The organism is Micromonospora sp. URMC 106, from assembly GCF_051386395.1.
Taxonomy (GTDB): Bacteria; Actinomycetota; Actinomycetes; order Mycobacteriales; family Micromonosporaceae; genus Micromonospora.
On record NZ_JBPQTP010000047.1, the window covers coordinates 1 to 47,098 of the forward strand.

A 47,098-nucleotide genomic window follows, 5' to 3' on the forward strand; every position below is an offset into this window, starting at 1 on the left:
GGCCCCGCCCCGCCCCGGCCGCACCGGCGGGGCGGGGGGACCGGGGCGGACCGCTCGGCTGGTATGAAGAACCGATGACGAGCGACGCCGCCTCCGCCCTTCCCGACCCCACCGACGAGGTCGTCGACCTCTGCCGCGACCTCCTGCGGATCGACACCACCAACACCGGGGACAACGACACCAGCGCCGGCGAACGCGCCGCCGCCGAGTACGTGGCGGACAAACTGGCCGAGGTGGGTGTCGAGTCCGTCATCCGCGAGTCGGCGCCGGGCCGGGCCAACCTGGTCGCGCGCATCCCGGGGGCCGACCCGAGCCGGGGGGCGCTGCTGGTGCACGGCCACCTCGACGTGGTCCCCGCCGACGCCGACGAGTGGTCGGTGCACCCGTTCTCCGGGGAGCTGCGCGACGGCTACCTGTGGGGCCGGGGCGCGATCGACATGAAGGACTTCGACGCGATGGTGCTGGCCGTGGTCCGGCACTGGCAGCGCACCGGCGTCCGGCCGCCGCGCGACATCGTGCTCGCGTACACCGCCGACGAGGAGGCCGGCAGCGACTACGGCGCGCACTTCCTGGTGGAGCGCCACCGCGACCTCCTCGACGGCTGCACCGAGGCCATCGGCGAGGTCGGCGGCTTCTCCTACTCGGTCAACGACGACCAGCGGCTCTACCTGATCGAGACCGCCGAGAAGGGCATCGACTGGCTGCGCCTGCACGCCAAGGGCCGCCCCGGGCACGGGTCGATGGTGCACGACGACAACGCCGTCACCGCGCTCGCCGAGGCGGTGGCCCGGGTCGGCCGGCACCGTTTCCCCGTGGTGGTCACCGACACGGTCCGGGCCTTCCTCGAGGAGGTCTCCGACCTGCTCGGCATCGAGCTGGACCCGGAGGACCCGGAGACGGCCATCGCCAAGCTCGGGCCGATCGCCAACATCATCGGCGCGACCATCCGCAACACCGCCAACCCGACCCGGCTCGCCGCCGGGTACAAGGACAACGTCATCCCCGGCCGCGCCACCGCCACCATCGACTGCCGCAGCCTGCCGGGGCAGTCGGAGCTGCTGGAGCGGCAGCTGCGCGAGCTGGTCGGCCCGGACATCGTCATCGAGTACATCCAGCGCCAGCCCGCGCTGGAGACGACGTTCGACGGCGACCTGGTCGACGCCATGTCGGCGGCGCTGCGCGCGGAGGACCCGGGCGCCCGGCCGGTGCCGTACATGCTCTCCGGCGGCACCGACGCCAAGGCGTTCTCGCAGCTCGGCATCCGCTGCTTCGGCTTCGCGCCGCTGCGGCTGCCCGCCGACCTGAACTTCTCCGCGCTGTTCCACGGCATCGACGAGCGGGTTCCGGTGGACGGACTACAGTTCGGCGTGCGGGTACTCGACCGGTTCCTCCGCACCTGCTAGCCCCCGTCCGGAACACCACTGTTCCGGCGGGGAACCTCCCCATCGTGAAGGGACTGACCCACATGACCGACCAGCACGGTGAGCTGGACGCCGCCCTCGAGCGCGTGATCGATGCGGCCCGCCACCACCTGGCCGCCGTTCGCGCCGCGCAGGGCCGCGTCGACGACGACGACGTCTGGCAGGCGTACGTCGCGCTGAACAACGCCTCCTACGCGTACGACGAGCAACTCCTGGACGCCTTCGGCGAGGTCACCCCGTGGGACGTCGAGTCGATCGACGCGGACGAGGCCGACCAGCGCTTCGGCGGCGGGGAGGGCGTCGAGGCCACCGACCCGCACCCGCGGGTCATCTCGGTGCGCCAGCGGCGCGACTACCGGGTGCCGAGCGTGTCGGCGCTGATCCGGGTGGCCGAGGCCGCCCGCCGGGAGGGGACCCCGGCCGACGAGGAGTCGGCGCCCGTCGAGGGGGTCGGCGAGGCGGTGCTGGAGCTGCTCCAGAGCGGCGACGGCTCGCTCGGCGCGCTGGACGTGCCGGAGCTGGAGCCGCTCGACGGGGTGGTCATGGTCAGCGAGGTCGGCACCCCGGTCGACCTGGAGGCCTTCGACGACGACGACCCGGTCGGCCCGTTCCAGCCGGCGGCCGACGACCGGCTGGTCGGCCGGCTCGACGAGCACCCGTTCATGGAGCTCGACGAGGAGCACGACCACGCCCACTAGGCGGCGACGCCCCGGGGCCGGCCGTCCGGCCGGGCCCCGGGGCGTCCGCGTGCCGCTCGCGGCGCCGCCGGTCAGTACGACAGCCCCGGTTGCGGCTGGTTCACCCGCCGGCGGCGCAGCACCACCTGCCGCGTGCCGTCGCGGAACAGCCGCACCCGGGCCAACTCCCACCCGGAGAACTCCGCCTGGATCGCCAACTGCGCCGCGGCGGTCAACCGGTCGACGTTCGGCGGCAACCGCAGCGGCGCGTACTCGTAGTCCATGAGCCCTATGCTGCCCAGCTCGGCGGCCGTTCGCCACCCCCTCGCCGGTGACCCGGGGCTCCCGGTGTGACCTGCCCCACCGGGGTGCCGCGTGGTGGCCCGCCGCCGCAGCTGGCGGCCCGGCGCCCGCCCCCTACCCGACGGCCGGTTCGGTCCCGTCGTCGGTCGGGCGGGTCCGCTCCGGCGTCCACCGCGCGGGCGGCTGCGGGGCAGCCGGCGCGGCCGGGGCGGCGGAGCGGTTGGCTGGGGGCCGGGCACGGGCGGCCGGCACGGACACCGGCGGGGCAGCCGGCTCGGGTCAGGGGCGCGGCGCCGGCGGCACGGTCGGTTCGGGCCGCACCCGGGGCCCGGTGGGCGGCAGGACCTGGCAGGAGAGCGCGCCCGGCTGCGTGGTGAGCACCGCGGCGGCGGTCCGCGCCACGAACCCGCTCCACCAGCGCAGGCCCTCGGCGGTGCGGGGCGTCTCGTACCACCAGCCGCCGGCACCCCGTGGCGGCCGCCAGCCGAGTTCCGCGAGGTGCCGCTCGTCGTAGGCCGGGCACACCCCCCGGACCGTGTCCCGGCGCACCATGATGTGCAGCCGGCGGGGCCCGGCGGCGAGTTCCAAATCGGTGTCGCGGTCGCAGCGGGACAGCGCGTCGTGGAGCCGGGCGACGATGTCCGACCAGCCCGGCGAGGTCATGCCGGCGGCCCCGGGAGGCGGCCGTCGAGCCGCCCCACGGCCCCCTCCACGCGGCCCGGCGGGGCAGGGTCGCCGGAAGTGCCGAAGATCCCGTTCAGGCCCGCGCCGAGGGTGGCGGCGAGGCCCTCGGCGTGCTCGTTGGGCTGCCCGGTCGCCGCCGCCCTGGCCTGCCGGTGGGCGGCCGGCACCACCGCCGCGAGGTCCTCGGCGCGCGGCGCGGTCGCCGCGAGGCTCAGGTCGGTGAGCTCGCCGGTGGCGTCGCCGGTCGCGGACGCCAGCCCGCTCTCGTCGGTGGGCGCCAGTCCGCTCCCGTCGGTGGCGGTGCCGCTCGGCGCGTCCGGGTCGGTCTTGACCCCGGCGAGGCGGCGTTCGATGTCGGCGAGCCGTCCGGCGAGGGCGTCGATCGCGGACAGCGCGTCAGACATGACAACCTCCCGTGCGGCGGCACCGGCCCGGGGCGGTGACCGGCGACCGCATGATCGTATCGGCGTCCCGCCGGGCGAATCGGGGAGGAACGGCATGCCTGACACCGACGGCGGCGGGCCGGCGGTACGGCGACTGGAGGCGACGCCGAGTGGATCGACCAGAATGTCTTCGGGCAGCAGCCGGCGGAGCGACCGGCCGGCCGGTGCGGGGCGATCGAGGGGGCGACGGATGACCGGTGGACGGGGGCGACTCGGCCGGCTGACGGACGCGGTGCTCGGCGGGGCGCGGGCCGCCCGGGACAAGGCCAGCGAGCTGCGCGACGGGTTGCGCACCAGCGACGAGCCGGAGCGCGCCCTGGTCGCGCCGCTGCTGCCCGACGAGGAGGTCCGCTACGTCGGCCTGGCACCGGTGCGGGCCCCCGAGAACCACCGGGCCGGCAGCCAGCTCGCCGACCGGGTGAACGCGGAACTGGCCGAGGCGCTCGACCCGCGCGCGCTGTTCGGGCTGCTCAACATCGTCAACCCGGTCGCGTGGGTGGACGCCGTGATGACGCCGGTGCGGATCGTCGCGGGCGTCCTGCTGCTGCCGGGCAAGGCCGCCGTCCTCGCCGCCGGCGTCCCGGAGCCGACGGAGGTCGACCGACCGGGTCCGGGGCAGGCCGCCGAGCCGCGGCAGCCGGTGCCGCTCACCCCGCAGCAGGAGGCGTTCCGGGCGTTGTTCCGGCTCAGCCGCTACCGGCCGCTGGCCGACCAGCTCGCGGAGATCGCCTACCGGCGGCGGTACGTCTTCAGCGGCGACCTCGCCACGCTCGCCGGCAGCCTGCTGCTCTTCCTGGAGCGCTACACCGGCACGCCGCTCGTGGTCACCGACACCCACCTGCACCTGCTGCGGATGGGCCGCCGTCCCGACCCCGGTCGCGAGGACCGCCGGCGTCCCCAGGTGCTCTGGAGCGTCGAGCGGCGGCGCGTCGCCCGGATCGACTGCGACCACGGCGCCGCCCGCCTCATGCAGTTCCCGTCCACCATCGTGTTCGACGACGGCTCCTGGATCCGGATCGTCAACCCGGCGACCCGCGACGACCAGGCGCGCTTCCTCACCGCCGTACGCGACATCCCCGGCCGGCGACCGGCGGCCTGAGCCGACGGCGCCCCGCCGGACCGGCGCGGGCGCCGCGTCGCACGACGGGCGCGGTGACGGGTCAGCCGTCGCGCTCCGGGTAGCCGACCGGCACGGCCGACACGTCGTCCAGCGCGGTGGTGATCTCCTCCGGCAGGGTCATCCGCTCGACCTGGAGCGCGCCGAGCAACTGCCCGACCGTCCGCGCGCCGAGGATCGGCGCCACCACCCCGGGCCGGTCGCGGATCCAGGCCAGCGCCACCTCCAGCGGCGAGACCCCCAGCCCGCCGGCCGCGGTCGCGACCGCCTCCACGATGCTGGAGCAGCGCGGCTCGAGGTAGGTGGCGACGAACCGCTCGAAGTGGGGCGAGGCCGCCCGCGAGTCGGCCGGCCGGCCGTGCCGGTACTTGCCGGTGAGCACCCCGCGGCCCAGCGGCGACCAGGGCAGCACGCCCAGCCCCAGGGCCTCGCACGCGGGCAGCACCTCCCGCTCCACGCCCCGCTCCAGCAGCGAGTACTCCACCTGCGCGGCCACCACCGGGGCGCGGCCCGGCCAGGCGGCCTGCCAGGCGGCCGCCCGGGCGGTCTGCCAGCCGGAGAAGTTCGACACCCCGACGTAGCGGACCCGGCCGCTGGCGACCGCGTGGTCCAGCGCCGCGAGGGTCTCCTCCAGCGGGGTGTCGGGGTCGTAGCCGTGCACCTGGAACAGGTCGACGTGGTCGGTGTTGAGCCGGCGCAGCGAGGCGTCCAGCGTCCGCAGCAGGTGCCCCCGGGACCCGTCGCGACGCCGGCCGCTGCCCGGTCGCAGCCCCGCCTTGGTGGCGATCAGCAGCTCGTCGCGCGGCACCAGGGTGCCCAGCAGCGACCCGATCACCGACTCGGCGTCGCCGTCGCCGTAGACGTCGGCGGTGTCGATCAGGTTGCCGCCCGCGTCGAGGTAACCCTTCAGCTGGGCGGCCGCGTCGTCGGCGTCGGTGTCCCGGCCCCACGTCATGGTGCCGAGCGCGAGCCGGGAAACCGCCAGCCCGCTTCGGCCGAGCGGTCGCTGTTGCATGGGTGAACCTTATTTGGATCCGGCCCGCACGGACATCCTCGCTGCCGTCAAGTCTGCCGGGCGCGTCGTGTTTCCGACCGCCCGGGTCGCTCGCGGGCAGCGGTGAGCCGGTGATCGAGGCGTCCTCCGGCATTGCGTAACCTGATGCGACCTGTGGTGCGGATGGGGGAGGACCTAGTGCGACTCGGGCTCAGCCTCGGATACCAGACGGCGTGGAGCACGCCGGCCGATCACCTGGCTCTCGCCCAGGAGGCGGACCGGCTCGGCTACTCGGTGGTGTGGGCGGCGGAGGCCTACGGCTCCGACTCGCCGAGCATGCTCGCCTGGATGGCGGGGCAGACGGAACGGATCGACGTGGGCAGCGCGGTGATGCAGATCCCCGCCCGCACCCCGGCGATGACCGCGATGACCGCGGCGACCATCGACGCGCTCTCCGGCGGGCGGTTCCGGCTCGGCCTGGGGGTGTCCGGCCCGCAGGTCTCCGAGGGCTGGCACGGCGTCCGGTTCGGCAAGCCCCTCGCCCGGACCCGCGAGTTCGTGGACATCGTGAAGCTGGCCGTCGCCCGCAAGGAGGTCGCCTACGACGGCGAGTTCTACACGCTGCCGCTGCCCGACGGCCCCGGCAAGGCGCTGCGGCTGGGTTTCCACCCGCCGCGCGAGCACATCCCGATCTACCTCGCCGCGGTCGGCCCGAAGAACCTGGAGTTGGCCGGGGAGATCGCCGACGGCTGGCTGGCCGTCTTCTACGCCCCCGAGTTCGCCGAGGAGCAGCTCGCCTCGGTGCGCGCCGGGCGGGCGAAGGCCGGCAGGGAGCTGGCCGGCTTCGACGTGGTTCCGTCGGTGCCGGTGGTCGTCGGCGACGACATCGCCTCCTGCGCCGAGCTGGTGCGTTGGTACGCGGCGCTCTACGTGGGCGGCATGGGCAGCCGGCAGCAGAACTTCTACAACCAGCTCGCCACCCGGATGGGCTACGGCGACGCCGCCCGCGAGGTGCAGGAGCTCTACCTGGCCAAGCGGCAGCGCGACGCCGCCGCCGCGGTGCCGATGGAGTTCATCGACCGGACCTCGCTGCTGGGCCCGAAGGAGCGCATCGCCGAGCGGATGCGCGAGTACGCCGCCGCCGGCGTCACCACCCTGTCGGTGACGCTGTTCGCGGCGGACCGGGACAGTGGCGTGCAGACCCTGCGTACCGTCGCCGAGGCGCTGGACCTCTCGGGAGTCGGCGAGTGACCTGGGTCGAGGCCATCGTCCTGGGCATCGTCCAGGGACTGACCGAGTTCCTGCCGGTCAGCTCGTCGGGGCACCTGCGGATCACCTCGGCGATCTTCTTCGACCGCGACGCCGGGGCGTCGTTCACCGCGGTCACCCAGCTGGGCACCGAGGCGGCGGTGCTGATCTACTTCGCCAAGGACATCTGGCGAATCACCCGGACGTGGCTGGTCGGCATCCGGGACAAGTCGGTCCGCTCCAGCCTCGACTACCGGATGGGCTGGTACGTGATCGTCGGCTCGATCCCGATCGGGTTGTTCGGCTTCGTGTTCAAGGACCAGATCCGCACGGCCGGGCGCAACCTCTGGGTGGTGGCCACCACGCTGATCGTCTTCGCGTTCGTGCTCGCGTTCGCCGAGTACTGGGGCCGGCAGACCCGCACCCTGGAGAACTTCCGGATGCGCGACGGCGTGGTGATGGGTTTCGCCCAGGCGATGGCGCTGATCCCCGGCGTGTCCCGCTCGGGTGGCACGCTGACCGCCGGGCTGCTGCTCAGCCTCACCCGGGAGGCGGCGGCGCGGTACTCGTTCCTGCTGGCCATCCCGGCGGTGGTCATGTCCGGGGTCTTCAGCGTCGGCGACGTCTTCGAGCCGGCGGCCCCCGGCACCTCGGTGCCGAGCGTCGCCCAGATGGTCGTCGCCACGATCATCGCCTTCGGCGTCGGGTACGCGGCCATCGCCTGGCTGCTGCGCTACGTCGCGCACCACACCCTGTACGTCTTCGTGCTGTACCGGGTCGCGCTGGGCACCCTGGTGCTGGCCCTGCTGATGACCGGGACCATCAGCGCCACCTGACCGACCGCCGCGGGCCGTGCCGACCCCCGCCTGCCGCGCCGGCCGGGCGGGGGCCGGCCCGTGTGCGGGGCCGTCGCCGCCGGGCGGGCTCACCGCCGGTCGCTCTCCCCGGGTGGCGCCGCCCGGGGCCGGGCGCGCAGGTGGGCGCGCTCGCCCTGCGTGCCGAACAGACTGAGGAACTCGACCGGCTCGGGGTCGGCGGCGCCGAACCAGTGCGGCACGCGGGTGTCGAACTCGGCCGCCTCGCCGGGGGAGAGCACCAGGTCCTGCGCCCCGAGGACGAGCCGCAGCCGCCCGTTGAGGACGTAGAGCCACTCGTAGCCCTCGTGGGTCTGCGGATCGGGCTCCCGCCGGGCGCTGCTCGCCGGGATCACCAGCTTGTACGCCTGGATGCCGCCGGCCCGGCGGGTCAGGGGCAGCATCGTCATGCCGTGCCGGGTGACGGGGCGCAGGTGGATGCGCGGGTCGCCGGTCGGCGGGGCGCCGACGAGTTCGTCGAGCGTGACCCCGTGGGCCTTGGCCAGGGGGAGCAGCAGTTCGAGGGTCGGCCGGCGGGCGCCGGACTCCAGCCGGGACAGGGTGCTCACCGAGATGCCGGTCGTTGCCGACAGGTCGGCCAGCGTCGTCCCGCGCTGCCGGCGCAGCGCGCGGAGCCGGGGACCCACCGCGCCAAGCGCCTCATCGAGATCGTCGTCCATACCGCCACCTTGCCAGACCGGCAACGCCGTTTGCCACCACCGTCGCGGCGAACGCGGCCACGCCGCGCGCACGCCGCGCACGCGCGCGGGCACGGGGCCATAGGGTGGTGACCGTGGCGACCCTTCTGCTTCTGCGACACGGCCGGACGACCGCGAACGCGGACGGCGGGCTGGCCGGCCGCCAGCCGGTCGAACTGGACGACACCGGCCGGGCGCAGGCCGCCGCCGTGGGCGAGCGGCTGCGGGGGGTGCCGCTGGCGGCGGTGGTGACCAGCCCGCTGATCCGCTGCCGGCAGACCCTGGAGCTGGCGTTGCCCGGGGCCGACCCGGTGCTGGAGGAGGGCCTCATCGAGTGCGGCTACGGCACCTGGGAGGGCCAGCCGCTGAAGAAGCTGGCCAAGGAGCCGCTCTGGCCGGTGGTCCAGCAGCACCCGAGCGCCGCGGTCTTCCCCGAGGGGGAGGCGATGGCGGCGATGGCGGCGCGGGCGGTCGCCGCGGTCCGCTCCTGGGACGCCCGGGTCACCGCGGAGCACGGCCCCGAGGCGGTCTGGCTGGCCTGCAGCCACGGCGATGTGATCAAGGCCATCGTGGCCGACGCGCTCGGCGTGCACCTGGACCTGTTCCAGCGGATCGTGGCCGACCCCGCGTCGGTGACGGCGATCCGCTACACCCCGCTGCGGCCGTTCCTGGTGCGGCTCAACGACACCGGCGGCGACCTGACCGCCCTGGTGCCGCCGCCGCGCAAACGGCGCCGCCGGGCGGCCCGGGCGGCCGGCGCGGCCGACTCCGACGCGGCGGTGGGCGGCGGCGCGGGGGCGGGCCGGTGACGGGCCGGCGGCGGCCGGCCGCCACGCCCGGCGCCGAGCGCCGGATCGCCGGGCGCGGCGGGCGTGGCGGGCGCGCGGCGATTCGCGTCGGTGGGGTACGCGGCGCCACGGCGCGCCGGATAGGGTCGTGGGTATGACCCACCAGGTGCACGCCTTCGAACCGCCGGAGCGGTTCGTCGCCGGGACCGTCGGGCCGCCCGGGGAGCGCACGTTCTTCCTCCAGGCGCGCGGCGGAGGCCGGCTGGTCAGCGTCGCGCTGGAGAAGGTCCAGGTGTCGCTGCTCGCCGAGAAGCTCGAGGAGCTGCTCGCCGAGGCGCAGCGCCGGTTCGGTGTGGAACTGCCCGAGCCGGTGGCCGCCGTCGGCGACAACGACCCGCTGGACACGCCGGTCGACGAGGAGTTCCGGGTCGGCACGCTCGGGCTCGCCTTCGACGTCGACACCGCGACCGTGGTGATCGAGGCCATCGCCGCCGGCGAGGCGGAGGTCGAGGTCGAGCTCGGCGAGCCGGACGACGACGAGGACGACGACGAGGAGGAGCCGGACGACGACCTCGACCGGCTCCGGGTGCGGCTGACCCCCGAGGCGACCCGCCAGTTCATCGAGCGGGCCCGGCGGGTGGTCAACGCCGGCCGCCCGCCCTGCCCGCTGTGCGGGCAGCCGCTGGATCCGGCGGGTCACCTCTGCCCGCGCCACAACGGTTATCACCGGTGACCTCGTCGGAACTCCAGCCCCGACAGGACGGCGACGCCGCGCTCCGGTTGCTCCGCGACGGCCGGCTCGACCTCGAGGGGCGGCTCGTCGACGCCTCCAACACCACCCTGCGCGGCGTCCTGACGCTCGACGGGGTGACCGCGCGGTGCGTCTACAAGCCGGTGCGGGGCGAGCGCCCGCTGTGGGACTTCCCGGACGGGACGCTGGCCGGCCGGGAGGTGTCCGCGTACGTGGTCTCCCGGGCCACCGGGTGGGACCTGGTACCGCCGACCGTGCTGCGCGACGGCCCGTTCGGGCCGGGGTCGTGCCAGCTCTGGATCGACGAGCCCGAGGACGCGGAGCCGCTGGTCGGGTTCGTGCCGGCCGACGCGCTGCCGCCGCGCTGGTTCCCGATCGCCGCGGCCCGCGACGACGACGGCACGCCCTACGCGCTCGCCCACGCCGACGACCCGCGGCTGGCCCGGCTCGCGGTGCTCGACGCGGTGATCAACAACGCCGACCGCAAGGGCGGCCACGTCCTGGTCGGGCCGGACGACCGGATCTACGGCGTGGACCACGGGGTGAGCTTCCACATCGAGGAGAAGCTCCGCACGGTGCTCTGGGGCTGGGCTGGCCGGCCCCTCCCGCCGGACGCCGTGGAGATGCTCGACGCGCTCGCCGGCCAGCTCTCCGGTGCGCTCGGCGCGGAACTCGCCGACCACCTCACCCTCGGCGAGATCGCCGAGTTGGCCGCCCGGGTCGACCGGCTGCGGCACACCGGCCGCTTCCCGCAGCCGTCGCAGGACTGGCCGGCGGTGCCCTGGCCCCCCATGTGACGCGCCGCCCTCACCGGGCGGGCGGGGTGGCGCCCGGCGGGGCGGGCCCGGCGCGCCCGAACGGGCCGGGCGTCGAGTCGGCACCGGCGCTCTCGTCGCTGTCGTGATGATCACCCGTGGGGTGGCCGTGTCGCGCGCCGGCGGCTGGTTAGGCTGACAATCATGGACTCTTGGGCGGGACACGAGGTGCCGCGGCTGCCGGGCAGGGGCGAGCCGCTCGCGTTGTTCGACTCGGCGCGGCAGGGCCTCCAGCCGAGCGATCCGTCGGGCACCGCGACCATGTACGTCTGCGGCATCACCCCGTACGACGCCACCCACCTCGGCCACGCCGCCACCATGATCACCTTCGATCTGGTGCAGCGGATGTGGCGCGACGCCGGCCTCGACGTGCGCTACGTGCAGAACGTCACCGACATCGACGACCCGCTGCTGGAGCGGGCCGAGCGCGACGGCGAGGACTGGAAGGTTCTGGCGATGCGCGAGACGGCGCTGTTCCGGGAGGACATGGAGGCGCTGCGGATCATCCCGCCGGCGCACTACGTCGGTGCGGTCGAGTCCATCCCCGACATCGCCGAGAAGGTCCTCGTGCTGCTCAAGGACGGGGCCGCGTACCGCCTGGAGGACGGCACCGGCGACGTCTACTTCGACATCGCCGCCGCGCCCCGGTTCGGCTACGAGTCCAACCTGACCCGCGAGCAGATGCTGGAGATCTTCCCCGAGCGCGGGGGCGACCCCGACCGGGCCGGCAAACGCGACCCGCTCGACCCGCTGCTGTGGCGCGGCGCCCGCGAGGGCGAGCCGTCCTGGCCGGGCGGCGACCTGGGCCCCGGCCGCCCCGGCTGGCACATCGAGTGCGCGGTCATCGCGCTCAACCTGCTCGGCGACCGGATCGACGTGCAGGGCGGCGGCAACGACCTGATCTTCCCGCACCACGAGTGCTCCGCCGCGCACGCCGAGCGGCTCACCGGTGTCGCGCCGTTCGCCGACCACTACGTACACGCCGGCATGATCGGCCTGGACGGCGAGAAGATGTCGAAGTCGCGGGGCAACCTGGTCTTCGTCTCCCGGCTGCGCGCCGACCAGGTCGACCCGATGGCGGTCCGGCTGGCCCTGCTCTGCGGGCACTACCGCGCCGACCGCGCCTGGACCGACGAGCTGCTCGCGACCGCGCAGGAGCGGCTGGCCCGCTGGCGGCGGGCCGCCGCCGCGCCCGCCGGCCCGTCGGGGGCGGCCTTCCTGGCCGGCGTACGCGCCCGCCTCGCCGCCGACCTCGACTCGCCGGGCGCCATCGCGCTGGCCGACGAGTGGGCCGAGGCGACCCTCGCCGGCGCCGCCGAGGACCCGGCCGCACCCGCCCTCTTCGCCGACACCCTGGACGCCCTCCTCGGCATCCGCCTCTGACCCGACACCCAACCCTCGCCGCACGCCGGGCCGGTCCCGCCGCGGCACGGGATCGTGCCCGCCGTGACGGCGCACTCGTGGTGACGCTCACGGCTACGATGCCGCGATGGACACTTCGGCCGCCCGCCGCCTCGATCCCGGCCGGCTCGCCGCGCTCGCCTGCGCCGCGCTTCTCACCCTGGTCGCGGGTCGGCTGCTCGTCGACGGCATCACCCTGCAGGAACGGGCCCGCCAGGAGAGCGCGGGCTCGGCGTTGCGGATCGTCGGGGGCCTGCTGCTCGCCATCGCCGCCCTGAGCTGGGCCGGTGGCGTCGCCAACCGGGGCGGCACGGCCGGCCGGCTGCCGTTCGGCCTGGTGATGTGGGTCTGCGCGGGCTCCGGCCTGCTCGGTGGGTACTGGGCGAACCGGTCGGGCGTGCTGCTGCTGGTGATCGTGGCGACGTCCCCGGTCGCCGTGCTCTCGGTCGTCCTGCACGGGCGGTGGCGAGGCCGGCAGCTCGACCTGGAGCGACGAGCCGGGGAGCGCGCCGCCGCGCTGGCCGCCCGGGGCCGGCCGACACCCGGCCTGATCATCGGCGTCGAGCAGACCGGCCGGATGTACGGCGACGACCCCGAGCTGCGGCTGAACGTCCAGTTCACCGTCGACGGCCGTGAGTGGAGCGGAACGGCCAGCCGCTTCTACCCGGGATACGACCTGCCCCGGACGGGTGACGCGGTCACGGTCCACTACCTGCCCGAGGACCCCTCGATCCTCGACATCCAGGAGAACCGGCAACCGCGAACCCCGGCACCGCCGGCTCAACCGGCGTACCGGGGGCCCGAGCTGGCGGCGGAGCTGGAGCGGCTGGCGCGGCTGCACCGGGACGGCGCCCTGACCGACGCGGAGTTCAGCGCCGCGAAGGGGCGGCTGCTGGGCTGATCGCCCGTCCGTCAGGGGGCCAGGCGGTCGCTGGTCCGTCAGGGCGGCCAGGTGGTCGAGCGGTTCGTCAGCCCAGGACGAGACCCGGGTCGGGCTCCGGGTCCGGCGCGGGGGCGGGGATCCGGTACTCCTCGGTCAGCGTGGTGACGGGGCCGGGCCAGGTGGCCTGGGCGACCTCGATCGGCTTGCGGTGGCCGTCGTACGCGACGTGCAGCAGGTGCAGCACCGGCGTGTCGGGGCGGATCTGGAGGATCTCCGCCTCCTCCCGGCTGGGCTGGCGGGCGCTGATCGTGTCGGTGGCCGACACGTACCGCCGGCCGGTGGCCTCCTCGGCCTCCTGGTAGAGCGGCCGGCCGAACGCCTCGGCGCGCTCCAGGGAGGTGCCGGCGGTGTCGGCGGGCAGGAACCACGAGGCGCCCACCTCGACCGGCGAGTCCTCGGTGCGCACGAGGTGACGGCGGCAGAGCAGCTCGGTGCCGTCGGCCACCCCGAACGCGTCGGCCACCTCCGGCGGGGCGGGGGCCCGGCCGACCGAGACGAGCTGCTGCCGGTACCGCGCCGCCAGGTCGGTGTGGTAGCCGCGGAAGCCGCCGTAGCGGCCACGGGAGAGCCGGTTGAGCCGCCGCCGGGTGCCCCGGACGTACGTCCCGGAGCCGGGCTTGGTGATCAGGATGCCCTCGACCCGCAGCTGGTCGACGGCGCGCTGCACGGTCTGCTTCGCCACGCCGAACATCTCGGCGATGGCCGGGATGGACGGCAGCCGCTCGCCCGGCCCCCAGTCGCCGCGACGGATCTGGGTCTTGAGCTGCGCGGCGATCTGCCGGTGCGGGAACTCGGCAGCCCCCGGATTGATCTGCATGCCCGCCTCCTCGATCACAGCTAGGTTCCTAGGATGCCGTAGAGGTGGTGACGGCGCCACCCCGGACACGCGGAAGGCCCCGGACAACACGTCCGGGGCCCTAGTGCGCGGGGGAGAGGGCTACCAGGAGCCGGCGGTCGGGCCGGCGGAGCCGCCGCGGCGGCGCAGGTACTTCTCGAACTCCTGGGCGATCTCGTCGCCCGTCAGCGGGGTGATGCCCGCGTCGCCGACGCGCTCCTCCAACTCGCGCACGTACTCGCCGAGCTCGGCGTCCTGCTCGGCGGCGCTGCGCACCCGCTGCTCCCACTCGGCGGCCTCCTCGGCGAGGTCGGACATGGGCACCGGCAGGTCGAGCACCTCCTCGACCCGGTGCAGCAGGGCGAGGGTGGCCTTCGGGCAGGGCGGGTTGTTGGCGTAGTGCGGCACGTGCACCCAGAACGAGACCGCGTCGACCTCGGCGCGGTTGCAGGCGTCGTGCAGCACGCCCACGATCCCGGTCGGTCCGTCGTAGCGGGTGGGGGTGAGCTGGTAGCGCTGCGCGGCCTGCGCGTCGGAGGCGCTGCCGCTGATCGGCAGGGGCCGGGTGTAGGGCACGTCGGCCAGCAGGGCGCCGAGCACGACCACCCGCTCGACCTCCAGGCTGTGGCAGATCTCGAGCACCTGCTCGCAGAAGGTGCGCCACCGCATGCTCGGCTCGATGCCCCGGATCAGCACCACGTCGCGTTCGGTGCCCTCGGGGCTGGCCACCATGAAGCGCGTGGTGGGCCACTCCACCCTGCGGGTCTCGCCCTCGGCCATGGTGATGGTGGGGCGACTGACCTGGAAGTCGTAGAACTCCTCCGGGTCAAGCTCGGTGATCTGCCGGGCCTGCCACACCTGCTCCAGGTGCTCGACGGCGGCGGTGGACGCGTCGGCGGCGTCGTTCCAACCCTCGAACGCGGCGATCGCCACGGGGGACCGCAGCACCGGCAGTCCGTCGAACTCGGTCACGCCGTCACCTCACCCTGCTCGTCGGGGACGGTGCCGGGACCGTACCCGGCCGTCCGCCCGCCGGGCGCGGTGCTCTTGCTGTAGTCCTTCACGTCCGCCAGCCTACGTGCCGGGGCGGGAAGCGGCCCGTCGGCCGCGCCGGTCGGGCCCGCCCCCAGCCGCTCAGAACGTGACGAACCGGACAGCGTGATCCCGCTGACAGAATGTGGGAAGGCCGGCACGGGGGAACGCGTCGGGTCGCCGCGGCACTAACCTGAACCCGTGCGGACCTCAATGCTCGACGTGCTGGCAGACCGGATCCTCATCGCCGACGGCGCCATGGGCACGATGCTGCAGGCGGCCGACCTCACCCTGGACGACTTCGAGGGCTACGAGGGCTGCAACGAGATCCTCAACGTGACCCGGCCCGACGTGGTGCGCGGGGTGCACGAGGCGTACCTCGCCGCCGGCGCGGACTGCGTCGAGACCAACACCTTCGGGGCCAACCTGGCCAACCTCGGCGAGTACGACATCCAGCACCGCATCCGCGAGCTGTCCGAGGCGGGGGCGCGGATCGCCCGGGAGGCCGCCGACGCGTACGCCACGCCGGAGCGTCCCCGGTTCGTGCTCGGCTCCATCGGCCCGGGCACCAAGCTGCCCACCCTCGGGCACGCCGCCTACGCGACCCTGCGCGACGCGTACGCCGAGAACGCCGCCGGCCTGATCGCCGGCGGCGCGGACGCCCTGATCGTCGAGACCTGTCAGGACCTGCTCCAGGTGAAGGCGGCGGTGGTCGGGTCGCGGCGGGCGATGGCGGAGGCCGGCCGGACGGTGCCGCTGATCTGCCACGTCACCGTCGAGACCACCGGCACCATGCTGCTGGGCAGCGAGATCGGCGCCGCGCTGACCGCCATCGAGCCGCTCGGGGTGGACCTGATCGGGCTGAACTGCGCGACCGGCCCGGCCGAGATGAGCGAGCACCTGCGCTACCTCTCCCGGCACGCCCGGGTGCCGCTGTCGGTGATGCCCAACGCGGGCCTGCCGCAGCTGACCGCCGACGGGGCGGTCTATCCGCTCACCCCCGTGGAGCTGGCCGACGCCCTCGAACGCTTCGTCACCGAGTATGGCGTCTCGCTCGTCGGCGGCTGCTGCGGCAGCACCCCGGAGCACATCCGGGTGGTCGCCGAGCGGTTGCACGGCGCGCGCCCCGGCCCGCGCGAGCCCCGCCGGGAGCCGGGCGTCGCCTCGATCTACCACCACGTGCCGTTCGCCCAGGACGCCAGCGTGCTCATGGTGGGGGAGCGGACCAACGCCAACGGCTCCAAGGCGTTCCGCGAGGCGATGCTGGCCGGGGACTGGCAGGCCTGCGTGGAGATCGCCCGCAGCCAGGCCCGCGACGGCTCGCACCTGCTGGACCTGTGCGTCGACTACGTGGGCCGCGACGGCACCCGTGACATGCGGGAGCTGGCCGGCCGGTTCGCCACCGCCTCCACGCTGCCGATCATGCTGGACTCGACCGAGCCGGCGGTGATCGAGGCCGGGCTGGAGATGCTCGGCGGGCGGTGCGTGGTCAACTCGGTCAACTTCGAGGACGGCGACGGCCCCGGCTCCCGGTACGCCCGGGTGATGCCGGTGGTCAGGGAGCACGGCGCCGCGGTGGTGGCGCTGCTCATCGACGAGGAGGGCCAGGCCCGCACCAGGGACTGGAAGGTGCGGGTGGCGGTCCGGCTGATCGAGGACCTCACCGGCCGTTGGGGCCTGGACCTGTCCGACATCCTGATCGACGCGCTGACCTTTCCGATCGCCACCGGGCAGGAGGAGACCCGCCGCGACGGCCTGGAGACCATCGAGGCGATCCGGGAGATCGCCCGGCGCTACCCCGGCGTCAACTTCACCCTGGGCATCTCCAACGTCTCGTTCGGCCTGAACCCGGCCGCGCGGCAGGTGCTCAACTCCGTCTTCCTGCACGAGTGCGTGCAGGCGGGGCTCACCTCGGCGATCGTGCACGCCAGCAAGATCCTGCCGATGTCGAAGATCCCCGACGAGCAGCGCGAGGTCGCCCTCGACCTCATCTACGACCGACGCCGCGAGGGCTACGACCCGGTGCAGCGCTACATCGAGGTCTTCGAGGGCGTGGACGCCGCCTCGGCGCGCGCCGGCCGGGCCGAGGAGCTGGCGGCGCTGCCGCTGGACGAGCGGCTCAAGCGGCGGATCATCGACGGTGAGCGCAACGGCCTGGAGGCCGACCTGGACGCGTCGATGGCCGGCGGCCGGCCCCCGCTGTCGATCATCAACGACATCCTGCTGGACGGCATGAAGGTCGTCGGCGAGCTGTTCGGCTCCGGGCAGATGCAGCTGCCGTTCGTGCTCCAGTCCGCCGAGGTGATGAAGACGGCGGTGGCCTACCTGGAGCCGCACATGGAGAAGGCCGACGACGGCGGCAAGGGCCGCATCGTGCTCGCCACGGTCAAGGGCGACGTGCACGACATCGGCAAGAACCTGGTGGACATCATCCTGTCCAACAACGGCTACGAGGTGGTGAACATCGGCATCAAGCAGCCGATCAACGCCATCCTGGACGCCGCCGAGCAGCACCGTGCCGACGCGATCGGCATGTCGGGCCTGCTGGTCAAGAGCACGGTCATCATGAAGGAGAACCTGGCCGAGATGGCCACGCGCGGGGTCGCGGAGCGCTGGCCGGTGCTGCTGGGTGGGGCCGCGCTGACCCGGGCGTACGTCGAGGACGACCTGCGCGCGATGTTCCCCGGCCAGGTGCACTACGCGCGGGACGCCTTCGAGGGGTTGTCCCTGATGGACCGGGTGATGGCCGCCAAGCGCGGCGGGGCGCCCGTGGTCGACGCGGAGCGGGAGGCGGCGCTGGCCGCCCGCCGGGCCCGCCGCGAGCGGCAGCGGGCGATCGTCACCGAGGCGCTGCCGGCGCTCGACGACGCCTCGGTCCGCTCCGACGTCGCCACCGACGTCGAGGTGCCCACCCCGCCGTTCCTGGGCACCCGGGTCGTCAAGGGCGTGCCGCTGGCCGACTACGCGGCGCTGCTCGACGAGCGGGCCACCTTCCTCGGGCAGTGGGGGCTGCGCGGCGCCCGCGGCGGCAAGGGACCGTCCTACGAGGAGCTGGTCGAGACCGAGGGCCGACCGCGGCTGCGCTACTGGCTGGATCGGCTGATCGCCGACCAGGTGCTCGAGGCGGCCGTCGTGTACGGCTACTTCCCGGCGTACGCCGAGGGCAACGACCTGGTGGTGCTGGACGAGGACGGGCACGCCGAGCGGGCCCGGTTCTCCTTCCCCCGGCAGCGTCAGGAGCGGCGGCTCTGCCTGGCCGACTTCTTCCGCCCGCGCGGCGACGAGCTGGACGTGGTCGCGTTGCAGTTGGTCACCGTGGGCCAGCCGGTCAGCGAGTACGCCGCGAAGCTGTTCGCCCGCAACGAGTACCGCGACTACCTGGAGGTGCACGGGTTGTCCGTGCAGCTCACCGAGGCCCTCGCGGAGTACTGGCACCGGCGGATCCGCGCCGAGCTGACGCTGCCCGGCGGGCGGACGGTGGCCGATGACGACCCGGCCGACCTGGCGGGGCTGCTGCGCACCGACTACCGGGGCTGCCGGTACGCGTTCGGCTACCCGGCCTGCCCGGACCTGGAAGACCGGGCGAAGATCGTGGAGCTGCTGGGCGCGGAGCGGATCGGTGTGCAGCTGTCGGAGGAGTTCCAGCTGATGCCGGAGCAGGCCACGGACGCGATCGTCGTGCACCACCCGGAGGCGAGCTACTTCAACGCCAAGTGACGGCCACCTGAACCGTGCCGGGACCGGGCCAGACCGACGGGTGAGGTCCGGGAAGCCGCGGGGGGAGACACCGTGGGACGGCGTCCCCCGCGATGCCTCGCCGTCGACCGGGGTCGTGGGGATCCCGAGCAGCCGAAGCCTCGGCCTCCGGCAACCCGAGGCGGCCGGCGACTCGCCGCCGCATCCGGACCTGGGCGCGGTCAGGGCAGGGCAGTGGCGCCTGGATCACCGGTGCGCGCCGCACCCGGGCTCCTGTCGGCCGCGAGGTGCGCCGCCGCGTGCTCCAGCAATCCCGCGAGTCGAGCGGGGTCGGCCAGTGTGGTCACGTGGCCGGTGCGGGGCAGCCGGATCAACCGGCCGTTGTGGCATGCGGCCAAAAACGCCCGCTCGTCGCTGCGGAACGGGTCGCGGCTGCCGTTCACCAGCCACACCGGGCCCGGGTACGCGGCCAGTGTGCCCAGGTGGTCGTGTGCCGTGAGTGCCGCGACGACCTCCGGCATCACCTCACAGGCCACGCCGCCGGCGAGTACCGCGTCGGCCACCGGCTTGGGCAGGGCGCGGCGGAAGCCGTACGCGCTGACCAGGTTGGCGTATTCGGGGAAGCGGCCGGCGAGCGCGGCCGCCGCCCGGTAGGCCCATGCCATGCCGGCGGTGCTGGCGGTGCAGCCGATGGCGACCAGCCCGGCCACCCGTCGCGGGAAGCGGCCGGCGGTGGCGATCCCGACGTAGCCGCCCAGCGACAGCCCGGCGACCAGCGCGCTGCCGCCGACACGATCAATGGCGGCGGCGACCGTCCGGGTGGCTGCGTCCATGGTGAAGCGCTCTGCGCGACGCGTGCCGTGACCGGGCAGGTCGACTGCGATCGCGGGCCGGTTGAGCTGCGAGATGACGGGGTCCCACATGGTGCCGCTGACGCGGATGCCGTGTACCAGGACGACGGGCAGCGTCATGTCGGTCTCCTCTCCACAACGCAACGGTGCGTTGCGTCGCATTCGCAGTAAACCACAACGCACCGTTGCGTTGTAGGGTGGGCGCGTGGCGCCGCGTAGACAGCAGGAGATCTTCAACACCACGCTCACGCTGCTGGCGGAGAAGGGGTACGAGGGCCTGACGATCGAAGGTGTGGCCGGCCGGGCGGGCGTGAACAAGACCACGATCTATCGGTGGTGGCCGTCGAAGGCGGCGCTGCTCGCGGAGGCGCTGGTCGAAGCGTCCATGCTCGACCAGCCGACGCCGGACACCGGCAGCCTGCAGGGCGACCTGGAGGCGCTGACAGACAACATCGTCGCGCTCCTCACCGCACCGCCGGCCGCCGACGTGGCGGTCGCCGCGCTCGCCGCCGCGGCGCACCGGCCGGAGTTGGCGGCGAGCGCCCAACGGTTCTTCGCGGACCGATTCGCCCGGGAGCAGCCGATCTTCGAACGGGCCGTGGCCCGCGGCGAACTGGCCAAGGAGGCGGACCCCATGACGATCATGGACATGATCGCGGGCGCGGTCTGGCTTCGCGCGGTCTTCCGGCGTCAACGCGTCGACCGCGAATTCGTGCACCGCGTCGTGGCGACTGCCCTGCACGGCACGACCGGCCCGCGATCGGAGGTGCCGGGGTGATCCGCGCGGCGGGCTGCGCCGAGCGGTGTGGGTTGCCGTCGCCGGCGCTCACTCCGCCGCTTCGGAAACCGCGGGCCTGAACGGCCGTCGGGCGCCGGCTGACGCCGGCACCCCCGCAGGAGAACCGCGCTCCCGCCGAGCGGTGATCGGAGCCTGACGGTCCACCATCGCCGCACGGCGGCAACGGTCAGCCCTTCGGGGCCGTCTCCGACCGTGCGGCGCGGCGGATGTCGAGCAGGTGGTGCTCGCCCTCGTGGATCGTGTGCCGGCCGAGCCACAGCAGCGTCCGGGCCTGCGGTCGCGGCCACGGGTAGACACCGGTGCGCGCGAGCTGCGCGGGGCCGAGCACGCGGAACCGGGCGGCCAGGTCGTCGGCGGCCGCGCCCAGCGCGGCGAGCACGGTCGCGGGATCCTGCTCGTTGTACGCCTCGGCCACGGCCCGTTCGTCGCGTCCCATCGGGGCGAACTCCGGCTCCTCGACGCGCAGCGCCAGCGCGAGTCGATCGGCCTGCACGCCGAGCACGTCGCGGACGTGGCAGGCGTACTCCAGCGGCGACCACACACCCTCGGCCGGTCGCCGCCGCACCTGCCGCACCTCGGCGAGGGCGGCCGCGTACCGCCCGCCGAGCGCCCGCAGGAGCCGTGGCAGCTCGTCGGCGGAGACGCTGTCGTAGACGAAGTCGCACTCGTCGCATCGGTCCACGTAGCCGAGGCTAGCGGCGCTGCCGTCCGCCGTCACGGGCGCCGGCGGCCGGACGGGAGGCGGCGGTCAGGGGTGTACCCGCCCGAGGAAGTCGCGTACGAGCCGGACCACCTCGTCGAGGTGCGTCTCCAGCAGCCAGTGCCCGCCGTCGAGCAGGTGCAGTTCCGCGTCGGGCAGGTCCCGCAGATAGGCCCGCGCGGCGCCCTCCGGCATGTACCCGTCGTGCGGTCCCCAGACGATCAGGGTCGGCGGCCGGTGCGTGCGCAGGTATTCCTGCTGGCGGGGGAACCAGGCGACGGTGCTGCCCTGGTCGGCGAGGAGACGCACCAGGTTCGCGCGCCGCCGCGGTGTGGTCAGCGCGGCGGAGAGCCGCCACAGGTCGGGGCTCACCCGGTCCCTCAGCCGTTGCGGCAGTTCCCCGAGGAACTCGGTGCGGAACCCCTCCTCGTCGACCGCCGCGGCGAGGCGCTCGCGCCCCTCGTCGGTGGGGTCGCGCCAGAACTGCTTGAGCGGCTCGTACTTCGGTCCGTGCTGGTCGGGGTAGATGTCGCCGTTCTGGATGACGAGGCCGGCGACCCGCTCCGGGGCCGACATCGCCAGGCGCAGCCCGAACTGGCTGCCGTAGTCCTGCAGGTAGATGACGTACCGGGTGAGCGCCAGCGCCTCGGTGAACCGGCGCAGCACCTCGGCGTGGGCGTCGAAGGTGTACGCGAACCGGTCGGGATCCGGCGTGCCGCTGTAGCCGAAGCCGGGCTGGTCGGGGGCGATCGCCCGCCACCTGTCGCCGAGCGCGGGCAGGAGGTGGCGGAACTGGAACGACGACGACGGATAGCCGTGCGGCAGGAGCACCACCGGCGCCCGCGGCGGCCCGGTCTCCCGGTAGAAGATCTCGATCCCGTCGACGTCGACGGTCCTGTGGTGTACGGCTGCGGCGGCCACCGTCGTCTCCTCACCAGGCGCGGTACGGGTGCTTCCCTCGACGGTGCCAGAAACCGCCCCGTCCGGGGGCGAGGTTGGCGTCGTGGGCGGCCCCGGACGGGCGAGCCCGGCCGGTGTCGGAACGCGGCCCGCGCGCCCCTCGGGCCAGCGCGGTACGGCCCTGGGCACAGTCTTCTCCGCCCACCCGGTCCGACAGTGCCGACCGTTCGGGTTGACGCTGTGTCACCATGCCGACACATTCGTTGTGAGCAATTCCCGCGATCGCTGTGCTGGCGCTGACCAGCGCCGTCGGTGACGGCCATCCGAGGATCGAAGGTGGCTCATGGTGGCTCTACGACGGCTGCTCGCCGCGGCCATTGCGACGGTGGTGACCGCCGCGACGGCTCTGGTGTGGACGGCGACACCGGCCCAGGCCGACGAGGCGTGGGAGACCGCGCTCAAGGCCCTGATGTCCCGCACGGCCACCTGGGCCGACGGCGGGCTGTCCCAGGTGGGGATGCTCGGCCAGCCGCTGCCGCTGCTCGGCGTCAGCCCCGGCGCGCTCGTCGACGCCGACAAGCTCGTGGACAAGGCGTCCGACGCGCTGGCCAGCGGCCTGACCAAGGACGACGTCGACCTCGGCGGCGGCACGCGGCTCACCAGCTCGGTCAGCGCCAGCGGCGGCGACCACCTGCTGGACGTGCTGCTGACCACGAAACGCGAGGTGGTCGACCGGGACCTCACCGTGGGCGGGGTGACCCTGGACAGGGCCGTCACCGTCACCGGCTGGGCCACCCTGCACCTGCGCGCCCGGCACACCGCCGCGGGGGAGACCTACCTTGTCCGCGACGGCGACACCCCGCGCATCGACGTCGACGCCGCAGCGCGGCTGCGCGCCGATCTCGACCAGGCCACCGCCTCGATGGGCATCCTCGGCGTCACCCTCACCGCCGGCAGCACCCTCACCGCCCGGACCCACGTCAAGGTGACGCTGACCGACCCCAACGGCGACGGCCGACTCGCCTTCGACACCGCCGGCGGCGCCGGCACGGGCGAACTCGCCGCGCCCGGTTCGCTGGCCGGCCTGGTGCAGGTGGCGCTGGACGGCTCGGGCGGCGGCCGGATCTCCGACACCGAGACCGAACCCGGACCCGGCTCGGTGCACGGCGTGATCAAGCTCGGCGCGGCCACCAGCGGCGCGCCGTTCGCGCTGCCCGCGGTCGCCGCGACGGTCGCCGTCGACTGGGACGACATCGCCGTCGGCAGCCCCACGGTGAGCACCACCGGGCTGGACGAGACGATCGCGAAGTTCCGCAACATGAGCCCGCTGGACCTGGCCTCCGGGCTCGCCCAGCTCGCCACGCTGCTCAGCGGGGTGCAGCAGAGCGGGCCGGCGGGCAACCTCAACCTGCCCTTCCTGCGCGGCACCTTCGCCGACGCGGTCAAGGTCAACGAGAAGCTCACCGACTTCCTCCGCGAGTACGTCCACCCCCGCCCGGAGGACCCGCACTTCAACCCGGCCGAGGACGACCCCGCCCTGGCGGGGCAGCCGAAGTTCAGCTCCATCCAGCAGCTGCTCGCCCTGCTCGCCGCCGAGGGGCTGCCCGTGGACAACCTCTCCTTCGACAACGGCAAGCTGGTGTTCCGGGTCAAGCTGGAACGGGAGTCGACCGTGGAGGTTCCGCTCGACCCGGGCGCCGCGGAGCTGTCCGGGCGCGGGGCGAGCTTCACCGCCAAGGGCTTCAGCGTCAGCGGCGACCGGTTCACGCCCGGTGCGCTGGTCGGCCAGCGGGTGGTCGCCGGCACCTCCGCCGGCACCGTCGCCGCCAACACCGCCGACACCGTCACCCTGACCCAGGATTGGATCGGCGGGCAGCCGCCGAACGACAGCGTGTGGGTGATCAGCGGCTCCAGCCCGAACATCGGTGCCGTCGAGCTGGCCGGCACCCTCGGCAAGCCGGTCGGCGGCGACAAGCGGGTCGGCCTGCGGGCGGCGAACGCCCAGGCCAGCTTCGCCAAGGTGAAGCCCCGCTACAGCGCGTCGGTCACCCTGGTGCTCGACCTGAACGACGGCCCCGGCAGCCCGGCGCCCGCCGACCGGGTGCTGCTGCGCACCGACGCGGCGACGCCGCTGTTCGCCGCCGACTTCCCGATCACCACCGGGGTCGACTTCTTCGCCACCGCCGGCTTCCTGAAGGTCAAGCTTGCCGGCAACCTCGCCGTCGGGCCGGCCGCCGCCGGCGAGCGGATGCTCCAGGTCAACTTCAGGCAGGCGCAGGACATCAGCCTCGGCACGCTCTTCGAGCGCTTGAAGTCCGACCCGGGGAACCTGCTGGCCGTGTCGTCGTCGGTGAAGACCACCGGCCGGGTCGCCGTCAGCGTGCCCGGCGCCACCGGCGCCCTCGGCGAGGGCATCGGCGTCGATGTGAGCTGGACGGCCGGTGGGCAGCCGGTGGTCGACACCTCGGCGCTTGCCGAGCTGGCCGCCGTCGACTTCAACCCCGACGACCCGAAGGCGCTCTTCGCGGTCGTCGTCGAGGCGCTGCGGCTGATCAACTCCGCGCTCTCCCAGCCCGGCGGCGGCAGCGGCCCGCTGGACAAGGAGATCCCGCTGCTCGGCCGATCCGCGCGGCAGCTGCTCGGCGGCGACGAGAGCGGCGTCGGCAAGGACGTCACGTTCGTCGCCGACGGGGCGAACTTCCTGCTCAAGGATGCCTCCCGCGACGGCGACTCCGGCTTCGACCCCCGGCTCGAGGGTCGGACCGTGGTGATCGGCAGCAAGGCGTACCGGGTGCTGAACCGCCTCGACGGGCAGACCCTGCGCGTCGAGGCGGCCGGCACGCCGAAGCCGGCCGACGGCAGCGCGTACGCCCTGCGGCCGGAGTTGGCCGACGCGCTGGACACGCTGCTCGCCGCGCCCCCGGACAACCTCCAGGACGCCCTGGACATGCTCGACAAGGCCATCGGCGAGGACAGCGGAATCAGCTTCACCCTGGACCAGCGCGCGGGCGGGCCGTTCCTGCGGCTCGGGCTGGACTGGAAGCGCACGTTCCACACCGGGGGCCCGCTCAACGTCGCCTGGGACGCCCACCGCGAGCTGATCACCCTGGACAGCTCCGGCACGTTCGCGGTCGACGTCGACGCCCGGGCGCAGCTCGGCCTGCTGCTGCCCCTGCGGCTGAACGCCGCGCCGCTGCTGGACCGCAGCTCCTCGGCCAGCGTCACCGTCGCGGGCGGGGTCACCGACGCGGCGATCGCCGCGCGGGTCGGGCCGCTCGCTCTCGATCTCGGCAAGGATCCGGACTTCGCCACCGTGAAGGCGAACCTGAGTGTCGGTCTGAACGGGTTGAGCGAGGACGGGCCGATCAGCGGCCTGCTCGGGCTGACGCCGACGTTCAGCACCGCCGGTGTCGACTGCGGAGGCGGGGTCGGTGGCGCGAACGTGCCGCTCTGCGCGAAGGCGCCGCTGTTCGTCAACAACTGCGACCCGGCCGACGACACCAACCTGTTCAGCCTCACCGTGGGCCTGGACCTCACCCCGGCGGCCAGCACCCCGAACCTCGACTCCTGCTTCGCCAACCTGTCGCTCAAGCTCACCGACTTCAACGTCGGTATCGACGGATACCTGGCCAAGGTCGAGGAGGCGCTGCGGCTGGCCAGCTTCGACGGCAAGCTTCCCCTGGTCGGCGACGACCTGCAGCAGGGCCAGCGCTTCGTCGCGCAACTGCGCGAGGACGTCAAGGCCGCGATCGGGCCGGTGCTGGCCAACGCCACGCTCGACAGCGCGGGCGTGCAGGCGGCCCTCAACGAGGTGCTCGCCGACCTGGACCCGGGCGTGAGCGCGGTGGTCACCTGCCGCAGTGGCGTCGCGGCGCCCTGCGCGCCGGAGGACTTCCAGGCGATCCGGATCAAGCTCACCACCGCCAAGGGCGCGCCCTCCGCCGCCGACGGGTGCAAGGACGCCAGCGCGTCCGATGGGTGCCTCAAGCTCAACGTGCCGCTCGACCTGGGCATCCCCGGCCTGTCGCTGAAGGCGAAGAAGGGCGCCCCGGACGGCATCCAGGCCAAGCTGGGCTGGAAGCTGCACCTGGACCTGGTCCTGGACCGGGAGGAGGGCTTCTACGTCCCCACCCACGACGGGGACACCTCGCCCGAGGTGCAGGTCGGCGCCCAGTTCGACATGACCGGCGACCTCGCCGCGCAGCTCGCCTTCATCCAGGTCAAGGCGACGAAGCGGGCCACCGACCCGCTGGTGAAGGCGTACTTCGGCATCGACCTGAAGGGCTCGCCGGGGGAGAAGAGCTGCTTCGATCCCACCGTCAGCGCCGACTGCACGGCCAACGCGGACGACCGGCTGACCCTGGCCGAGTTCGCCGACCTGGGCTCGCTGCTCGCCACCGACCTCACCGCCGAGGTCAAGATCGACTGGAAGCTGGCGGCGGCCGTGGACACCGGCGGCGAGGACTCCGCGCTACCCGGCATCAGCGCCACGTTCGGCCTGCAGTGGGGCCTGAAGCACAAGCGGGGCGGGCTCACCGCCACGGGCGACGGCGTCACCACGCCGCTGAAGGTGACGTTCACCGACATCGCCCTGGACGCCGGCGCCTTCTTCGACAAGATCCTCAAGCCGGTGGTGGAGAAGCTCAAGGCCGTCACCGGTCCGCTGCAGCCGGTCATCGACACCCTGTACGCGCCGATCCCGGTGCTGTCGGACCTGTCGAAGGCCACCGGCGGCCCCGACATCACCCTGGTCTGGCTCGCCAAGACCTTCAGCACCCTCAACGGTGGTCCGAGGCTCGACTTCATCGACACGGTCCGCGCCGTGGTCACGTTCATCAACCGGATACCCGACTGCGACTCCGGCTGCTCCATCCCGCTCGGCGGATTCAAGTTGGACAGCGACAAGGCGCTGACCACGGAGGTCTCGCCGGCTGCGGCCGAGAGCCTGATCGACCGCACTGCGGAGTACAACCCGGCCTCCGGCTCGCAGGTGAAGGCGCGCGTCGACGACGCCGCGGGCGACGACGGCGAGAAGCTGTTCACCCCGGCCGCCGACGGTAGGAGCAACGCCCAGAAGACGGGCTTCAGCTTCCCGATCTTCGACAACCCGGCATCGCTGTTCGGGCTGCTGCTCGGCCAGGACGTCGAGCTGATCAGCTTCGACTCGGGCCCGCTGGAGCTGGGCTTCAGCTGGCGGCAGTCGTTCGGTCCGGTCTACGCGCCGCCGCCGGTCTTCGTCACCCTCTCCGGCAGCGCCTCGGTGACCGCCCGGTTCATCGCCGGCCTGGACACCGCCGGCATCCGGCACGCGATCGAGGCCGCCACCGACGGCACGTCTGTCGACGCGGTGAGCCTGCTCGACGGGCTGTACTTCAAGACCGCCGACAGCAGCGGCAAGGCCGTCCCGGTGGTCACCCTGCGCGGTGAGATCGCCGCCGGGGCCGAGGTGAGCGTGCTGGTCGTCAAGGTCGGCATCGAGGGCGGCATCCGGCTCACCGTCGGCTTCAGCTGGAACGACCCGAACAACGACGGGAAGTTCCGCACCAGCGAATTCCTCCAGGCGCTCCTGACCAACCCGATCTGCCTGTTCACCACCAGCGGGCGGCTCTCGGTCTTCCTGAAGGTCTACGTCACCATCGACCTGTTCCTGTTCAAGAAGAAGTTCGACTTCACCCTGGTCGACGCGACCCTGCTCGACTTCCGGGCACAACCGGACTGCTCCCCGCCACCACCGGAGCTCGCCGGCACCGTCGGAGACACCCTCGTGGTCTTCGCCGGCAAGTTCGGCAAGGAGGGGCAGCGCGGGCACGAGGTGTGGGACAACGACGCCGACACCTACGCCGGTGACGTGGTGAAGGTGTACGCGCTGCACTACGCCGACGCGGGCACCCCGGGCGCCACCGACGACTTCGACGGCTTCGCGGTGGAGGCGCTGGGCCGCCGGCAGGAGTTCCTCGACCCGGCCCTGACCCGGGTGGTCGTGGACGGGCGTGGCTACGAGGTCGCCGACGCGGACAAGACGTCGCTGTCGGTGCTGCTGGTCGGCGACGGCGACACCAGCGGCGACGGCACCAGGACCTCCGCGTTCGACAAGACGGCGGTGGTGCTCGGCTCCGACGGCAAGGACCGGATCAGGACCGGGACCGGACCGGCGTACGTGGACGGCCGCGGCGGCGACGACGTGATCGTCACCGCCGAGGCGGCCGGTGTGCTCAGCCGGGTCGCCGGCGGCGCCGGGAAGGACAGCATCACCACCGGTGACGGCGACAACGTGGTCGCCGGCGACAGCGGTCTGGGCGGCACCGACCGGGGCGCCACCACCGTGCACACGCAGGCGGGCGACCGGACCCTCAACGGGCTGGTCGACTGGACGACCCTGGACGGCCCCACCGACGCGGACGCCGGGACGGACGACCACGTCACCGTCGGACACGGCACCAACCGGGTCTACGGCAACGGCGGCGACGACGTGCTCGGCGTGCTGGTCGACGACCGGCCCAACGGCGCGAACACGCTGGTCGGCGGAGCCGGCGCGGACACCGTCAACGGCGGCAGGGGCGACGACACCATCCACACCTACGACACCGACGTCCCGGCCGACGCGGACCAGGCCGGCACCGGCGACGCCGGGCTGACCAACCAGGTCGACACCGGCGCCGGTCAGGACACCGTGCACGGCAGCGCCGGCGTGGACCTGGTCGTGTCGCACTCGGCGAACGGGCAGACCGGCCGCGTCTACGGCTACGGCGGCGACGACGTGCTGGTCGGCGGCTACGGCACCGACGAGCTCTTCGGCGGGCCCGACGAGGACCACGTGATCGCGGAGCCCTCCCGGGTCGGCGAGCCGGTCGGATCGGACGGCTACGGTCCGTTCCGTCAGGTCACCCACGAGCCGCTGCCGGCGGGCACGCAGCCGCAGCGCAAGCTGCTCGTCGGCGGGCTCGGCAGCGACCACGTGATCGGCGGCGACGGCGGGGCGGTGGTCTTCGGTGACCGGCACCTGCCCGCCGAGGCCTGCGCCGACGCCGCCCTCGCCGACGCCCAACCGGCCCCGGCCGACCAGGGTGCCGCCGACCTCGTCCTCGGCGGCGCCGGGGTCGAGGTGGTCTCGGCCGGCGGCGGCAACGACCGGGCAGACCTCGGCGGCGGCGACGACCGCGCCTGCGGCCAGCTCGGCGACGACACCCTGCACCTCGGCGGCGGCGCCGACCGGGTCTGGGGCGGCAACGGCGTCGACCAGCTGCACGGCGACGACGGCGACGACCTGCTCTTCGGCAACGCCGGTGACGACGGCCTCTTCGCCGGCACCGGCGCGGACACCGCCGAGGGCAACGCCGACGGCGACCAGGTCTTCGGCGGCCCGGACACCGACGTCGTCTACGGCGGTGGGCGCACCGCCGGCGCGGGCGACGGCGGGGACCGCCTCTACGGCGAGGAGGGGGTGGACCGGATCGTCGGCGACAACGGCACCCCGCGCGTCGGCGACGTCGGGCCCTATCCGCTGGACCTGGCCGGTGACGTGGCCGGCGCCGGCGCCGGGGACGTGATCTCCGGCGGCGGCGACGACGACCTCGCGTACGGCGGGCTCGGCGACGACCGGATCAACGGCGACGGCGGGCACGACCGGCTGGAGGGCAACAACGGCGGCGACCTGGTCCACGGCGACCACGGCCGGGACGAGATCGTCGGCGGCTCCGGGCAGGAGCCGGCGGCCGGATCAGGCCGGCCCGACCTCGGCGACCAGCTCTTCGGCGACGGCGACAGCGACCTGATCGCCGGGGACAACGCCCGCTTCGTGCCGGCGGACGCCGACGCGACCCGGGTGACCCAGGGCCGGGCCGGCCCGCAGCGCAAGGTGACCCTGCTCGACCTCGGGTTCACCCCGGCGGCCGGCACCAGCGGCGGTGACCTGATCTCCGGCGGCGACTCCGACGACGTCATCTTCGGCCAGGGCGGACCCGACCGGGTACGCGCCGACGGCGGCGCCGACTTCGCCGAGGGCGGCCCGGGCGGCGACTGGGTCGAGGGCAACCAGGGCGACGACGACCTCGTCGGCGGCTCCAGCACCGCGTACGACGGCACGGGAGCGGCCACCAGCGGCCAGCCGGACACGGCGGACGCCGTCTTCGGCGGTCCCGGGTCCGACGCCGTCATCGGCGACAACGGCGCGGTGCTGCGCCCGCTCGCCGGTGAGCAGCCGACCTCGGTGACGGTCCGGGTGGGTGCCGGCGGCACCCTGTTCGGCCCCCGGATCGTGGTGCTGCTGGACCGGTCGGCGGCCACCGCCAGCCGGTACGGCGCCGACCGGATCAGCGGCGGCGACGGCGTCGACACGCTGTGGGGTCAGGACGGCGACGACGCCCTGACCGGCGACGGCGACGGCGACTACCTGGAGGGCAACGGCGGGGCGGACGTCCTGCGCGGGGACAGCGCCCTCGGCGCGCCGGGACGGGCCACGGTCAGCCCGCTGCCGGACCCGGGCTGGCCCGGCGTCGCGTCGGCCGCGGCCGACCTGGTCGGCGACGGCGCGCCGGCCGGGCAGGACGACCTCATCGGCGGCAGCTCGGCCGCCGGCTTCCGGGACACCGGCGACGTGGTGGAGGGCAACGGCGCGGACGACGTGGTCCTCGGCGACAACGGCTCGCTGCTGCGGACCGTGAGCACGGTCGACGGCAGCCCGACCGAGCGGGTCTACACCGAGCGGTACCCGACCGGCGCGGTCCCGGCCGACGCCACCGCGGCCCGTACCCACGACCCGGCCCTGCCCGGACCGTCCACCCGGTTCTGCACCACCGCCCAGTCCACCTGCGAGCCGGCCGGCGCGTCCGGCGGCGACCAGCTCTACGGCGACGCCGGCAACGACGGCGTCTGGGGCCAGGACGGCGACGACACGATCCGCGGCGGCGACGGCGACGACGACCTCTTCGGTGAGCTCGGCGCCGACAGCCTGTACGGCGACGACGGCCGGGACGCCATCCTCGGTGACCGGGGCGGCGTGGTCAGTCAGCACCTCAACGCCGACGACGTGGCGGCGCTGGGCTTCACCACCACGCTGTCGTCGGTGCCGCAGGAGATGTACACCGGCTTCCGGGCCGGTGCGTACGACCGGCGCGTGGACCTGCTGCACGACACCGACGGGGACGCCTGGATCGGCAGCTCCACCTCGGCGCCGATGCCGCATTCGGGGTTGACCGCCGGCGCGGGCGACGTGGTCCGTGGCGGGCCGGGAGCGGACAACATCCACACCGGTTTCGGTGACGACGTCGCCAACGGCGACAGCGGCGGCGACGAGCTGTTCGGTTCGGAGGGCTCGGACGTGCTGTGGGGCGGCAAGGGCTGCGACCCGGTGCTCGACGCGGCCAACCCGCAGTGCCAGGTGGGTGGCGTCTTCAGCGCCGCCGCCCGGGGCGACCGCGACCAGTACGTCGACCACCTCTTCGGCGGCGCCGGGGCGACCGACGGTCCGGCGGTGGCCGCGGTGCTCAGTTCCGACCTGCTGGACTTCCGTCCCCGCGGGTCCTACCCGGACAACTGCGCGGCGGGGGCCTGGCCGGTGGACCTGACGTCGGGCACGGTCGACCCGTGCCTGTGGTTCGAAATGACGAACATGGACAACGACGCCGTGGCCGACAACCAGCACCACCACGGCACCGACTGGATGTACGGCGGCTGGGACCGGGACGTGCTGCAGGGTGACGTGACGGCGAACGGCCCGAACAACGGCGACCGGCTCTTCGACTGGAACGGCGCCTACAACATGTTCACCCACTGCAACTCGGCCTACGGCGGGTTCAACGACGTCCGCCAGCACAGCCCCGCCATGCAGGAGTTCCTGACCCGGCTGGCCTGGGCCTCCGGCGCCGGTCGCAGCCCGACCGACGTGACCACGGCCGGCACCTCGGCGTTCCTCGAGCTGTCGTACGTCTACCCGCGCGACAACCGTGAGCAGGGCGCCGGGACGGCGTTCCCCGGCACCCCGGGGCACTTCGACCAGCCGTCCTGCACGGACTGACCGCGCCGGTCGGAGCGGGGCCCGGCTCTCCCAGCGGAGGGCCGGGCCCCGCTCGTCGAGGGCCGTGTGCCGCCGGTCACGGCGCCCCGGCCGGGCCGCCGGCGGGTGCCCGGACCCGGCTGCCGGCCGCGCCGGGGCGCCCAGCGCTCAGAGCGCCGGGCGTCGGGATCCCGCCAGCGCCCGCCGGGCGATCGTCTCCCGTTGCGTCGCCTCCCGCTGCGCCTGCTCCCGCTCGTCGGCCGCCCGTACGTCGTAGGCGGCGCGGGCGGCGGCGATCTCGTTCTGGTGCGTCTCCGTCCAGGTCACCAGCGCCCGGATCGTCTCGTGCAGGGTCGCCCCGAGGGGGGTCAGCTCGTAGTCGACCCGCGGCGGCACCGTCGGGAACACCGTACGACTCACCAGGCCGTCGCGTTCGAGGTGCCGCAGCGTACGCGCGAGCATCCGCTGGCTGATGCCGTCGATCTGCCGGCGCAGCTCCGTGAAACGCAGGCTCCGCTTGTCGAGCAGCGCGATCACGAGCAGGGACCACTTGTCGGCCACGCGGTCGAGGATCTGGCGGACCTCGCAGTCCTCCCGGCTGTCCCACTGGAACACGTCGTAGTCGGCGTCGGTATCCCCGCAGTTACCGAGGGACCGCAGAGTTCCTTCTTCCATGCCCACCGATGGTGCCCGACGATGCTGCTGGTTACAAGAAGGAACCGGCAGGCACGAGGGGAACCGAGGGCGGCCGGTCCACCGAGAGGGGTCGATCAATCATGTCTACGGCAAGTAGCCGCATGGACGGACGAGCGTGGAGCGTGCTGCTCGTGCTGTGCGGGGCGATCTTCCTGGAGGGGATCGACGTCGCCATGCTGAACGTGGCGCTGCCGGCGATCCGGGCGGACCTCGGGCTGTCGACCGGGACGCTCAGCGGCGTGGTCAGCGCGTACGTCCTCGGCTACGGCGGCTTCATGCTGCTGGGCGGACGGGCGGCGGACCTGCTCGGCCGCCGCCGGATGTTCCTGCTGTGGCTCGTCGTCTTCCTCGTCTTCTCCGGGCTCGGCGGCTTCGCCACGGAGGGCTGGATGCTGCTGGTGGCGCGTTTCGTCACCGGCGTCGCCGCCGCGTTCATGGCGCCCGCCGGGCTGGCGCTGGTCACCGGCGCCTTCCCCGAGGGGCCGCAGCGCACCAGGGCCCTGGGCGTGTACGCCGGCACCGCCGCCGGCGGCTTCTCGCTGGGCCTCGTCGCCGGCGGCCTGCTGGCCTCCGTGGGCTGGCGCTGGGTCTTCTTCGCCCCGGTCATCCTCGCCGCGGTGATCCTCGTGGCCGCGGTCGTGCTGATCCGGGACACCACCGAGGACGCCCGGCCGGAGGGCGGGTTCGACATCGCCGGCGCGCTGAGCGTCACGGGCGCGATGCTGCTGCTCGCCTACGGCGTGGTGCGCCTGGAGCACGCCGGCGAGGGCGTCGGCACCACCGCCGCGGTGTTCGCCGCCGGCCTGGCCCTCGTGGCGGTCTTCGTCGCGATCGAGCGGCGGTCGGCCAACCCGCTCGTGCGGCTGGGCATCCTGCGCTCCGCAGCGCTCGTGCGGACCAACCTCGGCGCGCTGCTGTTCCTGGGATCCTTCGCCGGCTTCCAGTTCATGGTCACGCTCTACCTGCAGGAGCTGCGGGGATGGAGCGCGCTGCAGACCGGGCTGGCGATGCTCGTCGTCGGCGTCGACACCATCCTCGCGCCCACGCTGACGCCGCGCCTGGTCGACCGGTTCGGCAACGTGCGGGTGCTGCTCGGCGGAATCCTGTCGGCCGTCGCCGCGTACGCGCTGTTCCTGCCGGTCGCGGCCGACTGGACGTACGCGGCGATGCTGCCGGCCATGCTCCTGCTCGGCCTGGCGTTCTCGCTCGCCTACGGCCCCCTGACCATGGCCGCCACCGAGGGGGTGGACGAGCGCGAGCACGGGCTGGCTGGCGGCCTGCTGTACACGTCGATCCAGCTCGGCACCGCGCTCGGCATCTCGGCGGCGACCGCCGTCAGCGTCGCCGCCGCCGACGACACGCCGGGCGCGGGGCTCGGCCTGGAGGCGATCCGCGCCGGGCTCGTCGTGCCGGTGGCCTTCGCCGTCGTCGCCGCGATCGTCACCGCGTTCGGCGTCCGTCGCGGGCCCGCCGTGCCCGCGGTCACCGCGCCCGCGTCCGTCACGAGCGCGGCCTGACGGGGAGGTGGGGCATGGCCGGCAGAGTCACGTCGTTCCGCGCGATCGAAGACCAGTTCACCGCGTACCTCGGTGACATCGTCTACGCCACGATGACGACGGTCGACGCCAAGGGGCGGCCCCGCGCGCGGGTGCTGATCGCGGTGTGGGAGGTCGTCGACGGCAGGCCGCTCGGGTGGCTGGCGACGTACCGGACCCCGGTGAAGGCGGCGCACCTGGCAGTCAACCCGCACGCCACCTTCTCCTACTGGAGCCCGAGGCAGAACGCGGTCGCCATCGACACCGTCACCGAGTGGGTCGACGCCCTCGACGTCAAGCGCCACGTCTGGGAGCTGTACGAGCGCACCAGCCCGGCGGGCGTCGGCTATCCGCTGGGGTCCTACTGGCGCGGCGGCCCGGCCGATCCCGACCTGCACGTCCTGCGGCTCACGCCGTGGCGCGTGCAGGTGGTCCGGGGCGGCGACCTGCGCAGCCGCATCTGGCGGGCGGACGAGCCCGACTGACGGCGTGCCGCTCGGCCGGGCCCGCCCGTCAGGCCCGGCCGGGCGTCCCCGGCCCGCGTCGCGCCGCCGTCCGTGCGGCGGCAGCGCGACGTCGCTGGGGTCGTCCGCGCGAGGTCGTCCCGTGTCCCTCGTCGGGCGCCCGGTCGAGCGGTCGGTCCGCCGGTCAGCAAGCCGAGGCGGCCATGATGGCGACAGCGCTCCCTGCGCCCGACGCCGGGTGTCAGGCGGTCCGCTCCGTCGCGGTGCCGTCGACGACCTCGTCGCGCACGAGCCCGCCGTTGATGGCGTACTGCTGCACGCGGGTGTTCCTCAGCAGACCGAAGTAGGCGCCCACGGCGATGCCGAAGTTCACGACCACCGCGTAGCCGACCTCGGCCACGTCGAAGGCGACACCCGCCTCGGTGGCGCCCAGCCACGCCTCCAGGAACGCCTTCAGGGCGGCCAGCGCGAGCAACACCAGGCCCTTCGGGCCGGCCGACCACGACTGCCGCATGAACAACGCCGCCGCGAGCGGCAGCAGGATCGTGAGCGCCAGCGACAGCACGCCCGCCAGGTTGGGGGCGAACAGATAGGTGGGCAGGTCAGGTAGGACGATGGAATCCACGGTCCCTCCTCCGGGTGGTCGCGGTGGTGACGATGCTCGTCGTGCTGCCGTCTCCGCAGCGTCACCGGGTGTTCATTCGGCGGCGCCCCGCTACACCACCCGGCCGTCGACCCCGATCGCCAACCCCCGGACGTCCTCGACGTGTCCGGCTGGGCGCCGACCGTGTCGAGCACGTGGTCAGCGATGCCGGCGGGCGGGCCCGTCCCGACGGTGGGCGGCGCGCGGCGCGTCGCACGGGGATGTCGTCGGACCCGGTGGGCACAATCGGCTGATGGAGAAACCACGGACAGTCTCGGCCGACGAGTGGCAGCAGGCCCGTGACGACCTGCTGAAAGCCGAGAAGGAGCTCACCCGCGCGCAGGACGCGCTCGCCGCCCGCCGGCGGCGCCTCCCGATGGTCCGGTTCGACAACGGCTACCGGTTCGACACGCCCGCCGGGCCCCGGACCCTGCTCGACCTGTTCGAGGGCCGGGGCCAGCTCGTGGTCTACCAGTTCATGGACAACGGCCCCGACCACCACTGCCCGGGGTGCACCTGGTTCACCGACAGCGTCCCGGTGACCGGGCTGGCGCGGCTGGCGGAGCGGGGCATCAGCTGGGCGACCGTGTCGGACATGCCGCTGGCGCAGATCGAGGCGTACAAGGCGCGCCGGGGCTGGACGTTGCCGTTCGTGTCGTCGCACGGCACCTCGTTCGCGGCGGACTGCGGGGCGGGGCGCGGCTTCATGCTCAGCGTCTTCCTGCGTGACGGCGAGGACGTCTACCGGACGTACAACACCACCGCCCGCGGCGTCGACCGGCTCGTCTTCGTCAACAGCATCCTCGACCTCACCCCGTACGGACGGCAGGAGGACTGGGAGGACTCCCCGCCCGGCTGGCCGCAGCAGCCCACCTACGGCTGACCCACCCGCCCGACTCGCCCGGCCCGCCCGGACGGCCTGACGGCGGCCCCACCGGAACGCGTGCCACCAGTCGGTGGTCACATGATCGTTCTTCCTGGCAGGGTTGACGGCATGGCCGCGTCGCTCCGCTCTCGTCTGACCGACTGGACCGTCTCCGTACCGCTGCTCGCGGTCGTGACGTTGATCCTCACCTGGGGGCGTGACCTACCCGGCCCCATCGTCGTCGTGGTGGCCGCGTTCCTGGCCGGCGCGGTGCTGGCGGCCGTCCACCACGCCGAGGTGGTCGCGCACCGGGTGGGGGAGCCGTACGGCTCGCTGGTCCTCGCCGTGGCCGTCACCGTGATCGAGGTCGCCCTGATCGTCACGCTCATGATCAGCGGCGGCGAGAAGGCGCAGTCCCTCGCGCGGGACACCGTCTTCGCCGCCGTCATGATCACCTGCAACGGCATCCTGGGGCTGTCGCTGCTGATCGGCGCGCTGCGCCGCAAGGTCGCCGTGTTCAACTCCGAGGGCACCGGCGGCGCGCTGGCCACCGTCACCACCCTCGCGGCCCTGAGCCTCGTGGTACCGACCTTCACCACCAGCCGGCCGGGCCCGCAGTTCAGCCCCGCCCAGCTGGCCTTCGCCGCCGTGGCCTCGCTCGCGCTATACGGCCTGTTCGTGATGGTGCAGACCGGCCGCCACCGCGACTACTTCCTGCCGGTCACCGCCGAGGGGCGGGTGGTCGACGCCGAGGTGCACGCCGAGCCGCCGCCGAACCGGGCCGCCCTGCTCAGCCTCGGCCTGCTGCTGGTGGCGCTGGTCGCCGTGGTCGGCGACGCCAAGACGGTGTCCCCGGCGATCGAGTCCGCCGTCGCCGGCGCCAACCTGCCGCAGTCCTTCGTCGGTGTGGTGATCGCGCTGCTGGTGCTGCTGCCCGAGACGATCGCCGCCGCCCGCGCCGCCCGCCGCGACCGGGTGCAGATCAGCCTGAACCTGGCACTGGGCTCCGCCATGGCCAGCATCGGGCTGACCATCCCGGCGATAGCGCTGGCCTCGATCTGGCTGGAGGGCCCGCTGCTGCTCGGCCTCGGCGGCACCCAGCTGACCCTGCTCGCCCTCACCGTCGTCACCAGCGTGCTGACCGTGGTGCCGGGACGGGCCACCGTGCTGCAGGGCGGCGTGCACCTGGTGCTGCTCGCCGCGTTCGTGTTCCTCGCCGCCAGCCCCTGACCGCCCGGCCCGCGTCGCCTGGTGCCGGGCGGCCGGGGGTGGCCGCGGTTCACGCGTCGTCGAGGCGGGCGTCGGGCATGACGCGCCGGACGCCGGGGTACTGCACCGGCATCGCCGACGCCGGGGAGGGCACTGTGACGACGCGCGTGGGACGACGGCCGCGAAGTGCGCTCGCCGGCCTCGCGGTGGCTCTCGTCGCGGCGGCCGGGTGCGTGGTCGGCGGCGTGGCCGAGCCCGAGGGGCAGGAGCCACCGCCGAACCGACCCGGCGGCGAGGCATCGCCCGGCGCCGGGCAGACCCGGGCCGACGGCACCACCAGCGTCGAGGAGTTCCAGCAGGACGTCGCCGACGCGCGGGGCATCGCCGAGCGGTACTGGGCGGCCCGGTTCCGCGCCTCGGGGGAGCGGTTCCGCCCGATCCGGCGGATCATCCCGTACCAGCGCGACGGCGAGGTCTCCTGCGGCGGGCAGGCGCTGCCGCGCAACAACGCCGTCTACTGCTCGGCCGGCGACTTCATCGCCTACGACGTGAACTGGTCGGTGGGGGCGTTCCGTCAGGTCGGCGACGCGTTCGTGTTCTACCTGCTCGGCCACGAGTACGCCCACGGCATCCAGACCCGGCTCGGCATCCGCTACAGCTACACCATCCAGCAGGAACTGCAGGCCGACTGCATGGCCGGGGCGTACCTGGGCGACTCGGTGCGCTCGGGGGCGCTGACGCTCGACGACGGCGACCTGGCGGAGTTCCGCGAGGGGCTGCTCGCCGTCGGCGACGACCCCGGCCAGCCGTGGTTCGCCGAGGGCTCGCACGGCACCGCCGAGCAGCGCACCGAGTCGTTCTTCCGCGGCTACGAGCGGTCGCTGGACGCCTGCGGCCTCGGCTGAGCGGCGCTCGCGGCTCGGGGCCCGGGTCGTTGAACAGGTCACCCCGGCGGCACCTGGGCGCACCGGCGGCGTCCCGGCTGAGAGGATCCCCGGAGTACGCCACCCGAGGGAGGATCTCCTGAGCAGCCACCACCCCGCCGCCGTGCTCTTCGACATGGACGGCACCCTGGTCGACAGCGAGAAGCTGTGGGACGTCGCGCTGCGCGAGCTGGCGGCCCGGTACGGCGGCACCCTCTCCGACGCGGCCCGCAGGGCGATGGTCGGCAGCAGCATGGCCGCGTCGATGCGCATCCTGCACGACGACCTGGGCCAGCCGGAACGCGACCCGCAGGCCAGCGCGGCGTGGATCAACACCCGGATCCTGGAGCTGTTCCGCACCGGGCTCAGCTGGCGTCCCGGCGCGCTGACGCTGCTGCGGGCGGTCCGCGCCGCCGGCATCCCGACGGCCCTGGTGACCTCCAGCAGCCGGCCCCTGGTGGAGGTCGCGCTGGACACCCTGGGGCGGGACAGCTTCGACGCGGTGGTCTGCGGGGACGAGGTCGACGCGGCCAAGCCGCACCCGGAGCCGTACCTGACCGCGGCCCGCCTGCTCGACGTGCCGATCGCCCGCTGCGTGGCGATCGAGGACTCGCCGACGGGGGTGGCCAGCGCGCTCGCCGCCGGCGCGGCGGTGCTGGCCGTGCCGGCGGAGGTGCCGATCGGGTCGCTGGACGGCGTACACCAGTTGGAGAGCCTGACCGGCGCCGACCTGGAGCTGCTGGCGGCCCTGCTCGGCGCGCCCCCGGCCGACGCCTGACGGGCGAGGAGCCGCCTGACGCGACGAGGGGCCCCGCCGGTCGGCGGGGCCCCTCGTCGCGCGTCGGGATCAGTCGTGGGCGATGGCGCCCAGGACGTTGATCCGGGCGGCCCGGATCGCCGGCAGCACGGCGGCGATCACCCCGATGACCGCGGCCAGGCCGAGGAAGATCCCCATCTGGGACCAGGGCAGCACCAGGTCGGTGATCCCCTCGTCGCGGAGCGCCTCCACCACGGCCGCGCCGAGACCGGCGCCGACGGCGACGCCGAGCAGCGCGCCGAAGACCGAGATCACCACCGCCTCGACGGTGACCATCCGCATGGTCTGCGCCCGGCGCAGGCCGATGGCCCGCAGCAGCCCGAGCTCCCGGGTGCGCTCCAGCACCGACAGCGCCAGGGTGTTGATGATGCCGAGCACGGCGATCACGATGGCCAGGGCCAGCAGGATCTGGATCATCGTGAGCAGGCCGTCGAGCTGGCCGGTCTGCTGGTCGATGAACGCCTCCCGGTCGGCCACCGACACCTCGGGGGAGTCGGCCAGCAGCGCCTCGATCTGCGGCTGCACGTCGGCGACCCGGGTGCCCGGGGCCAGCTGGATGAACCCCTGGATCGGCTGCGGGATGGTGAAGTTGCGCGCCGCCTCCGGCGGCAGCACCACCGGGTTCGTCAGCTGGGAGCTGGCGTAGATGCCGGTCACCGTGTAGGTCTGCGCCTCGCCCCGCGACAGCTGCACCGGGACCCGGGAGCCGACGGAGAGGCCGCGCGCCTTGGCGGTGTCCGAGCTGACCAGCATCTGGTCCGGCGCGAGCCGGTCGATGTCGCCGGCGGTGGCCTCGGCGCCGAAGATCTGCCGCAGCGCGGCGACGTCGCTGCTCGCCGCCACCCAGGTCCGTTCGCCGCCGACCACGGCCATGTCGCCGTACTCGCCGTCGGCGAGGCGCACGCCGGGGATCGCCGCGGCCTTCTGCAGCACCGCCGGGTCGAAGCTCGGCGGCCGGGGGCCGCTCTGCGCCCCGGAGATCACCAGCTCCGCCTTGAGCGTGTCCTGGGCGAGCGCGCCGATGCTGCTCTTCGCCGAGTCGAGGATCACCGTCACCCCGGTGACCAGGGCGATGCCCACCATCAGCGCCGCGGCGGTGATGGCGGTGCGGCGCGGGTTGCGGCCGGAGTTGAGCCGGCCCAGCTTGCCCGGCACCGACCAGGCGAAGATCGCGCCGAGCAGGCTCACCACCGGCCGGCTGATCAGCGGGGTCAGCAGCGCCACGCCGATGAAGGCGAACAGCACCCCGCCGAGGATGGTGGCCAGTGTGTTGCCGCCGGCGTTGCCGGTGAGCCCCAGGGCCAACAGCCCGGCGCCGACGGCGGTGACGACCGCGCCGGCCACGGTGACCTTGGTCAGCGGGCGGTCCGGGTTGGCCACGTCCTGCATCGCGGCGATCGGCGGGATCCGGGACGCCCGCAGCGCCGGCAGCAGCGCGGCCACGACGGTGATCACGAGGCCCACGGCGAACGCGCCGATGACGGCCGACAGCGGCACGCCGACGCCGGCCAGCGTCAACCCGCCGGCGAAGGTGCTGAACAGGTACGCCAGCAGCGCGCCGATGCCGATGCCCGCGCCGAGGCCGAGCACCGAGGCGATCAGCCCCACCGCGACGGCCTCCAGCACCACCGACCCGATGATCTGCTTGCCGCTGGCCCCGATGGCGCGCATCAGCGCCAGCTCGCGGGTGCGCTGGGCCACGATGATCGAGAAGGTGTTGAGGATCAGGAAGGTGCCCACCAGCAGCGCCACCGCGGCGAAGCCGAGCAGGATCCGGTTGAAGAAGGACAGCGCCTCCTTCATGCTGGCCGCCGCCTCCTCGGACAGTTGCTCGCCGGTCTTGACCTCGTAGTCGGCGCCCACGGCGGCGGCGACGGCGTCGCGCAGCGACTCCTCCGACACCCCGCCGGCGGCGGTGACCGTGATGTTGCTGAAGGTGTCCGGCGCGCCGAGCATCAGCCGCTGCGCGACGGGTGTGGTGAACATGATCTCGTTGGCGCCGCCGATGGAGTCCCGGCCGCCGCTGTAGCCGAAGACGCCGACGATGGTGAACTCCCGCTTCGGCTGGAGGGTCAGCACGCCGACGCGGTCGCCGACCTTCACCTTCCCGGCCGTGGCCAGCGCCTTGTTGATCACGATCTCGTCGTCGGCCTGCGGTGCCCGTCCCTCGCGCAGCTGCACCAGGTCGTTCTCGCCGGTCCAGTTCTCGCCGAGCTGCGGCGGACCGAACGAGGCGACGACCTTGCCGTTGCTGCCGATCAGCCGCGCCCCGTCGACGCCGACCACGCCGGTCGCCTCGGCCACGCCGGGCACCGCCCGGACCTTGTCGAGGGTCGCCGCCGGCAACGGCGGAGCGACCTGCATGCCCTCGGCCTCGGCTACGTCGATCTTCGGCTTGGCGGCGACGTTGACGTCCACCCCCTCGTACGCGTCGGCGAAGATCGCGTCGAACGAGCGGCCGAGCGTGTCGGTGAGCACGAACGCGCCGGAGACGAACATGACGCCCAGCACCACGGCCAGGCCGGAGAGGATCAGCCGGACCTTGCGGGCCAGCAGGCTCTTCAGGGTCGCCCGGAACATCAGCGAGCCACCTCGGCGACCGTGTCCAGCTTCTTCATGGTGTCCAGCACCGTGTCGGCGGTCGGCTCGATCAGCTCCGAGACGATCTGCCCGTCGGCGAGGAAGACCACCCGGTCGGCGTACGCGGCCGCGGTCGGGTCGTGGGTGACCATGACGATGGTCTGCCCGTGCTCGCGTACGGAGTTGCGCAGGAAGTTGAGCACCTCCGCGCCGGAGCGGGAGTCGAGGTTGCCCGTCGGCTCGTCGGCGAAGATCACCTCGGGGCGGGAGACCAGCGCCCGGGCGCAGGCCACGCGCTGCTGCTGCCCGCCGGAGAGCTGCGCCGGCCGGTGGCCCAGCCGGTCCTGCAGCCCCACCGTGGCGATCACCGTGTCGTACCAGGCCGGGTCGGGCTTGCGACCGGCGATCGACAGCGGCAGCAGGATGTTCTCCTTCGCGGTCAGCGTCGGCAGCAGGTTGAACTGCTGGAAGATGAAGCCGACCTTGTCGCGGCGCAGCTTGGTCAGGCCCGCGTCGCCCAGGCCGGTGACGGTCGTGTCACCGATCGACACGGTGCCGCGGGTGACCGAGTCCAGCCCGGCCAGGCAGTGCATCAGCGTCGACTTGCCCGAGCCCGACGGGCCCATGATCGCGGTGAACCGGCCCCGTTCGAACTCCGCGCTGACCCCGCGCAGCGCGATGACCTGCGCCTCGCCGCTGCCGTACACCTTCCACACGTCGTTCGCCCGGGCCGCGGCCTGCGCCTGCTGGCCTATCGTCGCGGTCACGTCATCTACCTCTTCCGTCTGTTTTTGATCCGCGCCGCCCCCGCTGGTCCGGCGCGGCAGTCCCATCATCGGTGCTCTTGAGCCCCGATCCGTCCGACTCCGGTCGGAGCCGGTGCCTAATTCGCGGTGCGGGTGCCCCCGACCCCGGCTCAGGGTTGCCCCTGAGCCGGCGGCCGGCCGAGCGCCTCCCGCCAGCGCGGGACCGATCCTGCACACTGACGCCGCGTGAAGGTCAACCACCCGGCCCCGCCGCCGGTCACGGTAGGTGACGGCGGCAACCGTGTCGGACCGTCGGCGGATCCCGGCGTACGCGGGGCCGCGCCGCGCCGCGGCGGGGCGCTACGCCCGTGGGCGGACCAGTCCCGACTCGTACGCCAGCACCACGGCCTGTACCCGGTCGCGCAGCCCCAGCTTGGTCAGCACGTGCCCGACGTGGGTCTTGATGGTGGTCTCGCTGACCGACAGCGCCCGGGCGATCTCGGCGTTGGACAGCCCCCGGGCCACGTGCACCAGCACCTCCCGCTCCCGCTCGGTCAGCGTGCCGAGGCCCTTCGGCGGGGCCGCCGCCGGGTCCGGAAGGGCGCCGGCGAAGCGGTCCAGCAGGCGCTTGAGGATCCGGGGCGCCACCACCGCGTCCCCGGCCGCCACGGTGCGGATCGCGGTGACCAGGTCCTCGGCCGGCACGTCCTTGGCCAGGAAGCCGCTGGCTCCGGCCCGCAGCGCCCCCACCACGTACTCGTCCAGGTCGAAGGTGGTCAGGATCAGCACCCGCACCGGCAGCCGGGCGTCAACGATCGCCCGGGTCGCGGCGACGCCGTCCATGCGCGGCATCCGGATGTCCATCAGGACCACGTCGGGCAGCAGCCGGCGCGCCAGGTCCACCGCCTCGACGCCGTCGCCGGCCTCGGCCACGATGTCCAGGTCCTCCTCGGTGCCGAGGACCATCCGGAAGCCGGTCCGCAGCAACGGCTGGTCGTCGGCGAGCAGGATGCGCACCGGCCGCGCCGGCAGTGTCGCGTCGGTCACCTGATGCCCCCGTCCTGGTCTCCGGTCACGCCGCGGGCCCCGCCCGCGATTGTCGCGTACGCCCCCCGGCCGGTCACGCCACCGCCGCCGCGCCACGGTGTTCCACCGGAATGCTCGCGTACACCCGGAAGCCGCCGCCGGGGCGTGGCCCCGTGCGCAGGGTCCCACCGTAGAGGGCGACGCGTTCGCGCATCCCGACCAGGCCGTGCCCGATCCGGTCGCCGCCGGGACCGGGGCCGCGCCCGGTGTCGGCCACCTCGACGCCGACCGTGCCGTCGCCGAAGGTCAGCCGCACCTGCGCGGTGGCCGCCCCGGCGTGCTTGAGCGCGTTGGTCAGCGCCTCCTGGACGATCCGGTAGAGGGTCAGCGCCACCCCCTCCTCCAGCGCCCCCGGGGTCCCCTCGACCCGCAGCGTCACCGGCAGGCCCGCCTCGCGCACCTGGTCCACCAGTGCCTCGATGCCGGTGAGGCCCGGCTGCGGGGCGAGGTCGGCCGCCGGCTCGGCGTCGGTGCGCAGCACGTCCAGCAACCGGCGCATCTCCCGCAGGGTGGCCCGGCTGGTCGCCTCGATGGTGCCGATCGCCTCGTCGGCGGCGGTCGGGTCCCGGGGCAGCACCCGGCGGGCGCCGGTGGCCAGCACCCCCATCACGCTGACGTGGTGCGCGACCACGTCGTGCAGCTCCCGGGCGATGCGGCGACGCTCGTCGGCGACCGCCCGGTCGGCGAGTGAGCGCTGGTTCTCCTCCGCGGAGCGGGCCCGCTCCCGCAGCGCCTCGGTGGCGGCCCGCCGCCCGTGCACGGCGCGCCCCACCGAGTACGACACCGCCCCGATCAGCAGGTTGTTCAACGCCAGGTACGCGGAGCCGACGCCTTCGGTCACGCCGTCCAGCGGCGCGACGGCGCTCACCGCCGCGACCGGCAGCCACAGCGCCGACGCCGCCGCGACCGCCGTCTTCAGCGGCCGGGTGGCGGCCATCGTGTAGGTGAGCACCAGGAAGGCCAGGCCCTGCGCGCCCGGCGCGAGGCCGAGCAGGGCGGGCACCGCCAGCGTCGCCACGGCCGCGGCGACGGCGGGCCACGGCGCGACCCGGCGCAACGCCACCGGCGCGGCGCAGAGCACGCTCCAGCCCAGCGCCGCCAGCAGGTGCGGCGGCCAGTACTCGCGGGGGGTGAGCGTGGTGAGCAGCACCTCCGCCGCGACGAGCCCGAGGGCGAGGAGAGCGTCCGCGGCGAGCGGGTGCCGGCGCAGCCACGCCTTGGGGCCCGAAGTCATACCGCGACGCTAGCCGCCGCCACGGCGGATTGATCGTCGCCGACGGTGAGGCCCGCCTCATCCCTGAGGAGGAGAGCCGCTCATCCGCCTCGGGGCCGGCCGGGCGCCCGGCCGCAGTGGTGTGTGGCCGACGTCACCCTCGTGCGCGGCGGGATCACTCGTCGGCGCCGGGGGGCGTCGGGCGGGACCGGGCGTCGCGCAGCGGATCTGTCGCCCCCTGCGTCGGGAACGGCGGCGGGGTGCCCCCGAAGCTCGGGCAGAGCGCCTGGTGGCTGCACCAGTCGCAGAGCCGGCTCGGCCGGGGACGGAAGTCCTGCCGCGCGGTCGCCTGCTCGATCGCCCGCCACAGGGCCACCACCGTGCGCTCGAAGCGGAGCAGCTCGTCGGCGTCCGGGGCGTAGTCGCAGACCTCCGCGTCCTTGAGGTAGAGCAGCCGCAACACGCGGGGAACCACGCCCCGGGTGCGCCACAGCACCAGCGCGTAGAACTTGAGCTGGAACAGCGCCCGCGCCTCGAACGCCTCCCGCGGCGCGCCGCCGGTCTTGTAGTCGACCACCCGCAGCGCGCCGTCCCGCGCCACGTCGAGCCGGTCGAGGTAGCCCCGGATCAGCAGCTCCTCGTCGACCACCGCCGAGATCAGGCTCTCCCGCTCGGCCGGCTCCAGCCGGCGCGGGTCCTCCACCGCGAAGTAGCCCTCCAGCAGCGCGGCGGCCGAGCGGAGGAACTCGGCCCCCCCCGGCTCGTCGCCGTGGGCGAACAGGCCCGCCAGCTCCGGCTGCTCGGTGACCAGCCGGTCCCACTGCGGGGCCACCAGATCGCCCGCGGCGGTCGGGGTGCGCCCGTCGGCGGGCAGGTCGAACAGCCGCTCCAACACGGCGTGCACCAGCGTGCCGCGGGCCTGCTCGACGGTCGGGCGCTCCGGCAACCGGTCGATGCTGCGGAACCGGTAGAGCAGCGGGCAGGTCTTGAAGTCCGCCGCCCGCGACGGCGACAGCGAGGCCCGCACGGTCGCCGGCACCTCGGCCGGGGAAGCGGGCTGCTGCGTGGTCACCGGTTCCGCCGTCATGCCCGGAAGGTTAGGGCACCGGTGTGACAGCTGTGCCGTCGCCGCTCCGGCGCATGATCTCCCGCCGCGTAGCATCGATCCGGTGGAGCAGACGAGGCAACCGCGGCGCCGGCCCGACCCGCGGCCCGGCCTGACCGTGGGCCGGGTCTTCGGGGTGCCGCTGCACCTCAACAGCTCCATGGTGCTGCTCACCCTGCTGGTGACCGTGCTCTACGCGGAGTTCGCCCGTCGCCAGCTCGACCTGTCCCAGCTCGCCGGCTACCTGATCGGTTTCGGGTTCGTGGTCTCCCTGCTCGGCTCGGTGCTCCTGCACGAGCTTGGTCACGCCCTCACCGCCCGCCGGTACGGCATCGGTGTGCGCGGCATCACCCTGGAGCTGCTCGGCGGCTACACGGAGATGGACCGCGACGCCCCGTCACCCCGCGTCGACCTGCTGGTGTCGCTCGCCGGCCCGGCCGTCTCCGCCGTGCTCGGCGCGCTCGCCGTCGCCGCCACCCTCGCCCTGCCCGACCGCACCCTGGCCAACCAGCTCGCGTTCCAGCTGGCGGTGAGCAACGTCATCGTCGCGGTGTTCAACAGCCTGCCCGGGCTGCCGCTGGACGGCGGCCGGGCGTTGCGGGCGGCGGTCTGGGCCCTCACCGACGACCGGCACCGGGGCACCGAGGTCGCCGGGTGGGTGGGGCGTGCCGTCGCCGTCGGCACCGCCGCGCTGGTCACCCTGTTCACCCTCACCGGGGACCTGGCGCCGCTCGCGCTGCCGCTGATGCTGCTGGTCGCGTTCACCCTCTGGCGCGGCGCCGGGCAGTCGATCCGGATGGCGCGGGTCAGCCGACGCTTCCCGCTGATCGACCTGTCCCGGCTGTCCCGGCCGGTGCTCGCCGTGCCCACCGGCACGCCGCTGGCCGAGGCGCAGCGCCGCCGGGCCGACGGCGCGACGCCGGGCGCCGCGCTCGTGGTCACCGACTCCGCCGGCCGGCCGGTCGCCCTGGTCGACCCCGCCGCGGCGGACGCCGTGCCGGCGGAACGTCGCCCGTGGCTGGCCGTCGACGCGGTCGCCCGGTCCCTGGCCGACCTGCCCGCCATCCCCGTCGGGCTCGACGGGGAGCGGGTGATGGAGACGGTACAGACCCACCCGGGCGCGCAGTACGTGGTGACCTCAGGCGAAGATGTCGTCGGCATTCTGCACATCGCGGATCTGGCTCGCCTCCTCGAACCCCAACGGAAGATGAACACGTGACCGCAACTCCCCCCGCCGCCCCGGCCGACCCGGGCACCGGGGTGCCCGCCCACACC

General features: G+C 74.0%; 37 protein-coding genes. 20 read left to right on the forward strand and 17 right to left on the reverse strand.

Features of this window, described 5'->3' with window-relative positions:
• Positions 1-74: 74 nt before the first annotated feature.
• Together ACSNOB_RS16465 and ACSNOB_RS16470 are read left to right on the forward strand one after the other, a co-directional pair.
• Positions 75-1,403, forward strand: a complete 1,329-nt coding sequence (locus ACSNOB_RS16465) for a M20/M25/M40 family metallo-hydrolase (RefSeq protein ID WP_436687434.1) — start codon at positions 75-77, stop codon at positions 1,401-1,403.
• Between the two features lie 62 nt (positions 1,404-1,465).
• Positions 1,466-2,119: a hypothetical protein gene (locus ACSNOB_RS16470; RefSeq protein WP_436687465.1), complete on the forward strand. Its 654-nt coding sequence runs from the start codon at positions 1,466-1,468 to the stop codon at positions 2,117-2,119.
• Positions 2,120-2,190: 71 nt separating this feature from the next.
• Here the strand turns inward: ACSNOB_RS16470 and ACSNOB_RS16475 are convergent, their stop codons facing one another.
• The 3 genes from ACSNOB_RS16475 to ACSNOB_RS16485 form a co-directional block, all read right to left on the reverse strand.
• Entirely contained in the window at positions 2,191-2,382 is a 192-nt protein-coding gene (locus tag ACSNOB_RS16475; RefSeq protein WP_053655860.1) for a DUF5703 family protein, read from the reverse strand.
• A 298-nt stretch (positions 2,383-2,680) separates the two neighbouring features.
• Positions 2,681-3,064, reverse strand: a complete 384-nt coding sequence (locus ACSNOB_RS16480; protein WP_436687435.1) for a hypothetical protein — start codon at positions 3,062-3,064, stop codon at positions 2,681-2,683.
• Entirely contained in the window at positions 3,061-3,489 is a 429-nt protein-coding gene (locus tag ACSNOB_RS16485; RefSeq protein WP_436687436.1) for a hypothetical protein, read from the reverse strand. Before ACSNOB_RS16485 ends, ACSNOB_RS16480 begins: the two co-directional genes overlap by 4 nt.
• Before the next feature lie 229 nt (positions 3,490-3,718).
• Here ACSNOB_RS16485 and ACSNOB_RS16490 point away from each other — a divergent pair, with 229 nt between their 5' ends.
• Positions 3,719-4,627 carry a hypothetical protein gene (locus ACSNOB_RS16490; RefSeq protein WP_436687437.1) on the forward strand — a complete coding sequence of 303 codons (909 nt, stop codon included), beginning with the start codon at positions 3,719-3,721 and terminating at the stop codon, positions 4,625-4,627.
• Between the two features lie 61 nt (positions 4,628-4,688).
• Here the strand turns inward: ACSNOB_RS16490 and ACSNOB_RS16495 are convergent, their stop codons facing one another.
• Positions 4,689-5,660 carry an aldo/keto reductase gene (locus tag ACSNOB_RS16495; protein WP_436687438.1) on the reverse strand — a complete coding sequence of 324 codons (972 nt, stop codon included), beginning with the start codon at positions 5,658-5,660 and terminating at the stop codon, positions 4,689-4,691.
• Between the two features lie 177 nt (positions 5,661-5,837).
• Between ACSNOB_RS16495 and ACSNOB_RS16500 the strand changes: the two genes are divergently transcribed.
• Positions 5,838-6,890: an LLM class F420-dependent oxidoreductase gene (locus ACSNOB_RS16500; RefSeq protein ID WP_436687466.1), complete on the forward strand. Its 1,053-nt coding sequence runs from the start codon at positions 5,838-5,840 to the stop codon at positions 6,888-6,890.
• A complete protein-coding gene (locus tag ACSNOB_RS16505; RefSeq protein ID WP_393107381.1) occupies positions 6,887-7,723 on the forward strand; it encodes an undecaprenyl-diphosphate phosphatase in 837 nt (278 codons plus the stop codon). Before ACSNOB_RS16500 ends, ACSNOB_RS16505 begins: the two co-directional genes overlap by 4 nt.
• Before the next feature lie 89 nt (positions 7,724-7,812).
• Here the strand turns inward: ACSNOB_RS16505 and ACSNOB_RS16510 are convergent, their stop codons facing one another.
• The gene (locus tag ACSNOB_RS16510; RefSeq protein WP_436687439.1) at positions 7,813-8,421 is read right to left on the reverse strand and encodes a helix-turn-helix domain-containing protein; all 609 of its coding nucleotides are present in this window, start codon (positions 8,419-8,421) and stop codon (positions 7,813-7,815) included.
• A 104-nt stretch (positions 8,422-8,525) separates the two neighbouring features.
• On the opposite strand from ACSNOB_RS16510, the gene ACSNOB_RS16515 reads away from it, so the two are divergent.
• The 5 genes from ACSNOB_RS16515 (at position 8,526) to ACSNOB_RS16535 (ending at position 13,095) form a co-directional block, all read left to right on the forward strand.
• The gene (locus ACSNOB_RS16515) at positions 8,526-9,248 is read left to right on the forward strand and encodes a histidine phosphatase family protein (protein WP_436687440.1); all 723 of its coding nucleotides are present in this window, start codon (positions 8,526-8,528) and stop codon (positions 9,246-9,248) included.
• Between the two features lie 133 nt (positions 9,249-9,381).
• Positions 9,382-9,960 (forward strand): DUF3090 domain-containing protein, encoded by a 579-nt coding sequence (locus tag ACSNOB_RS16520; RefSeq protein ID WP_393107387.1) that lies wholly within the window; start codon positions 9,382-9,384, stop codon positions 9,958-9,960.
• Positions 9,957-10,775 carry an SCO1664 family protein gene (locus ACSNOB_RS16525; protein WP_436687441.1) on the forward strand — a complete coding sequence of 273 codons (819 nt, stop codon included), beginning with the start codon at positions 9,957-9,959 and terminating at the stop codon, positions 10,773-10,775. Before ACSNOB_RS16520 ends, ACSNOB_RS16525 begins: the two co-directional genes overlap by 4 nt.
• A 162-nt stretch (positions 10,776-10,937) precedes the next feature.
• Complete coding sequence (gene mshC / locus ACSNOB_RS16530) at positions 10,938-12,176, forward strand: cysteine--1-D-myo-inosityl 2-amino-2-deoxy-alpha-D-glucopyranoside ligase (protein WP_436687442.1); 1,239 nt, start codon at positions 10,938-10,940, stop codon at positions 12,174-12,176.
• A gap of 106 nt (positions 12,177-12,282) precedes the next feature.
• The gene (locus ACSNOB_RS16535) at positions 12,283-13,095 is read left to right on the forward strand and encodes a DUF3592 domain-containing protein (protein ID WP_436687443.1); all 813 of its coding nucleotides are present in this window, start codon (positions 12,283-12,285) and stop codon (positions 13,093-13,095) included.
• Between the two features lie 67 nt (positions 13,096-13,162).
• On the opposite strand, the gene ACSNOB_RS16540 is transcribed toward ACSNOB_RS16535, so the two are convergent.
• A complete protein-coding gene (locus tag ACSNOB_RS16540; RefSeq protein ID WP_436687444.1) occupies positions 13,163-13,954 on the reverse strand; it encodes a GntR family transcriptional regulator in 792 nt (263 codons plus the stop codon).
• Between the two features lie 120 nt (positions 13,955-14,074).
• Positions 14,075-14,944: a PAC2 family protein gene (locus ACSNOB_RS16545; RefSeq protein ID WP_393107397.1), complete on the reverse strand. Its 870-nt coding sequence runs from the start codon at positions 14,942-14,944 to the stop codon at positions 14,075-14,077.
• Positions 14,945-15,205: 261 nt separating this feature from the next.
• On the opposite strand from ACSNOB_RS16545, the gene metH reads away from it, so the two are divergent.
• Positions 15,206-18,721 (forward strand): methionine synthase, encoded by a 3,516-nt coding sequence (metH, locus tag ACSNOB_RS16550; RefSeq protein WP_436687445.1) that lies wholly within the window; start codon positions 15,206-15,208, stop codon positions 18,719-18,721.
• 200 nt (positions 18,722-18,921) lie between these two features.
• Here metH and ACSNOB_RS16555 read toward each other — a convergent pair whose 3' ends face one another.
• On the reverse strand, positions 18,922-19,671 hold the full coding sequence (locus ACSNOB_RS16555) for an alpha/beta fold hydrolase (protein WP_436687446.1): 750 nt from the start codon (positions 19,669-19,671) through the stop codon (positions 18,922-18,924).
• A gap of 85 nt (positions 19,672-19,756) precedes the next feature.
• Here ACSNOB_RS16555 and ACSNOB_RS16560 point away from each other — a divergent pair, with 85 nt between their 5' ends.
• Positions 19,757-20,329 carry a TetR/AcrR family transcriptional regulator gene (locus tag ACSNOB_RS16560; protein ID WP_436687447.1) on the forward strand — a complete coding sequence of 191 codons (573 nt, stop codon included), beginning with the start codon at positions 19,757-19,759 and terminating at the stop codon, positions 20,327-20,329.
• A gap of 187 nt (positions 20,330-20,516) precedes the next feature.
• Here the strand turns inward: ACSNOB_RS16560 and ACSNOB_RS16565 are convergent, their stop codons facing one another.
• A complete protein-coding gene (locus ACSNOB_RS16565; protein WP_436687448.1) occupies positions 20,517-21,032 on the reverse strand; it encodes a DinB family protein in 516 nt (171 codons plus the stop codon).
• A 66-nt stretch (positions 21,033-21,098) separates the two neighbouring features.
• Entirely contained in the window at positions 21,099-21,971 is an 873-nt protein-coding gene (locus ACSNOB_RS16570; protein ID WP_436687449.1) for an alpha/beta fold hydrolase, read from the reverse strand.
• Positions 21,972-22,293: 322 nt separating this feature from the next.
• Between ACSNOB_RS16570 and ACSNOB_RS16575 the strand changes: the two genes are divergently transcribed.
• Entirely contained in the window at positions 22,294-31,962 is a 9,669-nt protein-coding gene (locus tag ACSNOB_RS16575; RefSeq protein WP_436687450.1) for a calcium-binding protein, read from the forward strand.
• Positions 31,963-32,109: 147 nt separating this feature from the next.
• On the opposite strand, the gene ACSNOB_RS16580 is transcribed toward ACSNOB_RS16575, so the two are convergent.
• Positions 32,110-32,616 carry a winged helix-turn-helix transcriptional regulator gene (locus tag ACSNOB_RS16580; RefSeq protein WP_436687451.1) on the reverse strand — a complete coding sequence of 169 codons (507 nt, stop codon included), beginning with the start codon at positions 32,614-32,616 and terminating at the stop codon, positions 32,110-32,112.
• A gap of 122 nt (positions 32,617-32,738) precedes the next feature.
• On the opposite strand from ACSNOB_RS16580, the gene ACSNOB_RS16585 reads away from it, so the two are divergent.
• The gene (locus ACSNOB_RS16585; RefSeq protein ID WP_436687452.1) at positions 32,739-34,154 is read left to right on the forward strand and encodes an MFS transporter; all 1,416 of its coding nucleotides are present in this window, start codon (positions 32,739-32,741) and stop codon (positions 34,152-34,154) included.
• A 14-nt stretch (positions 34,155-34,168) separates the two neighbouring features.
• A complete protein-coding gene (locus ACSNOB_RS16590) occupies positions 34,169-34,657 on the forward strand; it encodes a pyridoxamine 5'-phosphate oxidase family protein (RefSeq protein WP_436687453.1) in 489 nt (162 codons plus the stop codon).
• Positions 34,658-34,877: 220 nt separating this feature from the next.
• Here the strand turns inward: ACSNOB_RS16590 and ACSNOB_RS16595 are convergent, their stop codons facing one another.
• The gene (locus ACSNOB_RS16595) at positions 34,878-35,261 is read right to left on the reverse strand and encodes a hypothetical protein (RefSeq protein WP_436687454.1); all 384 of its coding nucleotides are present in this window, start codon (positions 35,259-35,261) and stop codon (positions 34,878-34,880) included.
• 271 nt (positions 35,262-35,532) lie between these two features.
• Here ACSNOB_RS16595 and ACSNOB_RS16600 point away from each other — a divergent pair, with 271 nt between their 5' ends.
• From ACSNOB_RS16600 to ACSNOB_RS16615, 4 genes are all read left to right on the forward strand, one after another.
• Entirely contained in the window at positions 35,533-36,162 is a 630-nt protein-coding gene (locus tag ACSNOB_RS16600) for a DUF899 domain-containing protein (protein ID WP_436687455.1), read from the forward strand.
• A 111-nt stretch (positions 36,163-36,273) separates the two neighbouring features.
• Positions 36,274-37,374 carry a calcium:proton antiporter gene (locus tag ACSNOB_RS16605; protein ID WP_436687456.1) on the forward strand — a complete coding sequence of 367 codons (1,101 nt, stop codon included), beginning with the start codon at positions 36,274-36,276 and terminating at the stop codon, positions 37,372-37,374.
• A 134-nt stretch (positions 37,375-37,508) separates the two neighbouring features.
• On the forward strand, positions 37,509-38,258 hold the full coding sequence (locus ACSNOB_RS16610) for a neutral zinc metallopeptidase (RefSeq protein ID WP_436687457.1): 750 nt from the start codon (positions 37,509-37,511) through the stop codon (positions 38,256-38,258).
• Between the two features lie 142 nt (positions 38,259-38,400).
• Positions 38,401-39,054 (forward strand): HAD family hydrolase, encoded by a 654-nt coding sequence (locus ACSNOB_RS16615; protein WP_436687458.1) that lies wholly within the window; start codon positions 38,401-38,403, stop codon positions 39,052-39,054.
• Between the two features lie 69 nt (positions 39,055-39,123).
• Here ACSNOB_RS16615 and ACSNOB_RS16620 read toward each other — a convergent pair whose 3' ends face one another.
• From ACSNOB_RS16620 to ACSNOB_RS16640, 5 genes are all read right to left on the reverse strand, one after another.
• Entirely contained in the window at positions 39,124-41,673 is a 2,550-nt protein-coding gene (locus tag ACSNOB_RS16620; RefSeq protein ID WP_436687459.1) for an ABC transporter permease, read from the reverse strand.
• Entirely contained in the window at positions 41,673-42,440 is a 768-nt protein-coding gene (locus ACSNOB_RS16625; RefSeq protein WP_436687460.1) for an ABC transporter ATP-binding protein, read from the reverse strand. The genes ACSNOB_RS16620 and ACSNOB_RS16625 overlap by 1 nt, the downstream gene beginning before the upstream one ends.
• A 339-nt stretch (positions 42,441-42,779) precedes the next feature.
• On the reverse strand, positions 42,780-43,466 hold the full coding sequence (locus tag ACSNOB_RS16630) for a response regulator (protein WP_436687461.1): 687 nt from the start codon (positions 43,464-43,466) through the stop codon (positions 42,780-42,782).
• A 73-nt stretch (positions 43,467-43,539) separates the two neighbouring features.
• Complete coding sequence (locus ACSNOB_RS16635) at positions 43,540-44,739, reverse strand: sensor histidine kinase (RefSeq protein ID WP_436687462.1); 1,200 nt, start codon at positions 44,737-44,739, stop codon at positions 43,540-43,542.
• A gap of 154 nt (positions 44,740-44,893) precedes the next feature.
• Positions 44,894-45,805 (reverse strand): RecB family exonuclease, encoded by a 912-nt coding sequence (locus tag ACSNOB_RS16640; RefSeq protein WP_436687463.1) that lies wholly within the window; start codon positions 45,803-45,805, stop codon positions 44,894-44,896.
• Positions 45,806-45,887: 82 nt separating this feature from the next.
• On the opposite strand from ACSNOB_RS16640, the gene ACSNOB_RS16645 reads away from it, so the two are divergent.
• Positions 45,888-47,042, forward strand: coding sequence for a M50 family metallopeptidase (locus ACSNOB_RS16645; protein ID WP_436687464.1), 1,155 nt, complete (start codon positions 45,888-45,890; stop codon positions 47,040-47,042).
• Positions 47,043-47,098 lie beyond the last annotated feature (56 nt).

What these genes read in the sequence shown, in the direction of transcription:
- ACSNOB_RS16465 (WP_436687434.1), top strand. Translation starts at nt 75, where the DNA reads ATGACGAGCGACGCCGCCTCCGCCCTTCCCGACCCCACCGACGAGGTC.
- ACSNOB_RS16470 (WP_436687465.1), top strand. Translation starts at nt 1,466, where the DNA reads ATGACCGACCAGCACGGTGAGCTGGACGCCGCCCTCGAGCGCGTGATC.
- ACSNOB_RS16475 (WP_053655860.1), bottom strand. Translation starts at nt 2,382, where the DNA reads ATGGACTACGAGTACGCGCCGCTGCGGTTGCCGCCGAACGTCGACCGG.
- ACSNOB_RS16480 (WP_436687435.1), bottom strand. Translation starts at nt 3,064, where the DNA reads ATGACCTCGCCGGGCTGGTCGGACATCGTCGCCCGGCTCCACGACGCG.
- ACSNOB_RS16485 (WP_436687436.1), bottom strand. Translation starts at nt 3,489, where the DNA reads ATGTCTGACGCGCTGTCCGCGATCGACGCCCTCGCCGGACGGCTCGCC.
- ACSNOB_RS16490 (WP_436687437.1), top strand. Translation starts at nt 3,719, where the DNA reads ATGACCGGTGGACGGGGGCGACTCGGCCGGCTGACGGACGCGGTGCTC.
- ACSNOB_RS16495 (WP_436687438.1), bottom strand. Translation starts at nt 5,660, where the DNA reads ATGCAACAGCGACCGCTCGGCCGAAGCGGGCTGGCGGTTTCCCGGCTC.
- ACSNOB_RS16510 (WP_436687439.1), bottom strand. Translation starts at nt 8,421, where the DNA reads ATGGACGACGATCTCGATGAGGCGCTTGGCGCGGTGGGTCCCCGGCTC.
- ACSNOB_RS16520 (WP_393107387.1), top strand. Translation starts at nt 9,382, where the DNA reads ATGACCCACCAGGTGCACGCCTTCGAACCGCCGGAGCGGTTCGTCGCC.
- mshC (WP_436687442.1), top strand. Translation starts at nt 10,938, where the DNA reads ATGGACTCTTGGGCGGGACACGAGGTGCCGCGGCTGCCGGGCAGGGGC.
- ACSNOB_RS16535 (WP_436687443.1), top strand. Translation starts at nt 12,283, where the DNA reads ATGGACACTTCGGCCGCCCGCCGCCTCGATCCCGGCCGGCTCGCCGCG.
- ACSNOB_RS16540 (WP_436687444.1), bottom strand. Translation starts at nt 13,954, where the DNA reads ATGCAGATCAATCCGGGGGCTGCCGAGTTCCCGCACCGGCAGATCGCC.
- ACSNOB_RS16555 (WP_436687446.1), bottom strand. Translation starts at nt 19,671, where the DNA reads ATGACGCTGCCCGTCGTCCTGGTACACGGCATCCGCGTCAGCGGCACC.
- ACSNOB_RS16575 (WP_436687450.1), top strand. Translation starts at nt 22,294, where the DNA reads ATGGTGGCTCTACGACGGCTGCTCGCCGCGGCCATTGCGACGGTGGTG.
- ACSNOB_RS16580 (WP_436687451.1), bottom strand. Translation starts at nt 32,616, where the DNA reads ATGGAAGAAGGAACTCTGCGGTCCCTCGGTAACTGCGGGGATACCGAC.
- ACSNOB_RS16585 (WP_436687452.1), top strand. Translation starts at nt 32,739, where the DNA reads ATGGACGGACGAGCGTGGAGCGTGCTGCTCGTGCTGTGCGGGGCGATC.
- ACSNOB_RS16590 (WP_436687453.1), top strand. Translation starts at nt 34,169, where the DNA reads ATGGCCGGCAGAGTCACGTCGTTCCGCGCGATCGAAGACCAGTTCACC.
- ACSNOB_RS16600 (WP_436687455.1), top strand. Translation starts at nt 35,533, where the DNA reads ATGGAGAAACCACGGACAGTCTCGGCCGACGAGTGGCAGCAGGCCCGT.
- ACSNOB_RS16605 (WP_436687456.1), top strand. Translation starts at nt 36,274, where the DNA reads ATGGCCGCGTCGCTCCGCTCTCGTCTGACCGACTGGACCGTCTCCGTA.
- ACSNOB_RS16620 (WP_436687459.1), bottom strand. Translation starts at nt 41,673, where the DNA reads ATGTTCCGGGCGACCCTGAAGAGCCTGCTGGCCCGCAAGGTCCGGCTG.
- ACSNOB_RS16635 (WP_436687462.1), bottom strand. Translation starts at nt 44,739, where the DNA reads ATGACTTCGGGCCCCAAGGCGTGGCTGCGCCGGCACCCGCTCGCCGCG.
- ACSNOB_RS16640 (WP_436687463.1), bottom strand. Translation starts at nt 45,805, where the DNA reads ATGACGGCGGAACCGGTGACCACGCAGCAGCCCGCTTCCCCGGCCGAG.